The sequence below is a fragment of the Serratia sp. X10 genome (assembly GCF_017811775.1).
Taxonomy (GTDB): domain Bacteria; phylum Pseudomonadota; class Gammaproteobacteria; order Enterobacterales; family Enterobacteriaceae; genus Serratia; species Serratia ureilytica.
Genome location: NZ_JAEIOH010000005.1, coordinates 229,009 through 285,929 on the forward strand (window position 1 = coordinate 229,009; position 56,921 = coordinate 285,929).

Below are 56,921 nucleotides of genomic sequence, written 5' to 3' on the forward strand. Positions count from 1 at the left end.
TGCCGATCACCACCGAAGTGCTGTATCAGCGCCTGAAAAAGCGCGGCGTGCTGATGGTGCCCGGCCACTACTTCTTCCCGGGACTGGAGCATGAATGGCCGCATACCCACCAGTGCATGCGCATGAACTACGTGCCCGATCCGGAGAAAATCGAGCGCGGCGTGGCTATTCTGGCGGAAGAGATCGAACGCGCACATCAGGAAGGCTAACGCCGACTGATTGAAAATCGACCGACAAAGATATACGATGCATATATCGTATATCTTTTTTGGAGGGCCAACGATGACTCGCATCGTGATCGATTTACCTGAAGAAGACCTGCGGCAGCTCGATAATCTGAAAAATATCCGCCACGTTCCCCGGGCCGAAATCATTCGTCAAGCAGTCTCCCGCTATCTGACGGAGAACCACGTGGAAGATCCCAGCAACGCTTTCGGGCTCTGGTCCGGAGCGATGGGAGATGGCGTGGAGTACGAAAATCGTCAGCGCGAGGAGTGGGAATAATGGTGGCTCAACGGGCGTTATTCGACACCAATATCCTGATCGATTATCTCAACGGCATTCCTCAAGCCAGGGACGTTCTGGTCGAGTATCACATCAATCCGGCCATCAGCGCCATCACCTGGATGGAAGTGATGGTAGGTGCTAAAAAACAGGGTCCGGCACTGGAGCTGAAAACACGTCAGTTTTTAGGGCAATTTCTGCTGCTGCCTATTACCGATGAAGTCGCCGAACGCGCCGTAGAACTGCGCCACTCACAGCATGTGAAACTGCCAGACGCCATTATCTGGGCCACAGCGCAGGTGGGATTCCGGATGCTCATCTCCCGCAACCCCAAAGATTTCGGCACTGACAATGGCGTGTTGATGCCTTATCGGCTGTAGACGATCCGCACTACAGCGTCCAGAACAGCACCGCCAGCAGCTGCGGCGACATGATGCGCAGGAACATCGCCAGCGGATAAACGGTGGCGTAAGACAGTGCGGCGGCGCCGCTGGTGGGATGCAGGCCGTTGGCGAACGCCAGCGCCGGCGGATCGGTCATCGACCCCGCCAACATACCGGACAGCGTCAGGTAATTCATTTTGCCCACCGTGCGCGCCAGAATGCCGACGCTCAGCAGAGGAATGGCGGTGATTAACGCGCCATAACCAATCCATGTCAGCCCCTCGCCGTGCAGCAACGTATCGATAAAATTGCCGCCCGATTTCAAACCGACCACCGCCAGAAACAGCACGATACCTAGCTCGCGCAGCGCCAGGTTGGCGCTCGGCGGCATAAACCAATACAGCTTGCCGATACTGCCGATGCGCCCCAGGATCAGCGCCGCCACCAACGGCCCGCCGGCCAGCCCCAGCCGCAATGCCGCCGGGAAGCCGGGCACGAACAGCGGAATGGAACCGAGCAGCACCCCGAGGCCGATACCGATAAAGACCGGCAGCATCTGCACCTGCTGCAGCTTTTGTTGGGCGTTGCCGACGATTGCCGTCACCGCGTCGATGGCCTCCGGCCGACCGACCAGGTTGAGAATGTCGCCAAACTGCAGCGTCACGTTGCTGCCGGCCACCAGCTCGACGCCGGCGCGGTTGAGGCGTGAAATCACCACGTCATACTTTTGCTTCAGATTCAGATCGCGGATTTTTTTCCCCAGCACCTGCTCGTTGGTCACCACCGCCCTCACCACCTGCAGCGCGGTGCCGCGCGTCGACAGCGAAGCATCGACCTCTTCGCCGATCACCAGCCGGGCGTTCTCCAGATCTTCGCGTTTGCCCACCAGGTGCAGGTAGTCGCCGAGCTCCAGCCGCTCATGCGGCGCCGGCACCATCAACAGCTCCCCGCGTTTGAGACGCGAACAGACGATCGCTTCGCCGTTGAGCAGCGGCACGCTTTTGATCGCCATGCCCTGCAGATTGGGGTTACGCACCGCCACGTTCATGGCGTGCAGCAGCTCGCGCTGATTGCCCAGGCTGCTTTCAAACGCCTGCGCCTCGCGCTCGATGTTGATGCGAAAAACCAATCGGATCAGCCACATCACCAGCAGGATGCCGCAAATGCCGAACGGATAGGCCATGGCGTAACCCATGCCCATGCCGTCCACCAACGCCGGATCGGAACCGAGATCGGTCAGGATTTGCTGACCGGCGCCCAGCGCCGGGGTGTTGGTGACCGCGCCGGAGAACACGCCGAGGATGATCGGCAGCGGCACGTCGAACAGCTTGTGCACCGCCGCCGCCACTGCGCCGCCGGTCAGCACCAGCAGCACCGCGAAGGCGTTGAGCCGCAGACCGGAGACGCGCAGCGAAGAGAAGAAGCCGGGGCCAACCTGAATGCCGATGGTGTAAACGAACAGGATCAGGCCAAACTCCTGGATGAAGTGCAGCATGTCCCCGTTCAGGCTGATTTGCCCGCTCTGGGCGAAGTGGCCGACCAGGATGCCGCCGAACAGCACGCCGCCAATGCCCAGCCCGATACCGTACAGCTTCCAGTTCCCCATCCACAGCCCAATGACGGCCGCCAACGCCAACATGCTGACGGTCAGGGCGATATCGCTCATAGGTCACATCCTTGCCAAAGTTGAACATGGGATTTGCGGCCAAAGACACACAATTAACAAGGATTATGGCATCAGACAGACGGGGGGACTGTGGCATGCGCCACATAACGCAGCGGGGGAGATCCGTCTGGATCTCCCCCGCATGATGATGACTGTTTTTCAGTCGGTTATTTGGCTTCCAGCTCCGGCGTCGCACCGATGGCGATGCGCTGAGGCTGCAAGGCTTCCGGAACCTGACGCACCAGATCGATGTGCAACAGGCCATTTTCAAATTTGGCCTCGGACACCTGCAGGTGCTCCGCCAGGGTGAAGGTCAGCTGGAACTCTTTGCACACCAGCCCCTGATGCAGGTACTCGACCTGTTTTTCCGGCGGCGTGGGTTTGCCGCTGACGGTCAGCCGCGGCCCTTCCACTTCGATATTCAGTTCGCTCTGCCGGAAACCGGCCAGCGCCAGAGAAATGCGGTAGTGATTGTCATCGCTTTTCTCGATGTTATACGGCGGGAACCCCTGGGGTTCCTGGCCCCCCATGGAACTGGCCAGTTTATCAAAGCCAATCCATTGACGCAGAAGCGGGGATAGATCGTAATTACGCATAGGAACAACTCCTTTCATTAAGCGAGATGTGTTTATTCAGCCCCCTGACGGCAGGCGGATTATTACTGCATATTTGCCGACAGCGTTCCTGCCGGCAAAAACGGAATTATTTAATTTCGATACGGCGCGGTTTTAATGTTTCCGGCACGATGCGCTGCATATCGATATACAGCAGACCGTTTTCCAGTTTGGCGCCTTTAATTTGAATATGTTCGGCCAGCTGGAATTTACGCTCGAAATTACGCTCAGCGATGCCCTGATATAAATAGGTTTTTTCTGCCGGTTCGTTATTGTGCGCACCGCGCACGATCAGCAGATTATCTTGCGTGGTGATCTCCAACTCCTGCTCGGCAAACCCGGCTACCGCAATAGCGATGCGATAATGATTCTCGTCCACCAGCTCGACATTATAAGGGGGATAACCGCCGTTGCCCTGGCTCTGGCCGGCCTCCAGCGCGTTGAACAGGCGATCGAAACCAATGGCGGAACGGTATAGCGGAGAAAGATCGAAATTACGCATAAAACAGCCTCCTAAGGCACTTCAGCGAGGTTGAAATAAATACGCCTTCCATTCTGGACAGGCTAATTAAGCCAGAATTCCCTTACGGCAAATTCTCAATCCGGCTCTGATGATAAAATGGGGGTTGATTTCATCAATTCAACGGGCGAGGATCAAAAAAAGCGCTTTTCGGTTAGGTGAAAGTTTTTTTACCACTTACACTAAAGTGAGAGAGCCGCCACAGAGCGGGATTTTGCTTCTTTTAAAGCAGCAACAGGATGTTATAAATCAGCTTAATTTAAGGGCACAGCAACCCTGCAGGATGGATTAATGACGACGATGAAAGCGATAGCGACGGGCTGCATGTTGTTGGCGACCAGCGGTTGCTCCAGCGTGATGAGCCATACCGGCCCGAATCAGGGTTACTATCCCGGCACCCGCGCCAGCGTGGACATGCTGAAGGACGACAACACCAGCTGGGCGATGATGCCGCTGGTGGCGCTGGATCTGCCGTTCTCCGCAGTGATGGATACCGTGCTGCTGCCTTACGACTATCTGCGTTCAGGCAATGACGCCACCGCAGACTCGCCAAAAGCGCGCATCCTGCGCAGCGAGCAGCAGAATCTGGCGGCAACCGGCAACCCCGGCGAGGGAAACGACAGCACCGCCACACACTAATCTCGCACGCAGCGGGCCATCAGGCCCGCCTTACGCCTCAACCACAAAGATCTGGTTGAATCCGGCAATCTCGCGCATAAACGCCACTTTCTTGCCATCCGGCGAAAACACCACGGCATCCCCCGACGGGGGCTGCACGCTGCGCTGCGTTAAACGCTGCAGGCGGCCGCTGGCGACCTCACACAGCATCACGCTGTTGTCACACACCAGGGCTATCGTCCCGCCCTGCGGGTGCCAGCTGAACGCCGACTGGATGTCATGCTCGCCGCGGCTGACCTGGCGCGGCTCACCGCCGTTCGGCGACACCGTCCACAGTTGCACCACGCCGCCGTCATCCTTCATCAGAAAAGCTATCTGGCTGCCGTCCGGCGAGCTGCGCAGCCAATGGCGCGGCGCACCGACCACGCCCGGAAAACGGCGTTCACCGGTAAAGGTCACCCGCCGCTGCCTGACGCCAAGCGGCGGCGCCGGCAGCTCGCTTTCCGTCCCCTGCAGCGGCACCGCGCCGGCCCTGGCGTAGTCGGCGTCGTTCTCCGGCAGATCGACGATAAACACCTCCGGCAGTTTCTCGCCGGCGGCGGACAGCGTATCGCCGATGAACGCCAGCGCCCAGCGCTGCCGGCTGCCGTCGGCCTTACGGTAGCCTTCGCGGCCAATCCAGCCTTCTTCATAGGCGCGATTGATCTGATCGCTGCCCGGCTGCGGCTGCGGCACGGTCTCGCTGACCAGCACGCAATAATGGCTGCCGTCATATTCACGGGGATGCTGTTTCGGCGGATTGACCCCGTGCAGCGGCACGGCCACGCCGACGTTGCGCAGATCGCGCGCCGGATCGCATTCATGCATCACGTGATCGTTGTAGGTAAAGCTGAGGCGGCTGCCGTCCGGGCTGAAAACGTGCACATGGCTGCCGCCGCGCAGCGCGCCGGGCGTGTAGGGCGCCGTGATATCCAGCGCGTCGAGGGTAATGGCCAATTCGCGATCCGGTTCGCTGACGATCACCCCGCGGCGGTGATGAAAATCATACTGCCAGGCGCTGTCCGGATGTTCCGGGCCGTGGATGAAGACGTAACGCGCCGGCGCATCGGGGCTGACCGTGACCACGCCGACGTGGGCGCCGTGCTGGGCGCGATAAACCACTTCCACCGCGCCGCTGGCGACGTTAACCCGCTCGATGCTCAGGCCGGTGAAAGAGGCGCCGCGCGGGCGCACGTCATAAGCCAGCCATTGGCTGTCCGGCGTCCAGACGTTGATATTGGTTAACTGATGCCCGCGTGGGTCGAAAGTCAGTTGTTTTTCCCGATGGCTCATGACGGCTCTCCTGCGCATGCTGGCACTGAACGGCCATCTTACCGGATCGACAGCCGCGTTTCATATGGCCGGCGAGGATGAGCCGGGGCTTTCCGCGTCGAAATTTCCATGAGACTTATCCGTTAAGCCTATCGACGACACCGGCAGGAAATAAACGCCCGGCTAGCCGGCCACATTACTGATGGGGAAACTCAACGACGCCCAAACGGTATAAGTAAAGGAATCGAGCATTATTTTATTGATTATCCTTTTCCTCATTAAATACGCCCACAGCGACACCTTACTTAACGCAAATAAATAAAAAATTGTGCCGCTAAACGCCAGGTAATGTTTATTTTCACCGCATACGCGATGCGTACCCCCCGGCCATTTCCACTTTCTGGCCGGGTTGCCCGACGGGGTTTACAATCAATACAAAAAAGTACAAACTGGATTTTAAGTCTAAAAATCCGGAGCCGGTATGAACCCCCTTTTCGATGCCATTGTTTCTGCCCATCAGCAACTGCGCCCTCAGGTGCGAGTCACGCCATTGGAGCGCAGCGTGCTGCTATCTCAGCAATTGGGTTGCGAGCTGTATTTGAAATGCGATCACCTGCAGCACACCGGTTCCTTTAAATTTCGCGGCGCCAGCAACAAGCTGCGGCTGCTGGATAACGAGCAACGCCGGCGCGGCGTGATCGCCGCCTCTACCGGCAACCACGGTCAGGCCGTCGCTTTGGCGGGGCAACTGATGGGCGTTGGCGTCACGGTTTATGCGCCGGAGACGGCGGCGAGCATCAAGCTCGACACCATTCGCGCGTTGGGCGGCACCGTGGAATTGGTGCCGGGCGATGCGCTGAACGCCGAACTGGCGGGGGAACAGGCCGCACGCGAACAGGGGAAAACCTATATCTCGCCGTATAACGACGAGCAGGTGATCGCCGGCCAGGGCACCTGCGGCATGGAGCTGGTTGAACAGCTCACCGATCTGGACGCCGTGTTCGTGGCGGTCGGCGGCGGGGGCTATATCGCCGGCATCGGCACCGTTCTGCGGCAACTGTCGCCGAACACGCAGCTTATCGCCTGCTGGCCGGAAAACGCCACCAGCCTGTACAGCGCGCTGGAAGCGGGCCATATCTTCCCGGTGGAAGAGCAAGAAACCCTGTCCGACGGCACCGCCGGCGGCGTCGAGCCGGGCGCCGTGACCTTTCCGCTGTGCCAACGGCTGATCGACCGCAAAGTGCTGGTCAGCGAGGCGGAGATTAAACACGCGATGCGCCGGATAGCCGCCAGCGATCGCTGGATTATCGAAGGCGCGGCCGGCGTGGCGCTGGCGGCGGCGATCAAGCTGGCGCCGGAATACCAGGGTAAAAAGGTGGCGGTGGTGCTGTGCGGCAAGAACATCGTGCTGGAGAAATACCTCAAGGCCATCGCCGATGCACATCCTTAATCGGCAGCAAATCCTCGCCGCGTTCGACGCCGAGACCATAACGCCGCTGCTGAAGCAGGGTTTTATCGCCTACTCGCAACAGCGGGTGCAACAGCCGCCGGTGCAGCATTTCCTGTTCGAGCGGGCCGACGGCGACTGCTGCATCAAGTCCGCCTGGTTGGAAGGCGACGAACTGTTCGTGGTCAAGATCTCTACCGGTTTCTATCGCAATGCCGAACACGGCCTGCCGAGCAATCAGGGGCTGATGATGGCCTTCTCCGCCCAGACCGGCGAGCCGCAGGCGCTGCTGCAAGATGAAGGTTGGCTGACCGCGCTGCGCACCGCCCTGGCCGGCCGCATCGTCGCCGAGCTGTGCGCGCCGCCGCATATCCAGGCGATCGGCATTATCGGCACGGGCCTGCAGGCGCGGCTGCAGCTGCAATGCCTGAAACCGGTGACCGATTGCCGCGAGGTATGGGTGTGGGGGCGAGACGAACAGGCGCTGGCGGCGTATCGGCGCGATGCCGAAGCCGAGGGTTTTCGGGTGCGGGTTACGCAGAATGCGGCGGAACTGGCGGCGCACTGTCAGCTGATCGTCACCACCACGCCCAGCCGCGAGCCGATATTGCAGGCGGCGGATATTCGGCCCGGCACGCACATCACCGCCGTGGGCGCCGACACGCCCGGCAAGCAGGAACTGGCGACCGAGCTGGTGGCCCGCGCGGACGCGCTGCTGGTCGATGCGCTGGCGCAGTGCGCGGACTATGGCGAAATCGCGACGGCTTATCGGCAAAACAGGCTGATTTCAACGCCAATCGTCGAAATTGGCGCCGCCTTGGCGCAGGGAGGGCGGGTACGATGCGAGCCGCAGCACATCACCATCGCCGATCTCACCGGCTTGGCGATTCAGGATCTGCAGATCGCCAAAGGGGTGTTGGCGAAAGTATGAAGGGGCGCCGCAGCGCCCCGCGTTATCAGACGTTGAGCACGAACTTCTCGATAGCGCGCGCCACGCCGTCTTCGGTATTGGCGCTGGTGACAAACTGCGCCACCGCTTTCAGCTCGGGAATGGCATTGCCCATCGCCACGCCGACGCCGGCATATTCGATCATCGCCGTATCGTTGGCCTGATCCCCCAGCGTCATGATGTTCTCCCGCGCCACGCCGAGATGCTCGGCCAGCATTCTCACCCCGGCGCCTTTATCGACGTTTTTGTGCAAGATCTCAAGGTAGTAAGGCGCGCTTTTCAGGATGGTGTAACGCGCGCGCGTTGCTTCCGGGATGCGCGCGATAGCGCTGTCCAGCAGCTCCGGCTCGTCGATCATCATCACTTTAGGAAAACGCATCTGGCGATCCATCTCTTCCACGCTGCGGTATTTCAGCGGAATGCCAGTCATTTCCGCCTCGTGTATGGTGTACTTGCCGATGTCCTTGTTCGGGGTATACAGGGTATCGAAATCAAACGCCTGGAAGTGAACGCCGAACTCGCGCGCCATCTGCTCGAAATGCAGATAATCCTCAAAGCCCAGCGTTTCTTGCAGAATGCAGGCGCCGTCGGCCGCACGCAGCACCAGCGCGCCGTTATAGGTGATACAGAAATCACCGGGGCCTTGAATGTCCAACTGGCGCAGATAATCCTGCACGCCGACATAAGGCCGCCCGGTGGCCAGCACCACGTGCACCCCTTTGCGCCGCGCTGCTGCGATAGCCTGCTTTACCGCCGGCGTGATTTGATGCTGCGGATCCAGCAACGTGCCGTCCATGTCGATCGCAATCAGTTCAATAGCCATTCAACGCTTCTCCCAGTGGTTTTTATTCATGCTAACGCGTTTCAGCCTCGGCTGTCAGCGCCAAAAAAGGCCAAAAAAAATCCGCGCGGGTCGCCCGGCGCGGATTTTCACAGCCATTAACGCATCAGATATCGATGTTCGCCGCTTTCAGGGCGTTTTCTTCGATAAAGGCGCGACGCGGTTCAACCGCATCGCCCATCAGCGTGGTGAACAGCTGATCGGCAGCGATGGCGTCCTTGACGGTCACACGCAGCATGCGGCGGCTTTCCGGATCCATGGTGGTTTCCCACAGCTGCTCCGGGTTCATCTCGCCCAGACCTTTATAACGCTGCACCGACAGGCCGCGGCGCGACTCTTTCACCAGCCACTCCAGCGCCTGTTCGAAGCTGTCTACCGGCTGACGGCGTTCGCCGCGCTCAATGAACGCGCCTTCTTCGATCAGCCCGCGCAGCTGCTCGCCCAGCTGGCAGATCTTGCGGTATTCACCGCCGTGGATGAAGTCGAAGTCCAGCTTATAGTCGGTATCCACGCCGTGGGTGCGGATGCGCAACGCCGGCTCGAACATCTGGCGCTCGCGGTTCTCGAAGATCACGAAGTCATAGCTGCTGCCGTGCTGCTCTTTGTCGTTCAGCGCCTGCACCAGCGACGCGATCCAGGTTTTCACCTTGGCTTCATCGCTGAGATCGCCTTCGTTCAGCGTCGGCTGGTAGATCAGGCTGTTCAGCAGCGCGCGCGGGTAGCGGCGCTCCATGCGGCCAATCAGCTTCTGCACGCCGTAGTGCTCGGCCACCAGTTTCTCCAACTGTTCGCCGCCGAGCGCCGGTGCGCTGGCATTGGTGTGCAGCGTAGCGCCGTCCATCGCGATGGCGATCTGGTACTGATCCATCGCCTCGTCATCTTTGATGTACTGTTCCTGCTTGCCTTTCTTCACCTTGTACAGCGGCGGCTGTGCGATGAACACGTGGCCACGCTCGATGATTTCCGGCATCTGGCGGTAGAAGAAGGTCAACAGCAGCGTACGGATGTGCGAACCGTCGACGTCGGCATCGGTCATGATGATGATGCTGTGGTAACGCAGCTTGTCCGGGCTGTACTCGTCGCGACCGATGCCGCAACCCAGCGCGGTGATCAACGTCGCCACTTCCTGCGAAGAGAGCATTTTGTCGAAACGCGCTTTCTCGACGTTGAGGATTTTCCCCTTCAGCGGCAAGATAGCCTGATTCTTGCGGTTGCGCCCCTGCTTGGCAGAGCCGCCCGCGGAGTCCCCTTCCACCAGGTACAGTTCGGACAGCGCCGGATCGCGTTCCTGGCAGTCCGCCAGCTTGCCCGGCAGGCCGGCCAGATCCAGCGCGCCTTTGCGGCGGGTCATCTCACGCGCTTTACGCGCCGCTTCGCGTGCGCGCGCCGCGTCGATGATTTTGCCGACCACGATTTTCGCGTCGCCCGGATTCTCCATCAGGTAATCCACCAGCTTCTCGTTCATCAGCGTTTCAACCGCGGTTTTCACCTCGGAAGAGACCAGTTTATCCTTGGTCTGAGAAGAGAACTTCGGATCCGGCACCTTCACCGACACCACGGCGATCAGGCCTTCACGCGCGTCATCGCCGGTGGCGCTGACTTTGGCCTTCTTGCTGTAGCCTTCCTTCTCCATGTAGCTGTTCAGCGTACGGGTCATCGCGGTACGGAAACCGACCAGGTGCGTGCCGCCGTCGCGCTGCGGAATGTTGTTGGTGAAGCAGTAGATGTTTTCCTGGAAACCGTCGTTCCACTGCAGCGCCACTTCCACGCCGATGTCGTCTTTCACGGTGGAGAAGTAGAACACGTTCGGGTGGATCGGGGTTTTGTTCTTGTTCAGGTACTCGACAAACGCCTTGATGCCGCCTTCGTAATGGAAGTGGTCTTCACGGTCGGTGCGCTTGTCCTTCAGGCGAATAGACACGCCGGAGTTGAGGAAGGACAGCTCGCGCAGACGCTTGGCCAGAATGTCGTACTCGAATTCGGTCACATTGGTGAAAGTTTGGTGACTCGGCCAGAAGCGCACCATGGTGCCGGTCTGCTCGGTTTCGCCCACCACGGTCAGCGGCGCCTGCGGCTCGCCGTGGCTGTAAGTTTGTTCGTGCACTTTGCCTTCGCGACGGATCACCAGCTCCAGTTTCTCCGACAGGGCGTTAACCACCGAGACGCCCACGCCGTGCAGGCCGCCGGAAACTTTATAGGAGTTGTCGTCGAATTTACCGCCGGCGTGCAGCACGGTCATGATGACCTCTGCGGCTGAAACCCCTTCTTCCGGGTGAATGCCGGTCGGAATGCCGCGGCCGTCATCCTGCACCGATACCGAGTTGTCGGCATGGATGGTGACCTGAATGTCACTACAGTGGCCCGCGAGCGCTTCGTCGATAGCGTTGTCCACAACCTCGAATACCATGTGGTGCAGACCGGTGCCGTCATCGGTATCGCCGATATACATGCCCGGGCGCTTGCGCACCGCATCCAGCCCTTTTAATACCTTGATACTTGAGGAGTCATAAGAATTCGACATCAACGTTTCTCGCTCATTTTAGTCCTGTGGTTGAACCTCTATTTTACCCTGTTCCACGCGGAACATCTTGCCCTTTTCACCGGCCATGTCGGTCACTTGTTCAGCGCTGACCGCGCTGACAAAAACCTGGGCCTGGGTGGCTTTCAGGCGATCGGCCAGCAACCGGCGACGGCCGGTGTCCAGCTCGGAGGCAAAATCATCAATCAGATACAGGCAACGCCGCCCGCTCTGCCGGGTGAGAAACTCACCCTGCGCCAAGCGCAACGCGCACATCAGCAGCTTAAGCTGACCGCGCGATAACAAATCCTCTACCGGCGTGCCGTCGGCACGAATGCGAAAGTCCGCTTTATGCGGCCCCACCGCGGTATAGGTCAACGCCCTGTCGCGCTCAAACTGGCGCTCCAGCAGCTCGCCGTAGTCGCTCTCTTTGTCCCAGCCGCGCTGGAAGGAGAAGCTCAGGGCGAATTCAGGCAGAAACTGCGCGCAGGTCGCGGTGATATCCGCGGCGATCGCGTCGCTGTATTCCGCCCGCCATTCGCTGATGCGCTCCGCGAGCGGGATCAGTTCCTGATCCCAGGCGCGGATCTGCGCATAGCGACTCACCTGGCGCAGCGCGGCATTGCGCTGCTTCAGTAACCGTTTCAGGTTGCTCCAGGCGGTGAAAAAACCGGGTTCGTTATGAAAACAGCCCCAGTCCAGGAAAGCGCGCCGGAATTTCGGCCCGCCGTTCAGCAGGGTAAAACCTTCGGGGGTGATCAGCTGCATGGGCAGCAGCTGCGCCAGCTCGGCCACCTTGTGGCCGTCGCTGCCATCGATGCGTACTTTGCTGTCACCCTGACGGCTCTTGCTCAATCCTACCGACAACTCGCGCTCCGCGCCTTCGATGCGGCCATGCAGCACGAACTCCGGTTGGTCGTGGCGGATCACCCGACCGGCCTGCAGACTGCGAAAGGCGCGGCCATGGCCGAGCGTATACACCGCCTCCAGCACGCTGGTCTTGCCGCTGCCGTTAGCGCCGACCAGGAAGTTGAATCCCGGCGCCAGCGCCAAATCCGCCGCCTCGATATTGCGGAAATCTTTAATCAATAAACGCGTCAGAGCCATGCAATCTCTTTACCGATGACGGTGCTGTAATTCAAGGTAACGAGACTACAACCGCATTGGCATGACAACGTAGGCCGCCGCCTGGCTGGCGCCGTCTTCGATCTGCACGCTGGAGACCGAGTCGGTCAACAGCAGGCGCACGTCTTCACACTTGAGCGCGTTCAACACGTCCAGCACGTAGCTGACGTTGAAGCCGATCTCCATCTCCGCGCCGTCGTAGCTGACGTCGAGGATCTCTTCCGCCTCTTCCTGTTCCGGGTTGTTGGCGGTGATCTTCAGCTGATTCTGGCTGACGTACAGCCGCACGCCGCGGAATTTCTCGTTCGAGAGAATGGCCGCGCGGGCGAACGCCTGCTTGAGCAGATCGCAGCCGGCTTCCAGCGTTTTGTCCGGGTTCTTCGGCAAGACGCGGCGATAGTCAGGGAAACGGCCGTCAACCAGCTTGGACGTGAAGATGAAATCGCCGACGTGGGCGCGAATGTTGTTGCTGCCGATCTGCAGCTGCAGCAGCGAATCGCCGCCGTCCAGCAGACGCACCAGCTCCATCACCCCTTTACGCGGCACGATCACCGAATGCGACGGCAGCTGCTGGCCGATCGGCATCGAGCACACCGCCAGGCGGTGGCCGTCTGTCGCGACGGTGCGCAGCTCTTCGCCTTCGGTTTCAAACAGCATGCCGTTCAGGTAGTAACGCACGTCCTGATGGGCCATCGAGAACTGGGTGGCTTCGATCAGGCGCTTCAGCGTCGCCTGCGGCAAGGTGAATTCCACCTCGCTCTGCCAGTCGTCCAGGTTCGGGAAGTCCGCCGCGGGCAGCGTGGACAGCGAGAAACGGCTGCGGCCGGATCGCACCAGCATGCGCTCGCTCTCCAGCGTGACGGCGATCTCTGCCCCTTCCGGCAGGCCACGGCAGATATCAAAGAATTTGCGCGCGGGCACGGTGGTCGCGCCCGGCTCATGCGGCTGGGACAGGGCGACGCGCGCCACCATCTCCATCTCCAGATCGGTGCCGGTCAGCAGCAGGGAGCCTTCCGTCACCTGCAACAGCAGGTTGCCCAGGATCGGCAAGGTCGGGCGGCCGCCCAGCGGGCTGCTCACCTGTTGCAGTGGTTTTAGCAGATGCTCACGTTCAACGATAAATTTCATAGCGCTATGAAGATAATGTTCTGATTAAATTGGAGAAATCTTCTTTGATGTCGTGACTTTCCTCACGCAGCTGCTCGATCTTCCGGCAGGCGTGCAACACCGTGGTATGGTCGCGGCCACCAAACGCATCGCCGATTTCCGGCAGGCTGTGGTTGGTGAGTTCCTTCGCCAGCGCCATCGCCATCTGGCGCGGGCGGGCAACGGATCGCGAACGCCGCTTGGACAGCAAATCCGCGACTTTAATCTTGTAATACTCCGCCACCGTCTTTTGGATATTGTCGATGGTGACCAGCTTTTCCTGCAGCGCCAACAGATCGCGCAGCGCTTCGCGCACGAAATCGATGGTGATGGCCCGGCCGGTAAAGTTGGCGTTGGCGATCACGCGGTTCAGCGCCCCTTCAAGCTCACGCACGTTGGAACGCAGGCGCTTGGCGATGAAGAACGCCACTTCGCCCGGCAGGCGAATGTCGTTTTCGTCGGCCTTTTTCATCAGGATCGCCACGCGGGTTTCCAGCTCCGGCGGCTCGATCGCCACCGTCAGCCCCCAGCCGAAGCGGGATTTCAGACGATCTTCCACCCCGTTGATCTCTTTAGGGTAGCGATCCGAAGTCAGGATGATCTGCTGATTGCCTTCCAACAGGGCGTTAAAAGTATGGAAGAACTCTTCCTGCGAACGCTCCTTGTTGGCGAAGAATTGGATGTCATCGATCAGCAGCGCGTCGACCGAACGGTAGTAGCGCTTAAACTCTTCGATGGCATTGTTCTGCAATGCTTTGACCATGTCCTGCACGAAGCGTTCCGAGTGCATGTAGACCACTTTGGCGTTGGCCTTGCGCGCCATGATGCCGTTGCCGACCGCATGCAGCAGGTGAGTTTTACCCAGGCCGGTGCCGCCATACAGGAACAAAGGGTTGTAGGCGCCGCCCGGATTGTCCGCCACCTGGCGAGCCGCCGCGCGCGCCAGCTGGTTGGACTTACCCTCGACGAAGTTGTCGAAGGTGTGTTTAGGGTTGACGTTGGAGCGGTAAGAGAGCTCGGGCTGCGCCGCCGCGTTGTCCCAGCTCGGACGCGAAGGCGCGGCCATGCGCGCCGCCGGAGCCGCAGGAGCGCTGCTGACGCTGGCGGTCACGGTCTGGCTGATCACCTGCGTGATCGGCTTGCTGCCGACTTCAAAACGCAGCAAAGGCGCATCCGTGCCGCAGAAATCATTCAGCAGACCATTGATATTGTTTAAGTACTTATCGCGAACCCAATCCAGCACAAAACGGTTAGGCGCGTACAGCGCCAGGGTGTTGTCACTCAGTTCCGCCTGCAATGGGCGAATCCACATACTAAATTCTGTGGCAGGTAACTCATCCTGCAATCGGGCAAGACACTGCTGCCAAAGCGAAAGTGACACGGCGGACTCCACTCGAACAAGATCAATAAAGAAAAGAAACGGGCAACTTTTTTATAACTCATGATTTTTGACACATACCCGGCATCGGCTGTTTGCCTGTGGGGGATGCGAACCGCCTTTCACGGTTTGTGTCCCTCACGATCCCGGCATGAGGGATCGCGATCGGAATGACGGATCATAGCGCAATCCGCGCAAGAGATCCTCCCCTTCCTCACAGATTAGATCCATTTTATCCACAGGCCGCGGCCGGCGGCGATCTTTTCGCCGCCGGCGCCGAATGACCGCGCAGATCCCGGCCGCTGCGCCGCATTTTTTACATTGTCAACCGGTTATACCCTGTTATCCACGTCGGATCCTGGGATCGCGCGCAAAGGATCTCACGGGGATCCTTGCGATTTCACCCCGAGTCCGTATAATCTTCGCCCTACGTGTGATACCTGGTTCCTTATGGTGCGTCATTAGCCAGACAGGATTCTGCGGTGACCACGGGCCAAGATCGGATATTGTTCCGTTATTGGCAGACAACCAGGTAGGCTGGCGCGATGCGAATTGACTCAGGACTGTACAATTATTACAATCCCGCTTCTTTATGTATTGCGATTGAGGCGTCGGTCATCTTCACGCCGAGTAGCCAAACGCGTTTACTGATCAGTAATTATTTTAAGTTTAGGTAGAAATCGCTATGAAACGCACTTTCCAACCGTCCGTATTGAAGCGCAACCGTAGCCACGGTTTCCGTGCTCGTATGGCCACCAAAAATGGTCGTCAAGTTCTGGCCCGCCGTCGTGCGAAAGGCCGTGCTCGTCTGACTGTTTCTAAGTAATAAAGCTAACCCGCTGAGTGGTTAAGCTCGCTTTTCCCAGGGAGTTACGTTTGTTAACTCCCACTCATTTCACTTTCGTCTTCCAGCAGCCACAACGGGCTGGCACGCCGCAAATCACCATCCTCGGCCGCCTGAACCAGCTGGGGCATCCCCGCATCGGTCTTACCGTCGCCAAAAAACACGTCAAACGCGCGCACGAGCGTAATCGGATCAAACGCCTAACCCGCGAAAGCTTCCGTTTGCGCCAGCACGAATTACCGGCGATGGATTTTGTCGTGGTGGCCAAAAAGGGGATAGCGGATTTGGATAACCGCGCGCTGACGGAAGCTTTGGATAAATTATGGCGTCGCCACTGTCGCCAGGCTCCCGCATCCTGATCGGGCTGGTGCGGGCCTATCAGCTCGTCATCAGTCCGCTGCTAGGGCCTCGTTGTCGCTTCCAGCCGACATGCTCTCATTACGCAATTGAGGCATTAAGCAGGTTTGGCATGATAAAAGGCAGTTGGTTAGCATTGAAACGCGTATTAAAATGCCACCCTTTGAACCCAGGTGGCGATGATCCGGTGCCGCCAAAAACCGACGATAACAGAGAACACTAACGATGGATTCGCAACGCAATCTTCTCCTCATCGCTCTGCTGTTCGTGTCTTTCATGATCTGGCAGGCATGGCAAACGGACAACGCTCCGCAGCCGGCCGCACAGACCACGCAACAGACTTCGAACGCAGTAGCCGGTGATGCCGCCAGCCAGGCCGTGCCAGCCAGTGGTCAGGGTAAGCTGATTACCGTGAACACCGACGTGCTGTCACTGACCATCAACACCCGTGGTGGCGATATCGAGCAGGCTAAACTGTTGGCCTACCCGGAAACTCTGGGTTCATCGACTCCGTTCCAACTGCTGGAAACCACTCCGTCGTTCGTCTATCAGGCGCAAAGCGGCCTGACCGGTAAAAACGGCCCGGACAACCCGGCCAACGGCGAGCGCCCGCTGTATCAGGCGGCGCAGGACAGCTACACCCTGCCGGAAGGCCAGGACGAGCTGCGCATCCCGCTGACCTACACCGATAAAGACGGCGCGGTCTACACCAAGACCTTCGTGCTCAAACGCAACCACTATGCGGTCGGCGTGGATTACAGCATCGACAACAAAGGCGCGGCGCCGCTGGAGCTGACCCTGTTCGGCCAGCTGAAGCAGACCACCGAATTGCCTAAGCACCGCGACACCGGCAGCAGCAACTTCGCGCTGCACACCTTCCGCGGCGCGGCGTACTCGTCCAGCGAGGACAAGTACCAGAAATACGCGTTCGACAAAGACGAAAACCTGAGCGTCACCACCAAAGACGGTTGGGTCGCCATGCTGCAGCAGTACTTCGCCACCGCGTGGGTACCGGCGACCAAGGGTGACAACACTTTCTACACCGCCAAACCGGGTGACAACCTGTCCACCATCGGCTTCAAATCTACCCCGGTCGTGGTGCAGCCTGGCGCTCAGCAGCAGCTGAACGCGACCCTGTGGGTCGGCCCAGAGCTGCAGGACCAGATGGCCCAACTGGCGCCGCACCTGGACCTGACCGTGGATTACGGCTGGCTGTGGTTCATCTCCCAGCCGCTGTTCAAACTGCTGAAGTTCATCCACGGCTTTATCGGCAACTGGGGCTTCTCCATCATCATCATCACCTTCATCGTGCGCGGCATCATGTACCCGCTGACCAAGGCGCAGTACACCTCGATGGCGAAAATGCGCATGCTGCAGCCGAAGCTGCAGGCGATGCGCGAGCGCATCGGCGATGACAAACAGCGCATGAGCCAAGAGATGATGGCGCTGTACAAGGCGGAGAAAGTGAACCCGCTCGGCGGCTGCCTGCCGCTGATCATTCAGATGCCGATCTTCCTGGCGCTGTACTACATGCTGATGGGTTCGGTCGAGCTGCGCCACGCGCCGTTCGCCCTGTGGATCCATGACCTGTCGGCGCAAGACCCGTACTACATCCTGCCAATCCTGATGGGCGTGACGATGTTCTTCATCCAGAAGATGTCGCCGACCACCGTGACTGACCCGATGCAGCAGAAAATCATGACCTTCATGCCGGTGATCTTCACAGTGTTCTTCCTGTGGTTCCCGTCCGGTCTGGTGCTGTACTACATCGTCAGCAACCTGGTGACCATCCTGCAGCAGCAGCTGATTTACCGTGGTCTGGAAAAACGCGGTCTGCACAGCCGCGACAAGAAAAAAAGCTAAGCGTATTGTAGGGGTTCGGCGCGCCGACCCTTGCAGTCACCCCAAAGGCGGTCATTAGACCGCCTTTTTGCATCTTAATCGTCAGAGAGAACCGTTATGAGCACCACCGATACCATCGTAGCCCAAGCCACCCCGCCGGGACGCGGCGGCGTCGGCATTCTGCGCATTTCCGGAAGCAAGGCCAAAGACGTCGCCCAGGCGTTGCTCGGCAAGCTGCCGAAGCCGCGCTACGCTGACTATCTGCCGTTCCGAGACGCTACGGGCGCCACCCTCGATCAGGGCATCGCGCTGTGGTTCCCGGGGCCGAACTCCTTTACCGGCGAAGACGTGCTGGAACTGCAGGGCCACGGCGGGCCGGTGATCCTCGATCTGCTGCTCAAGCGCGTGCTGGCGCTGCCCGACGTGCGTATCGCGCGGCCGGGCGAGTTCTCCGAGCGCGCGTTTCTCAACGACAAACTCGATCTGGCGCAGGCCGAAGCGATCGCCGATCTGATCGACGCCAGCTCCGAGCAGGCGGCGCGTTCGGCGATGAACTCGCTGCAAGGCGCGTTCTCCACCCGCATCCACCAGCTCGTGGAAGCGCTCACTCACCTGAGAATCTATGTGGAAGCGGCGATCGACTTCCCGGACGAGGAAATCGACTTCCTGTCCGACGGTAAAATCGAGGCGCAGCTCAACGACGTGATGGCGGATCTGGACAACGTGCGCGGTGAAGCGCGCCAGGGCAGCCTGCTGCGCGAAGGAATGAAGGTGGTGATCGCCGGGCGCCCCAATGCCGGCAAATCGAGCCTGCTCAATGCGTTGGCCGGGCGCGAGGCGGCGATCGTCACCGATATCGCCGGCACCACCCGCGACGTCTTGCGCGAGCATATCCATATCGACGGCATGCCGCTGCACATCATCGACACCGCCGGCCTGCGCGACGCCAGCGACGAAGTGGAACGCATCGGCATCGAACGTGCATGGAACGAGATCGAACAGGCCGACAGGGTGCTGTTTATGGTTGACGGCACCACCACCGCCGCCACCGAGCCGGCGGAGATCTGGCCGGAGTTTATGGCGCGCCTGCCGGACACGCTGCCGATCACCGTGGTGCGCAACAAAGCCGACATCACCGGTGAAACGCTGGGTATGACGGAAGTGAATAACCACTCACTTATTCGCCTGTCGGCCCGCACCGGCGAAGGCGTCGATGTGCTGCGCGATCATCTTAAACAGAGCATGGGCTTCACCAGCAACATGGAAGGCGGCTTCCTGGCACGCCGTCGCCACCTGCAGGCGCTGGAACTGGCAGCACAGCATCTGGTGCAGGGCAAAGAACAGTTAGTGAGCGCTTACGCGGGGGAGCTGCTGGCCGAGGAACTGCGCCAGGCACAGCTGGCCCTGAGCGAAATCACCGGCGAATTCACCTCCGACGATCTGCTGGGCCGCATCTTCTCCAGCTTCTGCATCGGCAAATAACACCGCCAGACGCCTTCACGGCCGGAACAAACCCTTGTTCCGGCTGTTTTTCTTTTCCGCTCTCGCTCTGCGCGCCGGCTCACAGAGCCGCCGCAGCGCCCCGCGCTATACTGGCCAGTCAGGAATCTCTCTCAGGAACGAGTCAACATGGCATTGACCCTCAAGGTACTGCTGGAAAACCGCCGCGCCGCCGGCGCCAACCCGCTATTGCAGGCCAAGGCCGGGTTAAGCCTGCTGATTGAGGATGATACGACGTCCATACTGTTCGATACCGGCCCCGACGACAGCTTTCTGCACAATGCGGCGCTGATGGGCGTCGATCTCTCCCGTATCACCGCGACGGTGCTCTCCCACGGCCACTATGACCACTGCGGTGGCGTCGCCTGGCTGCCAGACAACAGCCGTATCATCTGCCACCCGCAGGTCGGCGATGAGCGCTATGCGGCGCTGAAGGTGCTGGGCCACACTCGAAAAATCAAAAAGCTCTCTTTGGATATCGACTACTCACGCCACCGCATGCAATACAGCCGAGAGCCGCTGGCGATCGGCGATCGCTTTATGTGGTCAGGCGAAATCACGGTGCCCACACCGCGCGCCTACGGGGTGATCGCCGGGGAGAACGCAGCGGTGGATTACGTTATCGACGAAGGCGTGCTGATTTACAAATCAGATCGCGGTCTGGTGATCGTAACCGGCTGTGGGCACCGCGGGCTCGTGAACATCGTGCGCCATTGTCAAAAAATCACCGGAATCGACAGGATCCACGCCTTGATCGGCGGTTTTCATCTGCGCTGCGCTTCCCCGCACACGCTCTGGCGCGTCCGCCGTTTTTTGCGCCAGCATCAGCCGGAAAAGATTATGGGCTGCCACTGTACCGGCGTCTGGGGCCGGCTATGGCTGCCAGAAGGGATCGCGCCGGCCACCGGCGACAGCTGGATCCTGGAATAACGCCTGCGCCGCTCATCACTGAAACCGGCAACAAATCGGATAAAACGCATAGTGTTTTTTGATGATAAATCCTCAACTTAGTCTTAATCTAACACCCCTGCGTTCTTAGCGACCCTCTGTCATGGAGTGAACAATGGCGTGTCATTTTGCCCGATGGACCCCGGCCTCCGCTGTCCTGGATACCCAGAGACTCTCCGACGAAGTGATAGCCGCCACCCGCACCTTTTCCGTTAAGCGCCGCACGCGTTACCTGCAAGGGCGCATTCTGCTCGCCGAAATGATGTTTTACCTGTACGGCCTGCCGACGCTTCCCCCTATAGCCACCACCCCGACCGGCCGCCCCTGCTTCGCCGATCATCAACTGCCCGATTTTAGCCTCGCCTACGCCAGTAACACCGTGGGCGTGCTGCTCAGCGACGAAGGCAAAGTCGGACTGGATATCGAAGTGATGCGCGCGCGCGGCACCCGGCAAAGCGCGCTGCAACACGCGCATCAGACGCCGGCGGAAAACGCCTGGATCGGCGCGCAGGACGATCGGCTGGAGGCGGAGACTCAGCTGTGGAGCATCCGGCAAAGCGTGCTGAAAATTTCCGGCCTGGGCAACAGCGGCCAGTCTACGCTGCGTCTGCATCCGTTCTCCGGGCACCTGCGCTCCAGCGCCACGCCGGACGTTCAGGTGATGAGCGACGCCGATGAATACCTGAGCTGGGCCTGCGCCGGCAGCCCCGGGCTGGATCGCCTGCTGTGCTGGCGCTACGAAGAGCGCCGCGGCCTGCACAAAGACGGGGAAATCTCGCCCCGCAGCCCGGCGGCGTCCTCACGCTTCGTCAAACTGACGGGCCTGAAGACGCCCGGTTAACGTGGCGCAAGGCGGATAAAGCCGTTTTTACCGCACGAATTTCTGCCGTAATTTGTAAAAACAGCTAAATGTTGAGCAATCGCCTATTCTCGACCCGAGCTTTAGCCTACTATTCGCCCATGTTGTCCGCTGAATCTGCTCATTCGAAAGGGAGAATCATCATGTCAGACCAAGCCTTAAAAATCGTCACTCTGCTCGGCAGCCTGCGCAAAGGCTCCTACAACGCCATGGTGGCCCGCGCCCTGCCAGGCCTGGCTCCGCAGGGCGTCACCATTGAAGCGCTGCCTTCCATCCGCGATATCCCGCTGTACGACGCCGACATGCAACAGGGTGAGGGTTTCCCTGCCGCGGTCGAAGCGATAGCAGAGCAGATCCGCCAGGCCGACGGCGTGATCATCGTCACCCCCGAATACAACTATTCCGTGCCCGGCGGGTTGAAAAACGCCATCGATTGGTTGTCTCGCTTGCCGAATCAACCGCTGGCCGGCAAGCCGGTGGCCATTCAAACCAGCTCAATGGGGCCCATCGGCGGCGCGCGCTGCCAATACCACCTGCGCCAGATCCTGGTGTTCCTGGATGCGATGGTGATGAACAAGCCCGAGTTTATGGGCGGCGTGATCCAGAACAAGGTCGATGAACAGGCCGGTGAACTGAGCGATCAGGGAACGTTGGATTTCCTGACCGGCCAGCTGTCCGCGTTCAGCGATTTCATTCGCCGCGTGGAATGACGGTCTCGCGGCGCCCGCCGGGCGCCGCAACAGGACATGAAGTCCGCCAATTTATTGAAATTAAAGCCATAGCATCATGTATTTTTTCATTTTAGCGTTATTTTTCGTTTCCATCACCAGTCCCGCTTTCGCCGCAGACATGCGTTATCCCGCCGGTGAAGAGCCGCTGGAGCTGCCTGCGCACAGTGCGCTTAACGCCCAACTGTCGCGATCCGCGCAAAACCAGGAAGATAAAAAGCTGGGCGCCATGTCGCTGTACCTGACGCTGATGCGCGAAGACGGCCGCAACGTCTGGGCCCCCTACCAGCTGGCGGTATCGTCGGCGGAGAAAGGGCAAACCGAGCTGGCGGAGCGCTATCTGCAGCTGAGCGCCGATCGCGGCCTGTGGTACTACTACAATCTGCTGGAGGACGACGCCTTCGACAGTATCCAGCACTCCGCCACCTACCAATCCATTCTGGCCGCCACCAAAGCGCGCTATCTGCAGCACGCCCGCCGCTATGAAGGCAAAGCCAGCTACGCGATACCGGACGGCGAAGCGCCGCCCGAAGGTTGGCCAACGGTGATCTTCCTGCATACCTACGGCAAGGCCGCCGCCATCAGCCCCGAGGAACGGCTGCTGTTCGGCGAAATGGGCGTGGCCTATATCGAGATCAACGGCACGCAGATGTTGTCGGAAAACAGCTTCCGCTGGTCGAATTACAGCGACGAGAGCACCCAGGCCGCCCTTCAGCGTACGGTGCAACAGCTGGCTCCTCAGTTAAAGCTGAACCCCCAACGGATTTATCTCAGCGCTCGCGGTCAGGGTGCGCTGCACGCCGCCAATCTGATCGCGAAGTACCCGCAGTTTTACGCCGGCGCGCTATTGATCGCCCCCAACGGCGAGATCAAGCCGGCCCAGCAGTCGCTGGCGGCGAAAAAGAAAATCGTGATGGCGTATTACGATCGGCAGAACTTCAGCGAGCAGGCGCTGGCGTTGCACTTCGCCAATCTGTTCGGAGAGGATAATCAGGTGCAAACGCTGCACTTCGCCCAGGGAGAAGATGCCGCCGGCAGTTGGCAGGCGCGCTTCAGGCGGCCGTTGCAATGGGTGCTGGATCGGGCGCCGGATGCGACGCCGGGAGTCTAAGGTTTCAGGGCCGACGGACGTCGGCCCTTTGGCTGTCAATGGCCGTCGACGAAGACGATCTTCAGCACGAACAGCAGCGCCACGACCACCACGCACGGGCTGATTTCACGCCAGCGGCCGGTACCGAGCTTCATCACGCAGTAGGAGATAAAGCCGAGCGCAATGCCTTCCGTGATCGAGAAGCTGAACGGCATCATCACCGCGGTGACAAACGCCGGTACCGCTTCGGTCAGATCGTCCCATTTCACCCGCGCCAGGCTGGAGGTCATCAGCACGCCGACGTAGATCAGCGCGCCGGCGGCGGCATATGCCGGCACCATACCCGCCAGCGGCGACAGGAAGATCACCAGCAGGAACAGCAGGCCGGTGACCACCGCCGTCAAACCGGTGCGGCCGCCCACGGCGACGCCGGATGAGCTTTCGATGTAAGCGGTCACGGAAGAAGTGCCAGCCAGCGAACCGGCCACCGAGCTGATGCTGTCAACGTACAGCGCCTGCTTCATGCGCGGGAACTTGCCCTGATTGTCGGTCAAACCGGCTTTATCGGTGACGCCGATCAGGGTGCCGGAGGAGTCGAACAGGTTCACCAGCATAAACGAGAAGATGACCCCGGCCAGCCCGATGTTCAGCGCGCCGGCCACGTCGACCTGGCCCACTACCGAGGTGATGCTCGGCGGCAGGGAGAACAGGCCGCCGTATTTCACGTCGCCCAGCATCCAGCCGATCAGGGTGGTGACCACGATAGATACCAGCACCGCCGCGTGGAAGTTGCGCGAAGAGAGCACGGCGATGATGAAGAAGCCAAGCGCCCCCAGCAACACGTTGTGCGAGGTCAGGCTGCCGATGGTCACCAGCGTGTCCGGGTTGGCCACCACGATGCCGGCGTTTTTCAGCCCCATCATGCCGATGAACAGACCGATGCCGCTGGTGATGCCGACCCGCAGGCTGACCGGAATGTTGGCGATCATCCAGTAGCGAATGCGGAAAATGGTCAGCAGCAGCAGGCCGACCGCGCCCCAGAAGATGGCGCCCATGCCCACCTGCCAGGAGATGCCCATCGCGCCGACCACCACGAAGGCGAAGAAGGCGTTCAGGCCCATCGCCGGCGCCAACGCCACCGGCAGGTTCGCCAGCAGGCCCATAAAGATGCTGCCGAAGGCGGCGATCAAACAGGTGGTGACAAATACCGCCTGGGTATCCATGCCCGCCGCGCCCAAAATTTGCGGGTTAACGAACACGATATACACCATGGTGAGGAAAGTGGTGATACCGGCAATCGTTTCCGTACGCGCCGTGGTGCCATGTTGCTTGAGTTTAAACACGCGCCCAAGCAAGCCTTGCTCAGCGTCAAGGCCAGATACTGGTTTGGTCATTATCAGAATTCCGAAAATGGGAATGGACAGTCGCCGGCTATCCTATAACAAAAAATGGGGCTTTTGACGCCGGTCACAGGTTTTTTTCGCCATCTTTACGGCTAAACGCGTCAACGGCTTGTATTTACAGGCATTCATTCTCCATCACAGCCCGCCGCGTTGCCGTTTGCCGGCACGGCCGATAAAATAGCCTATCGCATCTCTTACCCTACCCGCTAAAAAAACAGGAACCCGCATGTCTTCGACCTTTATCGATAAGCTCGCGTTGATCGCGCTGAAAGATGACAAAGTGGCGCTGGTGCGCTCGCACAACAAGACGCTGTTTTATGTGCCGGGCGGAAAGCGCGAAGCGGGTGAAACCGATGAGCAGGCGCTGTGCCGCGAAATCGACGAAGAGCTGACCGTTGCGCTGCAGCCGCAATCCATCGCGTTTTACGGTGAGTTCACCGGCCCGGCGGACGGCAAGCAGGACGGCACCCAGGTGCGCATTCGTTGCTACCAGGCCGACTTTACCGGGCAGTTGCAGCCGGCCGCCGAAATCGCCGAGCTGAAATGGTGCGACAGCCGCGATCTGCCGCAGTGCTCACACGTCGCCGCGCTGATTTTGCACGATCTCAAGGCGCGTAGCCTGATCAAGTGATCGCTGAGCGGCCTCAGCGGCGTTAACCCGAAGGAACCTGTCCCCCATGAATCAGATTGACTGCATTTTGTTCGACTGCGACGGCACGCTGGTGGACAGCGAAGTGCTGTGCAGCAAAGCCTATGTCCATATGTTCGCCCGCTACGGCATTCATCTGTCGCTGGAAGAGGTATTCAAGAAATACAAAGGGGTGAAGCTGTACGAGATCATCGATCGGGTCAACGCCGAGCAGGGCACTAACCTGGCAAAAGAGACGCTAGAGCCGCTGTATCGGCAGGAAGTGGCGCGGCTGTTCGACAGCGAACTGCAACAGATTGCCGGCGCCCGCGAGCTGCTGGCGCAGGTGACGGTGCCAGTCTGCACCGTCTCCAACGGACCGGTCAGCAAGATGCAGCACTCGCTCGGCCTGACCGGCATGCTGCCTTATTTTGATGACCGGTTGTTCAGCGGCTATGACATTCAGCGCTGGAAGCCGGATCCGGCGATCGTGTTTCACGCCGCCGAACAGATGCAGGTGCCGGTGACGCGCTGCATCCTGGTGGACGATTCGCCCGCCGGCGCGCAGGCCGGCATCAATGCCGGCATTCCGGTCTTTTACTTCTGCGCCGATCCGCATAACCCGCCGATCGACCACCCGCTGGTGACAACGTTTGACGACCTGGCTCAATTGCCCGCGCTGTGGCGCGAACGCGGCTGGCGGCTGACGGCCGATTAACTGGCCGGCAACGGCGGCTTGTTGCGCCACCAGCGCCAGGAGCGCTTCAGGCCGCGGGTTTGCGCGCCGAAGCGGCGGTTGACCGCGTTGGCCAGCAAATCGAGCGCCAGGCAGAACACGAAATAGACCAGCGCCACGAACAGGAAGACTTCCATCGGGTAGACCATGCTGCGGTTGTTGACCTGGGTCGCCAGGAAGGTCAGTTCGCCAACGCCGACGATATAAGCCAGCGAGGTGTCTTTGATCAGAGAAATCCACTGGTTGATGAACGACGGCACCATCATGCGCAGCGCCTGCGGCAGCACGATCATGCGCAGCGTCTGCCAGCGGGTCAGCCCCAGAGAAAGCCCGGCCTGCCACTGGCCGGGGCCGATCGCGGCGATGCCGGCTTTCACCGCATGGGCCAGATAGGCCGAGGCGATCAGCGCCAGCGCGCACACGACGGTGGTGATTTCCGGGATCTCAACGCCAAACACCATCGGCAACAGGAAATAGGTCCAGAAGATCAGCATGATGACCGGAATGGCGCGGAAAAAGCCCAACACCGCCGCCAGCAGCCCGGCGGCGATGCCGCGCGACATCGCCAGCGCCACGCCGAGCAGCGTGCCGAGCACCGCCGAGGCGCCCCCGGCCATCAGGCTGATCGCCAACGTCAGCGCCGCGCCGCCCAGCGGCCCATCCGGCCAGGTGCCCCACAGCAGGTAGCCCAGGTTGTCGTGAATCACGCTGAAATCCATCTCAATGTCCTCCCAGCGGTTTACGCTGTTGTCGCCACATGCCCCAGCCTTCCAGCAGCGCGATGATGGCGATATACAGTACCGTCGCCACGCCGAACGCCTGGAAAGTGCGCAGGGTTTCGGTTTCGACCTGACGCGAGGCGTAAGAGAGTTCGGCCACGCCGATCGCCATGGTCAACGACGAGTTCTTGATTACGTTCATGTATTGGCCCAGCAGCGGCGGCAGCGCGATTTTCAGCGCCTGCGGCAGCACCACATAGCGCATCGCCTGCCAGCCGGTCAGCCCCAGCGCCTGAGCGGCATATTTCTGCCCGCCGGCGACGCCGCGAATGCCGGAGCGGATCTCTTCGGCGATAAAGGCGGTGGAGTACAGCGTCAGGCCGAAGAAACCGGCGAGAAACTCGAACGACGGCCACTCAAGCGGGCCAACCTGATGGGCGCTGTTCAGCCACTGCATGGCGGCGGACGGCAGGATCTGCCCGGCGGCGAAGTACCAGAAGAACAGCTGCACCAGCAGCGGCGTATTGCGAAACAGCGAACTGTACCCCATCGCCAGCCAGCGCAACGGCCGCAGGCTGCTGTCGCGCATCGCCGCCAGCACAAAGCCCAGCAGCGTAGCCGCCAGCCCTGCGCAGGCGGAAAGCCACAGCGTCAGCAGAAAACCGTGCCACAGCCAGCTCAAATATTGCGGCGCCAGCAGCCAGTTCAGGTTCATGTTCAATCCTTGTCTTGCAGAATGCATCAGGGGCGCAGCAAGCTGCGCCCCTCCGTGCCTATCTCACCGCAAGCGGTTAAGTCAGGCTTTTGGTTGCTGATCCAAAGGCGCGATTTTGAAATCGCCGCGCGGCTGGGCGGATTGGGTTTCCGGCCCGAACCAGCGATCGTAAATCTTAACCGCTTCGCCGTCTTTTTCCAGCTTGATCAGCGTCTCGTTCACCACGGCGGTCAGGCGATCTTCCCCCTTGGGAATGCCGACGCCCTGATACTCTTTGGTCAGGCTGAACGGCGAAATTTCAAACTCCGCCTTTTGCGCCGCCGGCAGGTTGCCGAGCAGGCCGACCAGCTTGGCGTCGTCCTGAGTGATCGCCTGCACGTTGCCGTTACGCAGCGCCACGAACGCCAGCGGGGTATCATCGTAGGAGATCACTTTCGCCGTCGGGAAACGCTCGCGCAGGGTGATTTCCTGCACCGTGCCCTTATCCGCGCCGATGCGCAGCTTTTTGATGTCTTCCGGCGTTTTCAACACGCCTTTGCGGGCGATGAATTTCTGGCCAGTGGCGAAGTACGGCACGCTGAAGTTCACTTCCTTGGCGCGCTCGTCGGTAATGGTGAAGTTGGCGGCAATCAGGTCAACCTTCTTCGACACCAGCAGCGGAATGCGGTTGGCCGGGTTGGTGGCGCGCAGCTCCACTTTCACCCCCAGCGCTTTGCCGATCGCGTCGGCGACATCCACATCGTAGCCCACCAGCTTCTTGCTCTGCGGATCGATGTAGCCGAACGGCGGGTTGCTGTCGAACACCGCGATGCGCACCACGCCGGCTTGCTTGATATCGTCAAGTTTGTCCGCGTGCGCGGCGCCGGCGGCGAAACCGGTCAGACTGGCTAACAACGTTAAGGCCAAAGCGCGATGTTTCATAAAAAGCTCCTAAGTGGTTGATGTCCTGCTGGCGGATAAGCTAGCAAGCGCCACATAGGTCAGGAAATAATATAAAAAGCTATATTTATAACTTTTTTATCTTTACGCGCTTAAGATGGAATAAAGGCGCGGGAAACCGCGCCTTGGAAGGATATTACCCGGAAAGGGTTAGTCGTCTTTTTCGTCTTTACCGCCCGGAGACAGCAGCTTTTCCAGGGCGTCGCCGCCCAAATGACGGAAATCCTGTCCTTTGACGAAATAGAAGATAAATTCGCAGATGTTCTGGCAGCGATCGCCGATACGCTCGATAGAACGGGCGCAGAACAGCGCGGTCAGCACGCTCGGAATGGTGCGCGAATCTTCCATCATGTAGGTCATCAGCTGACGCACGATGCCTTCGTATTCCTGGTCGACCTTTTTATCTTCACGGTAAATACGGATCGCTTCGTCCAGATCCATGCGCGCGAACGCGTCCAGCACGTCGTGCAGCATCTGCACGGTGTGGCGCCCCAGCGACTCCAGGCTGACCAGCAGCGGCTGGTGCTGGTGCGAGAACTTCTCCAGCGCGGTGCGGCAGATCTTGTCCGCCACGTCGCCGATGCGTTCCAGCTCGGAAATGGTTTTGATGATCGCCATTACCAGACGCAGATCGCTGGCGGTCGGCTGGCGCTTGGCGATAATGCGCACGCAGGCTTCGTCGATCGCCACTTCCATCATGTTGACCTTGGCGTCGCCTTCGATCACGCGCTTGGCCAGCTCACCATCCTGATTGTGCATCGCGGTGATGGCGTCGGTCAGCTGCTGCTCCACCAGCCCGCCCATGGTCAGCACCTGGGTGCGGATATGCTCGAGCTCTGCGTTGAACTGGCCGGAAATGTGTTTGTTTAAATTCAGGTTATCCATGATGCTTCCTATCAACCATAACGGCCAGTGATGTAGTCTTCAGTCTGCTTTTTCTGCGGCGCAGTGAACAGGTTATCAGTATCACTGAACTCGATCAGCTCGCCCAGATACATAAATGCGGTAGAGTCGGAGCAGCGCGCCGCCTGCTGCATGTTGTGCGTCACGATCACCACGGTGTAATCAGCCTTCAGCTCGCTGATCAGCTCTTCAATCTTGCCGGTGGAGATCGGATCCAGCGCCGAGCAAGGCTCATCCAGCAACAACACTTCCGGACGAATGGCGATGCCGCGGGCGATGCACAGACGCTGCTGCTGGCCGCCGGAGAGGCTGTAGCCGCTCTGGTGCAGCTTGTCCTTGGTTTCGTTCCACAGCGCCGCTTTGGTCAGCGCCCACTGCACGCGTTCGTCCATATCGGCGCGCGACAGCTTTTCAAACAGGCGAACGCCGAAGGCGATGTTGTCGTAAATCGACATCGGGAACGGCGTCGGCTTTTGGAACACCATGCCGACCTTGGCGCGCAGCAGCGCGATATCCGAGTTGTCGGTCAGGATGTTCTGGCCGTCCAGCAGGATGCCGCCTTCCGCTCGCTGTTCCGGGTACAGCTGGTACATCTTGTTGAAGGTGCGCAGCAGGGTGGACTTGCCACAGCCGGATGGGCCGATAAACGCGGTGACCTTGTTCTTGGCGATATCCAGCGTGATGTTCTTCAGCGCATGGAATTTGCCGTAGTAGAAGTTCAGATCGCGTACCTGAATTTTGCTGCTGGAAGCGTCAGTAACCATACTCATTAAGACTTCTCTCTTTTCATCAGCGCCGCCAAAGCGGCGCTCAAAATTTTATGAATGCTTTTTCTTGGCGAAAATCACGCGCGCCAGGATATTCAGTAACAGTACGCACAGGGTGATTAACAGCACCCCGGCCCAGGCCAGCTGTTGCCATTCGGCGAACGGGCTCATGGCGAATTTGAAGATGGTCACCGGCAGGTTGGCGATCGGCTGCATCAGGTCGGTGCTCCAGAACTGGTTCGACAGCGAGGTGAACAGCAGCGGCGCCGTTTCCCCCGCAATGCGCGCAATCGCCAGCAGCACGCCGGTGATGATGCCGGACACCGACGCCTTCAGCGTGATGGCGGAAATCATGCGCCATTTCGGCGTGCCCAGCGCATAAGCGGCCTCGCGCAGCGTATCCGGCACCAGCTTCAGCATGTTCTCGGTGGTTCGAATGACGATCGGCACCTGCAGCAGCGCCAGCGCCACGATGCCGGCCCAACCGGAGAAGTGTTCCATCTTCGCCACCACAATGGTGTAAACGAACAGGCCCACCACGATCGACGGTGCGGACAACAGAATATCGTTGATAAAGCGGATCACTTCCGCCAACCAGGATTTACGTCCGTATTCCGCCAGGTAAATACCGGCCATGATGCCCAGCGGCGTGCCGAAAATGGTCGCCCACAGGATCAACAGTCCGCTGCCGGCGATGGCGTTGGCCAGGCCGCCGCCCGCGGTGTTCGGCGGCGGGGTCATCTCGGTGAACAGCGCCAGCGACATGCCGTCGAAGCCTTTGGTCACGGTGGCGATAAGGATCCAGATCAGCCAGAACAGCCCGAACGCCATGGTCGCCATCGACAAGAACAGCGCGAGGCGGTTTTTCTGCCGGCGCCAGGCCTGCATTTTGCGGCGGCTTTCCGCCAGAACGACTGCGTTTTGCATATCCATCGTCGCCATGTTAACGCCCCTCATTCTTGGCCAGACGCATGATCATCAGTTTCGACAGCGCCAGCACGATAAAGGTGATAACAAACAGAATCAGGCCCAGCTCCATCAGTGCGGCGGTGTGCACGCCGGACTCGGCTTCGGCGAATTCGTTGGCCAGCGCCGAGGTGATGCTGTTGCCCGGCATGTACAGCGAAGCGCTGTCGAGCTGGTAGGTGTTGCCGATGATAAAGGTTACCGCCATGGTCTCCCCCAGCGCTCGGCCCAGACCCAGCATCACGCCGCCGATGACGCCGTTTTTGGTGAACGGCAGCACGATGCGCCAGATGACTTCCCAGGTGGTGCAGCCGATGCCGTAGGCCGACTCTTTCATCATTACCGGCGTCTGTTCGAACACGTCGCGCATCACCGCGGCGATGTAAGGAATGATCATGATAGCCAGGATAACCCCGGCGGCCAGAATGCCAATGCCGAAGGCCGGGCCGGAGAACAGCTCGCCGACGATAGGAATGCCCGACAGCACTTCGCCCACCGGCGTCTGGAAATATTCGGCGAACAGCGGGGCGAACACGAACAGCCCCCACATGCCGTAGACGATGCTCGGGATGGCCGCCAACAGCTCAATGGCGATGCCCAGCGGCCGCTTCAACCAGTTCGGCGCCAGTTCGGTCAGGAACAGCGCGATGCCGAAACTCACCGGCACGGCGATAATCAGCGCGATGAGCGAGGTGACCACGGTGCCGTAAATCGGCACCAGCGCGCCGAACTGCTCCGCCGGCGCATCCCACTCTTTGGTCCACAGGAAGGCGAAGCCGAATTTCTGCATGCTTGGCCAGGAGGCGAAGATCAGCGAAACGATGATGCCGCCCAGCAACAATAGGGTAATCAGCGCAGCCAGTCTCACCAGCGCGCTGAAAATGATGTCACCGTTTTTGCCCGGTGCTTTGATGGTCGGCTTGTACTCAGCCATAGATTACTCTCTGTTTGAACCCTGGCAGCCCCAACCGGGATCGGAGCCTGAAGAACTGTGTGGGGCGCGGCGAACCCGCGCCCCTGCGTTGTTAGTACAGCGCTTTACCTGAACTGTCTTTTACGTTGGTTTTCCAGGCCGCACGCACCTGCTCAACCACTTCTTTCGGCAGGGTGGCGTAATCCAGCTCGTTAGCCTGCTTGCCGCCGGTTTTGTAGGCCCAGTCGAAGAACTTCAGCACTTCGGCGCCCTGAGCAGGGTTTTTCTGCTCTTTGTGCACCAGGATGAAGGTGGTGGAGGTGATTGGCCACACGTTGTCGCCTTTCTGGTCAGTCAGATCCTGAGCGAAGGTTTTGCTCCAATCCGCACCCTTGGCGGCGTTGCTGAAGCTCTCTTCGGTCGGGCTGACCGGTTTGCCGTCGGCGGACACCAGCTTGGTGTAAGCCAGGTTGTTCTGCTTGGCGTAAGCGTATTCTACGTAGCCGATAGAGCCAGGCAGACGCTGAACGAAGGCGGCGATGCCGTCGTTGCCTTTGCCGCCCAGACCGGTCGGCCAGTTAACGGTAGAACCGGCGCCGATCTTCTCTTTCCACTGCGCGTTCACCTTGGACAGGTAGCTGGTGAACACGAACGAGGTGCCGGAACCGTCGGCGCGGCGCACCACGGCAATGTTCTGGTCAGGCAGTTTCACGCCTGGGTTCAGCTTGGTGATAGCCGGATCGTTCCACTTTTTGACGTTGCCGAGGTAGATATCACCCAGGGTTTTACCGTCCAGCGTCAGTTCGCCGGATTTGATGCCCGGGATATTCACAGCCAGCACCACGCCGCCGATCACGGTCGGGAACTGGAACAGGCCATCGGCCGCCAGTTTGTCGTCAGACAGCGGGGCGTCGGAAGCGCCAAAGTCAACGGTGTTGGCCACGATTTGCTTCACGCCGCCAGAGGAGCCGATGCCCTGATAGTTAACTTTGTTGCCGGTTTCTTTCTGATAAGAATCTGCCCACTTGGCGTAAACCGGAGCGGGGAATGTCGCACCTGCACCGGTCAGGCTGGCAGCAGCGAACGCGGACACGGTGGTCAGGGAGAAGGTCGCTGCCACAATACTGGCGACGGTGGTACGCATCAGTTTCATAATCCCTCCTAATGGGATACTTAAAATCGACTTCGAGTCGTTTTAATCAGAGTAAGTATTGCTGCAGGAGGGAAAATAGGACAGTTTGGTGACAGAAAAATGTACGCAATATGACAGTTATATTACAGTGCGTTTGAATGGGGTTTGTTTATTTAAAAATCAATCAATTAACTCAAAAATAGCACAATTGCCAAACAACAAAAAAACCGTTTGGGCGCGGCCTATCCGCTTGAATATGACAATGTTTATCGCCGAATCGGCATCGCAGCCCTCTTTTACGTCGCTCATGAAAAAGCCGGCGCGAAGGCCGGCTTTTGCAGTTTACCTGCGGCAGGTTACTCTACGGTGACAGACTTCGCCAGGTTGCGCGGTTGGTCAACGTCGGTGCCCTTGATCAGCGCCACGTGGTAAGACAGCAGCTGCAACGGCACGGTGTAGAAGATCGGCGCCACGATTTCCTCAACGTGCGGCAGAGGAATGATGGTCATGCCTTCGCTGCTGACGAAGCCGGCGTCCTGATCGGCGAACACGTACAGCTGACCGCCGCGCGCGCGCACTTCTTCAATGTTGGACTTCAGCTTTTCCAGCAGTTCGTTGTTCGGCGCCACCACGATCACCGGCATATCGGCGTCGATCAGCGCCAGCGGGCCGTGTTTCAACTCACCCGCCGCATAAGCTTCAGCGTGAATATAGGAGATCTCTTTCAGCTTCAGCGCCCCTTCCATGGCGATCGGGTACTGATCGCCGCGGCCGAGGAACAGCGCATGATGTTTGTCCGAGAAACCTTCCGCCAGCGCTTCGATCTCTTTATCCATCGACAGCATTTGCTCAATACGCGCCGGCAGCGCCTGCAGGCCGTGCACAATCTCCTGTTCCACGCTTTCCGCCATGCCTTTCAGACGGCCCAGGCGTGCCACCAGCATCAACAGCACGGTGAGCTGCGTGGTAAAGGCTTTGGTCGAGGCTACGCCGATTTCCGTACCGGCTTTGGTCATCAACGCCAGATCGGATTCGCGCACCAGCGACGAACCAGCAACGTTACAAACGGCCAACGAACCGAGATAACCCAGCTCTTTGGACAGGCGCAGCGCCGCCAGGGTGTCGGCGGTTTCGCCGGACTGCGACAGAGTGATGATCAGGCTGCCCGGACGCACCGCCGATTTGCGGTAACGGAATTCGGACGCGATCTCGACATCGCACGGCACGCCGGCCAGCGCTTCGAACCAGTAACGCGCCACCATCCCGGAGTGGTAAGAAGTCCCACAGGCGATGATCTGCACGTGCTGCACCTTGGCCAGCAGCTCGTCGGCGTGCGGGCCCAGCTCGCTCAGGTTGATTTGGCCATGGCTGAAACGCCCTTCCAGGGTGTTTTTCAGCGCCAGCGGCTGTTCGTAGATCTCTTTTTGCATGTAGTGGCGGTAAGCGCCCTTGTCGCCGGCGTCATACTGCACCTGGGATTCGATCTCAGGGCGCTCGATGGCGTTGCCCTGCTTGTCGAAGATGTTGACGGTGCGGCGAGTCACTTCCACCACGTCGCCCTCTTCCAGGAAGATGAAGCGACGGGTGACCGGCAGCAGCGCCAGCTGATCGGAGGCGATGAAGTTTTCCCCGACGCCGCGGCCGATAACCAGCGGGCTGCCGGAGCGCGCCGCGACCAATACGCTCGGATCGCGGCTGTCCATCACCACGGTGCCGTAAGCGCCGCGCAGCTGTGGAATCACGCGCTGAACCACTTCGAGCAGCGTACCGCCCTGCAGCTGTTCCCAGTGCACCAGGTGCGCGATCACTTCGGTGTCGGTTTCAGAGTTGAAGCGGTAACCGCGTTCGATCAGCAGTTCGCGCAGCGGCTCGTGGTTTTCGATGATGCCGTTATGCACCACGGTAATGTAGTCGGAAACATGCGGGTGCGCGTTCGCCTCGGTCGGTTCACCGTGCGTTGCCCAGCGGGTGTGAGCGATGCCGGTGCCGCCGTGCAGATCGGTCTGCTCCGCCGCTTCGGCCAGTTTTTGCACCTTGCCTACGCGGCGCAGGCGACTGACGTTACCCTGCGCGTCGACCACCGCCAGACCGGCGGAGTCATAACCGCGGTACTCGAGACGGCGTAAACCTTCCAACAGAATTTCTGCGATATCACGTTGCGCTACTGCGCCTACAATTCCACACATCAGTTGTATTCCTAATGAACGTCCTTCGTGGACGTTTTCGATGCCTTGACCTGATTTTTGCCGGTTTTACCGTGCGTCCCCGAGCCTGTAGATGGTGGGGTTATTATGTTTTGTATTGGGCTCGTGAATAGAGCCCAACGCAAAACACACTATGGCTTCTTCTTCACCGGGCGCTGCCAGCCCTGAATGTGCACCTGCTTGACGCGGCTCAGGACCAGTTCGTTTTCGGCGATATCTCGCGTCACCGTGGTACCGGCGGCAATGGTGGAGCCTTTGCCGACCGACACCGGCGCCACCAGCTGAGTATCGGAACCGACGAACACGCCATCGCCGATCAGCGTCTTGTGCTTGTTGGCGCCATCGTAATTGCAGGTGATGGTGCCGGCGCCGATATTCACGTCATCGCCAATGTCGGCATCGCCCAGGTAGCTGAGGTGACCGGCCTTGGAGCCTTTGCCCAAACGCGCCTTTTTCATTTCCACGAAGTTGCCGACGTGGGCCCCTGTTGCCAGCTCCGCGCCAGGGCGCAGGCGGGCGAACGGCCCCACGGTGCAGTCGGCTTCCAGCACGCTGTCTTCCAGTACGCTGTAAGGGCTTATCTCGCAGTCATCACCGATCACGCAGTTTTTCAGCACGCAGCCGGCGCCGATTTTCACCCGGTCGCCCAGCTTGACGTGACCTTCGATAATCACATTCGCATCAATAGTGATGTCGCGGCCGTGAACAAGTTCACCGCGCAGGTCGAAACGCGCCGGATCCAACAGCATTACGCCGGCCAGCAGCAGTTTTTCAGACTGTTCCGACTGGAACACGCGCTCCAGGGTCGCCAGCTGCAGACGGTTGTTCACGCCTTCCACTTCGCTCAAACGCGACGGGTGCACGGCTTCGATTTTCTTGCCGTCGGCATGCGCCAACGCAATGATATCGGTGATGTAAAACTCGCCCTGTGCGTTGTCGTTGTTCAACATCCCCAGCCAGCGCTTCAGATCGCGCCCATTCGCCACCAGGATGCCGGTATTGATCTCATTGATCTGACGCTGCGCTTCGCTGGCGTCCTTGTGTTCGACGATGCCCACCACGTCACCCTGCTCGCGCACGATGCGGCCATAGCCGCTCGGGTCGTCCAGCTTGACCGTCAGCAGGCCGATGCCGCCCTGCGGCTTGGCCGCCAACAGGCGCTGCAGCGTATCCACGGAAATCAACGGCACGTCGCCATACAGCATCAATACGTCTTCATCGTCGGCAAAATGCGGCGCCGCCTGCTGCATCGCATGGCCAGTGCCCAATTGCTCGGCCTGCAGCACCCAGTTCAGCGCGCCCTCGGTCAACGTGCTTTTCAGCAGATCGCCGCCGTGGCCGTATACCAGGTGTACATGTTGCGCGCCCAGTTTCATCGCGGCATCAATGACGTGTTGCACCATCGGCTTGCCGGCCAACGGATGTAAGACCTTGGGAAGATCGGAATACATGCGTGTTCCCTTGCCCGCGGCGAGGATAACCACGCTCATTGCGCTGTTCGACATAAGCAACCTGATAACTCCATTTTGATAGACGAAAGTAAAACCGTTTAGCGGCGATATTACTACATATTTCTCTGCACGAACCCGGCGCAGGCCGCGCGGGCCTTGGCCTGCCGCTATCGCGGCCAATTCGACGCCGGGACGAAAAAACTGTCGGCGATCGGCGACGTTTCTTTCCCGATATCAGGGGTTATACACCACTCTGTACGCCGGGCTGAAATGCTTATTTTAAAGTAAAAAAAAAGCGACCCTATAGGCCGCTTTCTTAAAGTTGGGTGCTCTGCACCCAAACATTACATCGCTTTTCTGGTGAGCTCGATAACGCGCAGTTTTGCGATCGCTTTCGCCAGTTCAGCGGATGCCTGAGCATAGTCGACATCGCCATGAGAGCTGCGAATGTGTTCTTCAGCTTTACGCTTAGCTTCCAACGCTCTCGCTTCGTCGAGGTCAGTACCACGGATAGCAGTGTCCGCCAGCACGGTAACCACGCTCGGCTGCACCTCGAGGATGCCGCCGGACAGGTAGATGAACTCTTCTTCACCGTGCTGCTTAACAATACGCACCATGCCAGGCTTGATGGCAGTCAGCAGCGGCGCATGGCCAGGGAAGATCCCCAGTTCACCTTCGCTGCCTGTCACCTGGATCTTCTGCACCAGGCCGGAAAACATCTGTTTTTCCGCGCTGACTACATCCAGATGGTAAGTCATAGCCATATCACCCTCCTCTCAAGGCGTTACAGTTTCTTGGCTTTTTCCACTGCTTCTTCAATGGTGCCAACCATGTAGAACGCCTGCTCCGGCAGGTGGTCATAGTCGCCGTCCATAATGCCTTTGAAACCACGGATGGTGTCTTTCAGCGATACGAACTTGCCCGGAGAACCGGTGAAGACTTCTGCCACGAAGAACGGCTGAGACAGGAAGCGTTGGATCTTACGCGCACGGGATACGACCAGTTTGTCTTCTTCAGACAGCTCGTCCATACCCAGGATCGCGATGATATCTTTCAGTTCCTGGTAGCGTTGCAGAATGGACTGCACGCCACGCGCTACGTCGTAGTGCTCCTGGCCAACGACCAGCGGATCCAGCTGACGGCTGGTGGAATCCAGCGGGTCAACGGCCGGGTAGATACCCAGAGAAGCGATGTTACGGCTCAGTACCACGGTTGCGTCCAAGTGCGCAAAGGTGGTGGCTGGAGACGGGTCAGTCAAGTCATCCGCAGGAACGTAAACGGCCTGTACGGAAGTGATCGAACCGGTCTTGGTCGAGGTGATACGTTCTTGCAGAACGCCCATCTCTTCCGCCAGCGTCGGCTGATAACCTACCGCGGATGGCATACGGCCCAGAAGTGCGGACACTTCGGTACCGGCCAGGGTATAACGGTAGATGTTGTCAACGAACAGCAGAACGTCACGGCCTTCGTCACGGAATTTCTCCGCCATGGTCAGACCGGTCAGCGCAACGCGCAGACGGTTACCTGGTGGCTCGTTCATCTGGCCGTAAACCAGGGATACTTTGTCCAGAACGTTGGAGTCGGTCATTTCGTGGTAGAAGTCGTTACCCTCACGAGTACGCTCGCCCACGCCCGCAAACACGGAATAACCGGAGTGCTCGATCGCGATGTTACGGATCAGCTCCATCATGTTTACGGTTTTACCTACGCCCGCACCGCCGAACAGACCGACTTTACCGCCCTTGGCGAATGGACAAATCAGGTCCATTACCTTGATACCGGTTTCCAGCAGTTCCTGGGAGCTGGACAGCTCTTCGTAGCTTGGTGCCGCGCGGTGAATCGCCCAACGCTCTTCTTCGCCGATGTCGCCTTTCATGTCGATCGGTTGACCCAATACGTTCATGATACGGCCCAGGGTAGCTTTACCCACCGGCACTTCAATCGGGTGGTCCAGGTTGTTCACTTTCAGACCGCGACGCAGACCGTCGGAGGTCCCCATTGCGATACAGCGAACCACGCCACCGCCCAGCTGTTGCTGAACTTCCAACACCAGTTTTTCGGTGCCGTTTTCTACCTCAAGGGCGTCGTACACTTTTGGTACGGCATCCTGAGGGAACTCGACGTCCACCACGGCGCCGATTACCTGGATAATCTTTCCAGTAGCCATCTTGAATCCTCTACGTAATTCGTAAACCTAGCTTAAACCGCGGAGGCTCCCGAAACGATCTCGGTGAGTTCCTGAGTGATGCTGGCCTGACGCGCCTTGTTGTATACCAACTGCAGCTCTTTGATCAGGCTACCGCCGTTATCGGTTGCGGCTTTCATCGCGACCATTCGTGCGGCCTGCTCGCTGGCCAGGTTTTCCACGACGCCCTGATAAACCTGCGACTCCACATAGCGGCGCAGCAAGGTATCAAGCAGCACTTTTGGATCCGGTTCATACAGGTAATCCCAAGGCGTTTTCTTCAGCTCTTCGTCATCGGCTGGCGGTAACGGCAGCAGCTGAAGCACCTGCGGCTCTTGGGACATCGTATTAACAAATTTGTTGCTGACAATGTACAGCTTGTCCAAACGACCTTCGTCGTAGGCCTGCAGCATCACTTTCACCGGCCCGATCAGATCCGACAGGGAAGGTTTATCCCCCATGCCGGTCACCTGGGCAACCACGTTGCCACCCACGGAACCAAAGAAAGAGGCTGCTTTAGAGCCAATCAGCGCCAAATCGGTTTCGACGCCTTTTTCGGACCAGGCTTTCATCTCCGCCAGCAGCTTTTTGAACAGGTTGATGTTCAAGCCGCCGCAGAGACCACGGTCAGTAGACACCACCAGATACCCAACGCGCTTAACGTCACGCTCATCCAGGTACGGGTGCTTGTACTCCAGATTCCCTAACGCAAGGTGACCAATCACTTTGCGCATGGTCTCTGCATAAGGACGGCTGGCCGCCATGCGATCCTGCGATTTACGCATTTTGGAGGCGGCGACCATTTCCATCGCTTTAGTGATCTTTTGCGTGTTTTGCACGCTAGCGATCTTACTACGTATCTCTTTTGCGCCGGCCATCTCTGCTTCTCCTCAGTGCCAGACGGCCTGCTGTCTTTCAACAGCAGGACCGTTCGGCGTTACCAGGACTGGGTTTTCTTGAAGGTCTCGAGGACGTCTTTCAACTTGCCCTCGATCTCATCATTGAAGTTGCCAGTTTGGTTGATGTGGTTCAGCAGCTCGGCGTGCTCGCGGTCCGCATAGGCCACCAGCGCGGCTTCGAAGCTCACCACTTTGGCGACTTCGACATCGTTCAGGTAACCGCGTTCTGCGGCAAACAGCACCAGAGACTGTTGTGCAACCGACATTGGCGCATACTGTTTCTGTTTCAGCAGCTCGGTCACTTTCTGACCGTGGCTCAGCTGTTTGCGGGTCGCGTCGTCCAGATCGGAGGCGAACTGGGAGAACGCAGCCAGTTCACGATACTGCGCCAGCGCGGTACGGATACCACCGGACAGTTTCTTCATGATCTTGGTCTGCGCGGCGCCACCAACACGGGATACGGAGATACCCGGGTTAACTGCCGGACGAATACCGGAGTTGAACAGGTTGGATTCCAGGAAGATCTGACCATCGGTAATCGAGATTACGTTGGTCGGAACGAACGCGGAAACGTCACCCGCCTGGGTTTCAATGATCGGCAGAGCGGTCAGTGAACCAGTTTTACCTTTAACTTCACCTTTGGTGAAGGCTTCAACGTACTCGGCGTTAACGCGCGCTGCACGCTCCAGCAAGCGGGAGTGCAGGTAGAATACGTCGCCTGGGTAAGCTTCACGACCTGGCGGACGACGAAGCAGCAGGGAAATCTGGCGGTAAGCAACGGCCTGTTTGGACAGGTCATCGTACACGATCAGCGCATCTTCACCGCGGTCACGGAAGTATTCGCCCATTGCGCAACCGGCGTATGGCGCGAGGTATTGCAGTGCAGCGGATTCGGAAGCGGTCGCTACCACCACGATGGTGTTGGCCAGTGCGCCGTGCTCTTCCAGTTTGCGCACCACGTTAGCGATGGTGGACGCTTTCTGGCCGATAGCCACGTAAACGCATTTGATGCCGGAGTCGCGTTGGTTGATGATCGCATCGATCGCCAGCGCGGTTTTACCGGTCTGACGGTCACCGATCACCAGCTCACGCTGGCCGCGGCCGATTGGAATCATGGCGTCAACGGATTTGTAGCCAGTCTGAACCGGCTGATCAACGGACTGACGCTCGATAACGCCTGGGGCGATAGCTTCTACCGGAGAGAAACCATCGTTTTCAATCGGGCCTTTGCCGTCGATTGGTGCGCCCAGGGTGTTAACTACGCGGCCCAGCAGACCACGACCGACTGGAACTTCCAGGATACGGCCGGTGCATTTAACCTTCATGCCTTCGGCCAGATCCGCGTACGGACCCATGACCACGGCACCGACGGAGTCGCGCTCCAGGTTCAATGCGATTGCGTAACGGTTGCCAGGCAGCGCGATCATTTCGCCCTGCATAACTTCGGCCAGGCCGTGTACGCGGATGATCCCGTCGCTGACGGAAACGATAGTACCTTCATTGTGAGCTTCGCTCACTACATTGAACTGAGCAATGCGCTGCTTGATCAGTTCGCTGATTTCGGTGGAATTCAGTTGCATGCTCCAGTCCCCTTAAGACTGCAAGACGTCTGTCAGGCGTTCAAGACGACCGCGAACGCTGCCATCAATCACCATATCGCCGGCGCGAACAACGATGCCGGCCAGTACAGACTTGTCAATTTTGCAATTCAGCTTAACTTTGCGTGACAGACGTTTTTCCATCGCAGCGGCGATTTTCACCTGCTGTTCGTCGCTCAGCGCGCTCGCAGAGAGCACTTCGACTTCGACGGTGGATTCCAGCGAGGCGCGCAGTTCGATGAACTGCTGCAGCACGGCAGGAAGAACCAGTAAACGTCCATTTTCGGCCATTACACGGATAAAGTTCTGGCCATGTTCGTCGAGCCGATCGCCACAAACCGCGATGAACGTCTTGGACAGCGTTTCTGGCGCAACCGCGCCAGACAGCAGTTCAGAAATCTGTTCATTGCGAGTGACTTCAGCCGCAAACGCCAGCATGTCCTGCCAGCGCTCTACGCTTTGGTGCTCAACGGCAAAGTCAAAAGCTGCTTTGGCGTAGGGGCGAGCTACAGTTACAAATTCAGACATCAGCCCCTCCCTCCTTACAGTTCAGCGACCAGTTTATCAACGATGTCGCTGTTAGCAGCTTCATCCACGGAACGTTCGATGATCTTCTCGGCGCCGGCAATTGCCAGCATCGCGACTTGCTTACGCAACTCTTCACGAGCGCGCTTACGTTCGGCTTCGATCTCAGCCTGAGCCTGCGCCACGATTTTGTTACGTTCCTGCTCGGCTTCGGCTTTCGCTTCATCCATGATCTGAGCTTTGCGTTTGTTCGCTTGCTCGATGATCACCTGAGCTTCTGCTTTGGCAGTTTTCAGCTGGTCGGTCGCATTGGCTTGCGCTAAGTCCAGATCTTTTTTGGCACGCTCTGCAGAAGCGAGGCCGTCAGCGATTTCTTTCTGACGTTTCTCGATGGCAGCCATGATCGGCGGCCATACGTACTTCATGCAGAACCAGACAAACAGAACGAACGCGATGGCCTGGCCGAGGATTGTTGCGTTAAGATTCACAGCACAATGCCTCTTTAAAAGTTAATAGTTTGGTTACGTCGTAGAGGGTTGCTCTACTTACGCGACGGCGAACATCACGTACAGACCCAGACCTACAGCGATCATCGGGATGGCGTCGACCAGACCCATAACGATAAAGAACTGTGTACGCAGCAGAGGAATCAGGTCAGGCTGACGAGCAGCGCCTTCCAAGAATTTACCACCCAGGATGCCGATACCGATCGCAGCACCGATTGCCGCTAACCCCATCATCACAGCGGCAGCCATGTACAGCAGATCCATACTCAGGTTTTCCATGACAGTCTCCAGTTTGTTTCAGTTTAAAAGTGCAAGTGTTTTAAGAAAATCAGTGCTCTTCAGACGCCATCGACAGATAGACGATCGTCAGAACCATGAAAATAAAGGCTTGAAGCGTAATGATCAGGATGTGGAAGATAGCCCAAGGCAAGCTCAGGACCCACTGTGACCACCACGGCAACAGGCCGGCAATCAGGATGAAGATCAACTCACCCGCATACATGTTGCCGAACAGTCGCAGACCCAGTGAAACAGGTTTGGACAGCAGGCTGACACCTTCAAGAATCAGGTTGATAGGAATGAATACAGGGTGGTTGAACGGCTGCATGGTCAACTCTTTAACGAACCCGCCAACGCCTTTCATTTTGATGCTATAGAACAGAATCAGGATAAACACGCCCAGCGCCATCGACAGCGTGACGTTCACATCGGCGGTAGGCACTACGCGCAGCGCAGGCAGGCCGAGATGCGCCCCGATGAACGGCAGGAAGTCTACCGGAATCAGGTCCATCAGGTTCATCAGGAACACCCAGACGAACACGGTCAGCGCCAGCGGCGCAATCACCTTGCTCTTGCCGTGGTACATGTCGCGCACGCTGCTGTCGACGAAACCGACCACCAGCTCCACGGCGGTTTGCAGTTTACCCGGCACGCCGCTGGTGGCGTTTTTGGCCACTTTGCGGAAGATCACTAGGAACAGAACCCCGAGGACGACGGAGAAAAACATCGAGTCGAGGTTAATCGACCAAAACCCAGTCCCGACCTGAAGCTGCGTCAGGTGGTGACCGATATACTCCTGTGGACTGTTGTATCCCTCTGCAGACATGATGCCTCTACCCTTTATTTAGTTAATTTCGGTAACTGTTAATCACGGCCGGTGCCACTATTTGCACCACTAACACCGCTAAATAGGTCAGGCCAAGCGGTATAAACTCCGCCTTGAACACCCCCAGCGCCACGATCAGCAAAACGATGGTGATCACGACCTTTAGCCCCTCGCCGATGGCGAACGACCAGGCAACCCTACCGGGCGCCGGCGTTTGCGCCTGATGGCGCAAGGCAAACAGCATAAACATTGCACTCGGCAACCAGGCGGCGAGACCGCCTGCCAACGCCGAAGCGCCCCATTCCGGGCTTTTCAGCCAGAAAGCAACGCTGATCAGAACAAAAGTCATTAACTGCAAAAACAGCAGTTTGCGTGCGACTTTCCCGCTGTATAGGGACACAGACATGACGTTTGTTCTCTCCGTACCCCAGAGGGGGTATGCTGAGTGACGTATACAACTGTTTTTGCTGTCCTGAGTCAAGCAGCAAAAAACGAGCAAATTATACGGGGCATACCAACGAATTCAATCGATAAGTAGCGAAAAGGTGAACAATTATTTAAATTTCCCTATTCCAGCCTATTTTCACAAGAAAACGGTCGGAATAATAGGGCGCATTTAATTGTCTGATTATTCCAGCGTTGCGTTTAGAAACGCGAAGCCGATCACAATAATGCCCTTCGCTGATTTATAGCCGATAGACAATCAAACCGTCTTTAGCAATTTGAGCGATCAAAAGATTATATAAATCAAAACATTATCAGTTAACTGTTCAAAAACAATCCGTATACCCGATGAAAACCTTTTATTGACAAGCAACGGGGCAATATTCCAACAGCCAATTAACATTAGCAGCAAAGGCCAATCTTTCGCACATGATTGCTAACGTGACTATTTCTAATTGCAATTACTCTATTGTCGCTAATTAGCCGCGTTTTTTGTGTTAATGGAAAGTAAATTAACTAAAAAAAGCGACCAATTAATTAGCCTGCTTACTTTTACACGCCGTACTAGCGTTAATTCACGCTTGTTTGATCAAAAACAAACTCAGTTTGCCTTAAGCACCACCAGATGGCGTTCGCCTTCCAGTTCTGGCACCTGCAGCCGCACGATAGACTCCAGGCTAACGCCCTCCGGCAGGTGCGCCAATTCTTCATCCGGGCGCACGCCTTTCAAGGCGTAAAAACGCCCCTGCCCTTTCGCCGGCAAATGATGGCACCAGGACAACATATCCTGCAGCGAAGCGAACGCCCGGCTGATCACGCCATCGAACGGTGGCTCGGCCGGAAACGCCTCAACGCGGCTCTGCACCGGCTCGATATTGTTCAGGCCCAGTTCATGCTGCACCTGGCGCAGGAAACGCACGCGCTTGCCCAGGCTGTCGAGCAGCGTGAAATGCGCATCCGGACGCACGATCGCCAGCGGAATACCCGGTAAACCGGGGCCGGTGCCGACATCGATAAAACGCGATCCCTGCAGATGCGGGTTGACCACGATGCTGTCGAGGATATGGCGCACCAGCATTTGCTGCGGATCGCGCACCGACGTGAGGTTATAAGCCTTGTTCCACTTATCCAGCATGCCGACATAGCCCAGCAGTTGCTGTTTCTGCTGATCGGGCAGCTCAATGCCTGCTGCCGCGAGCAGCGAGTCTAATTTTTTTTGCACAACGGATCCTTTGGCAGGCGCTGAACGACCAGCGGATGGTTAGCTGGCGCAATGAGGCGCCTATGATAATTCAGCGCGTAAGTGATGTCAGCGGCCGTTTGGCTACGGGTTGAGCAAACGGCCGCCTGGATGCGGGATTTATGCGCTGCGGCGCAGCAGCCCCTGCTTTTTCAGCCAAATCAGCAAAATCGAGATCGCCGCCGGCGTAATGCCGGAGATGCGTGAAGCCTGGCCAATGGAGTTCGGTTTGTGATCGTTCAGTTTGGCGATCACTTCGTTCGACAACCCCGACACCTGACGGTAGTCGAGATCCAGCGGCAGCACGGTGTTCTCGTTGCGCTGCTGTTTTTCGATCTCTTCCTGCTGGCGAGCGATATAGCCTTCGTATTTGACCTGGATCTCGACCTGTTCGGCAGCCTGCACATCCTCCAGCGGCGGCGCGAAGGCGTCGATGCCGGTCAATTGCGCGTAGTCCATTTCCGGGCGGCGCAGCAGCTCTTCGCCGTTCGCTTCGCGTGACAGCGGCGCTTTCAGCAGCGCATTGACCTGTTCGACGTTCTCGGCGTGCGGATGCATCCAGATGTCGCGCAGGCGCTGACGTTCACGTTCGATTCGCTCCAGCTTCTCGCTATAGCGCGCCCAACGCACGTCGTCCACCAGGCCAAGTTCACGGCCTTTTTCCGTCAGACGGAGATCGGCGTTGTCTTCACGCAGCATCAGACGATACTCGGCACGCGAGGTAAACATGCGATACGGCTCTTTGGTGCCGAGGGTGCTGAGATCGTCCACCAGCACGCCCAGATAGGCTTGATCGCGACGTGGCGCCCAGCCTTCTTGCTCGGCGGCGAAGCGACCGGCGTTCAGACCGGCCAGCAGCCCCTGTGCGGCGGCTTCTTCATAGCCGGTGGTGCCGTTGATCTGGCCGGCGAAGAACAGGCCTTGAATGAATTTGCTTTCCAGCGTCGGTTTCAGGTCGCGCGGATCGAAGAAATCGTACTCGATAGCATAACCAGGGCGAATAATACGCGCGTTTTGCATCCCTTCCATCGAACGGACGATCTGCATTTGCACGTCGAACGGCAGGCTGGTGGAGATCCCGTTAGGGTAAATCTCGTTGCTGGTCAGGCCTTCCGGCTCGAGGAAGATCTGGTGCGCGTTGCGATCGGCAAAACGCATGACCTTATCTTCGATCGACGGGCAGTAACGTGGGCCGATCCCTTCGATGATCCCGGCATACATCGGGCTGCGATCGAGGTTATTGCGGATCACGTCATGGGTTTTTTCATTGGTATGGGTGATATAGCACGCCATTTGTTCCGGATGCTGGCTGGCATCGCCCAGGAACGAGAATACCGGCACCGGCGTATCGCCGTGTTGCGGCGCCAGTACGCTGAAATCGATAGTGCGGGCGTCGATGCGCGGCGGTGTCCCGGTTTTCAAGCGGTTGACGCGCAGCGGCAGTTCACGCAAACGCTGAGACAGCGAGATCGAAGGCGGATCCCCGGCGCGGCCGCCGCTGTAATTTTCCAGGCCGATATGGATCTTGCCGTCCAGGAAGGTGCCTACGGTCAATACCACCGCTTTGGCGCGGAATTTCAGGCCCATTTGGGTGACGGCGCCCACGACGCGATCGTTTTCGACAATCAGATCCTCAACTGGCTGTTGGAAGATCATCAGATTGGGCTGGTTCTCCAACGCGGTACGGATCGCCTGGCGATACAACACGCGATCCGCCTGAGCGCGTGTGGCGCGAACGGCTGGGCCTTTGCTGGCGTTTAGTATCCTAAACTGTATGCCGGCGTGGTCGATCGCTGTCGCCATCAGGCCGCCGAGTGCATCAATTTCCTTAACCAGATGCCCTTTACCAATACCGCCAATCGCCGGGTTACAGGACATCTGTCCCAGCGTGTCGATATTGTGTGTCAATAATAAAGTCTGACGTCCCATGCGCGCCGCGGCCATGGCGGCCTCGGTACCTGCATGGCCACCACCGATGATGATGACGTCAAATTGATCTGGATAAAACATGGAACTGCACCTCGCCGTATTGCGAACGATCGTATTTGCCCTGGGGTCGGGGATTCTACTCAAGTTTAGACGATCGACCAAGTGGTCAGGATCGTCGGTAATTAAAAGAAGATCTTTTTTATTTAAAGATCTCTTTATTAGATCTCTTATTAGGATCGCGATCCTCTGTGGATAAGTGACTATTCACGATGAAGATCAGCAGATTAAGGAGGATCGTTTGCTGTGAATGATCGGTGATCCCGACGCAGATAAGCTGGGATCTAAAAGGCTTGTTATGCACAGGACAAAAAGCGCACTACGGTTGTTATTGGGATAACTACGGCTTTTACCCTGCTTTTAAGCTTAGTTATCCACAATCGTTCGCGCGATCTTTAGACGAATTAGAGTAAATTAATCCAGTTTTTTACCCATTCCTCGGCCGGATCCTCGGGAATTTCATGCTCGGTCACGTCGATCTCGAGACGATCGCCGATCCTTTTAGCGCCTCTGGCGATCAACAGATCGTCGATCTGTTTGATCGCACCGCAGAAGGTGTCGTATTCCGAACTGCCTAAACCGACGGCGCCGAACTGCACTTCTGAAAGATCCGGCTGCTGCTCAGCGATCTGTTCCAACAGCGGCTGAAGGTTATCCGGTAGTTCGCCGGCGCCGTGCGTGGAAGAGACCACCAGCCAGCGGCCGTTCAACGGCAGTTCATCCAGTTCAGGGCCGTGCAGCATCTCGGTAGAAAAACCCGCGTCTTCCAGCTTTTCAGCCAAATGTTCAGCCACGTATTCGGCGCTGCCAAGCGTACTGCCACTGATCAGAGTAATGTCTGCCATGAACCAACGATCCCAACCTTCTCACTCAAAGTGGCTGCATTGTACGCTGTGAATCGGCTGGGATCTACCTGTGGATAATGTGGGTATGCAATTTGGCGGGTTACGGCACGATGGTGCGCATAATGGGGTTCTGCAGCGAGATCAGCGTTTCGGTAGACTGGATCTCGTCGATGGTCTGGATCTTGTTGATAAGTACCTGTTGCAACGCGTCGATCGAGCGGCACATCACTTTAATAAAGACGCTGTAGTGGCCGGTGGTGTAATAGGCTTCCACCACTTCTTCCAGGCTTTCCAGCTTCTTCAGTGCCGAAGGGTAGTCCTTGGCGCTCTTTAATATGATGCCGATAAAGCAGCACACGTCGTAGCCCAGCTGTTTGGGACTGACGTCAATGCGCGCGCCGGTGATGATCCCGGCCTGTTTCATCTTTTCCACCCGCACGTGAATGGTGCCGGGGCTGACGGCGAAGTTTTTCGCCAGTTCGGCGTACGGTGTGCGCGCATTGTCCATCAGGGCGTTGAGGATGCCGCGATCGAGATTATCGATCTGATAAATTTCCGCCATTTAATTCCCCATTAATTAACGATTGTTGAATTCAGTCCGGGTAAAAATGAACGATTAAAAGTGAAAAGGCAATATTGATTAGCGGATATTGAATTGGTGCATCATTTTGTTGCTTAATCGATGGCAACAGAGACAGGTTTACAAGAGATACGGCAATGAAAAAACAGTTTATCCAAAAACAACAACAAATCAGCCAGGTCAAATCCTTCTTCTCCCGCCAGCTGGAACAGCAGCTCGGTCTGATCGAAGTGCAGGCCCCGATCCTTAGCCGCCTGGGCGACGGCACGCAGGATAACCTCTCCGGCAGCGAGAAAGCGGTGCAGGTCAAAGTCAAAACCTTGCCGGACGCCACCTTCGAAGTGGTGCACTCACTGGCGAAATGGAAACGCAAGACCCTGGGCAGCTACGATTTTGGTGCCGGCGAAGGCCTGTACACCCATATGAAGGCGCTGCGCCCGGATGAAGACCGCCTGACGCCAATCCACTCGGTGTACGTCGATCAGTGGGACTGGGAGCGGGTGATGGGCGACGGTGAGCGCGGTCTGGACTATCTGAAAAGTACCGTGCGCAGCATTTACGCCGCGATCAAGGCGACGGAAGCGGAAGTCAGCCGTGAGCATGGCCTGACCCCGTTCCTACCGGAACAGATCCACTTCGTGCACAGCGAAACCCTGCTGCAGCGCTATCCGGATCTGGACGCCAAAGGGCGTGAGCGGGCGATCGCCAAAGAGCTGGGCGCGGTGTTCCTGATCGGCATCGGCGGCAAGCTGTCGCACGGCAAATCGCATGATGTGCGTGCGCCGGATTATGATGACTGGACCACGCCGACGGCGGATGGCCTGTCGGGCCTGAACGGCGATATCGTGGTGTGGAACCCGGTGCTGCAGGACGCTTTCGAGCTTTCTTCCATGGGCATCCGCGTCGACGCCGCAGCGCTGAAACATCAGCTGGCGCTGACCGGCGATGAAGATCGTATGAAGCTGGAATGGCATCAGTCGTTGCTTCGCGGCGATATGCCGCAGACCATCGGTGGCGGCATCGGTCAGTCGCGTTTGGTGATGTTGCTGTTGCAGCTGTCGCATATCGGCCAGGTGCAGTGCGGCGTGTGGTCGCCGGAAGTGCGCGACGCGGTTGAAGGCCTGCTCTGATTCCGCCTAGCGCCGCCAGCGGCGCATCAACCGGCTTTTCAACCCGGTATCGAAGCGCCAGATGTGATCGAAGATGCGCATGATGCCGGGTTTGCCGTAGGCGGACATCGCCACCGCGTGGAAACGCTGCTGGTGGCTTTGCTGCTGCTGTTTCACCTTCTTTATTACCTCCTCCGGCAACCGCTGGGCGATAAAATCGGAAATGATCACCGCATCGGCGTCGAACCAGCCGCTCTCCGCCATTTTGGTGACGGTGGCGTTCAGGCAGGCCGCCAGATCGGTGCCGCCACGAAACTGCTGGCCGAGAAAGCGCACCGCTTGTTCGATGCCGCTGGCGGCGGTGAGTTCGTAATGCACGATCTGGTTGGCGAACAGCATGATATAGCAGCGGCGGTTGTCCGCCAGCGCAATGCGCAGCAGCGCCAGACAGAACGCCTTGGCGCACTGTTCGTTGAAACCGCCCATCGATCCGGAGGTGTCCACGCAGACGATAAACGGCCCGCGCGGCTGCTGATCCTGCTGCTGGTGGGTGACCTGACGGATCAAGATCTGTTCCTGCCAGACGTCGCCCTGCAGGCGGTAGCTCAGCAGTCGCTTTTCCAGCAGGCGGCGATAAAACTCGAATTCCAGCTCTTCAATCCCCAGCGTCGCCAGCTCCGGCGGCAGCAGGCGCAGAATGTCGTCGCTTTGATGAATGCCGCTCACTTCTTCCGGCAGCGTGGCCGGCACCTGCACCATAACCCTGAACGGCTCCGGCTGCGCGTCCTGCTGCGGCACCGCCTTGGCCTGATAGCTGCGGCCCAGCTGCTGCGCCAGCTTTTTCAGCTCCGGCTGCTGCTGCAAAAAGTTGCCGTACTCCACCAGCCGCTGGTAATCGCCGCGCTGCAGCTGGCCTTTGCTCATGTCCCACAGCCTGCCGGCGGCGGTGTCGTTTTCCGACAGCAGCGGTTCCAGCGCGCCGCTCAGCGCCAGGCGTTCCTGCAGTTCCGCCATCAGCTGCTCGCGCTCTTGTTCCAGCAACTGGTGGTGCAACATGGTGGCCTGCAGCGTCAGGCTGATGCGCCAGCGCTGCAGAAACAGCGTTTGAAAACTGTCGTCCAACGGATGATTGGGCAGATCGGCGGCGTCCACCAGCGCGCGCGCCTGTTCATAAAACGGGGAAACCAGCTGGCGCAGCAGCTCCATCGTGTCGTTGAGGTTGTGATAGAACTGGGTATTGTTCTCCAGCTGGCACTGTTGGTAGCGATAGAATTCCTGCGCCAACGCCGGCGGCACCATGGCCTCCTGCAAACGCTCCTTTAGCTGCAGCTTCCAGCGCGGCAGATCGCGATCCAGCGCTCGGCGTAGGGCCGGAAACTTTTTAAAAAATACCGACAGCTGCGGCGCCGCCAGCATGCCGACTATCATCTCCTCGATCATCTCGCCTTCGGTGATCGCCAGCAGCAGATCGAGCGTCTCCAGACTGAGCATGGTTACTGGCCGCGCATTTGCTGCTGTTGCTGTTTAACCTGTTCCGCGACCTGCAGCAGACTGGCTTCGATCTTGGCCAGACCGGCGGCGGACGTGAACAGGCAGGGCTGATGTTGGCTGAAGGCGCGGCGCTGCTCCGCCAGGCGCTGGGCCAATGCGTCCATTTCATCCAGCAGCGCCTGCGGCGTAGCGGTAGCCTGTTTGCCCGGCAGCGCCAGCAGCGACGGCTGGCGGCTGACGTCCAACACCGTCAGGTGCAGTTGGTCATCGACGTCCAAATCGATCGGCTGCGCGAAGCCGATGCCGTTCAACTTGGCGCGCACGTCGCCGCCTTTTTGCAGCCAGTTGTCCAGCGCGCTGCTTTCGATGCTCAGATGGTTGACCTGAATGTCATGCAGCTGCAGCGGTTTTTGCAGCAGCAGGGTGAGGGTGCCGCCGGCGAACGGCGTGGCCAGCGCGTATTGCGGTTTGCGGCTGAACATCCCGCCTTTTTTCACCAGGCTGATGGCCTGCCGGTCGCTTTGTTGCTGCTGGTCCTGCATCCAGCGGGTATGGATCTGTTGCAGTTGGATCAACATCGACTGCTGCTGATAGGCCGATTCGGTCAGCAGTTGATCGATCTGCTGTTGCAGCAGCTTCAGCGAGGTGAGATCGTGCCACAGGCAGTCTTTCAACAGCATCAGATCGAGCGGGGCGATGGCGTCGCGCCCGCTGAAGAAGGCGCAGGCCTGCAGCAGGCGCAGGGCTTTTTTCCAGCGTCGATCGGAGACGTACGGCGCCTGTTCCAGCGCGTCCAGCCGCTGGCGCAGTTGGAAAATCAGCTCAAAGCAGGCTTCCGGCAGCGCCACCTTATCGATCTGCGGCTGCCACTGCAGAAACTCTTCGTCGCTGATGCTCAGCGCCGCCGGCACCGGGTTTTGGCTTTCGCTCTGGCGGTTGACCAGCAGCGAGCGGAAATTCTGTTTATCCTGCACCTTGTCCAGCCACAGGCGAATCAGCATGCGGTCATACAGGGCTTCGAGGCTGTTGTCCGCTTCGGGCAGTTCGTTGGAAGCGGTGACCAGCAGGCGCAGCGGGATCGGTTCTTCGCTGTTGCCGTTGCGAAAGCGGCGTTCGTTGATCGCCGTCAGCAGGGTGTTGAGGATCGCCGGGCCGGCCTTCCAGATCTCGTCCAGAAACACGATCTCCGCTTCCGGCAGATAGCCGGCGGTCAGGCGTTGATAGCGCCCTTCATCTTTCAGCGCCTGAATCGAGAGCGGGCCGAAGACCTCTTCCGGCGTGGAAAAGCGCGTCATCAGGTATTCAAAAGAGCGGGCGTTGCGGAAGGCAAACTTCAGCCGGCGCGCGATCAGGCTTTTGGCGATGCCGGGCGGGCCGAGCAAGAATACGCTTTCGCCGCTCAGCGCCGCCAGCAGGCACAGGCGGATCGCCTCTTGCCGCTCATAAAGGCCGCTCTCCAGCGCGCTGCTGAGGCGGGAAATTCGTTCTGCCAGAAGGGATGATGGCGTCATATAATCGTCGTATTGTCCGAGAGTTAGCCAATCTTGGTCGATAATTCGATGATAAACCACCATTATTTTTAATGGTATAGCTTATTGATTAGTAAAAATTTTCTCAGTTGAGTCGGATATCCGGTTCACATTTTGTTTATTTTTCGGCTCTGATATAAGGGTAGGCAAGCGGTATAAATGGTGCATACTGTGCGGCTTTCTGGTGGGCGTGACGGATCTTTGAGCCCGTATTTTGCCTGATGCGGATGCATCGCTAACGGATGTTCTGATAAAGAAACGAATTATGAGCGCAGAGCATAAGCAGTCCCTATCGGCGGTAACCCTGGCTGCCATCGGCGTGGTCTACGGTGATATCGGCACCAGTCCTCTCTATACGTTGAGAGAGTGTTTCTCCGGCCATTACGGCTTCGATGTTCGTCCAGACGTGGTTTTCGGCTTCCTGTCGCTGATTTTCTGGATGCTGATCGTGATCGTTTCCCTCAAATATCTCACCTACGTGATGCGGGCGGACAACGCCGGCGAAGGCGGCATTTTGACGCTGATGTCGCTGGCCGGGCGCAATACCTCGGCGCGCACCACCGCAGTGCTGGTGATACTGGGCCTGATCGGCGGCAGCTTCTTCTATGGCGAGGTGGTGATCACCCCGGCGATCTCGGTGATGTCGGCGATAGAGGGGTTGGAAATCGCCGCGCCTGCGCTCGACGCCTATATCGTGCCGCTCTCGATTCTGGTGCTGACCCTGCTGTTCGTTATCCAAAAACACGGCACCGGCAGCGTCGGCAAGCTGTTCGCCCCGGTAATGCTGTTGTGGTTCATCGTGTTGGCGGTGCTGGGCGCGCGCAGCATCATTTCGAACCCCGAAGTGCTGCAGGCGCTGAATCCCAAATGGGCGCTTAACTTCTTTATGGAATATAAGAAGGTGTCGTTCTTCGCGTTGGGGGCGGTGGTGCTGTCGATCACCGGCGTTGAGGCGCTGTATGCCGACATGGGGCACTTCGGCAAGTTCCCGATCCGCCTGGCCTGGTTCTCCGTGGTGCTGCCTTCGCTGGTGCTCAACTACTTCGGCCAGGGGGCGTTGCTGCTGAAAAACCCTGAAGCGATCAAAAACCCATTCTTCCTGCTGGCGCCCGACTGGGCGCTGATCCCGCTGCTGATTCTGGCAACCCTGGCAACGGTCATCGCCTCGCAGGCGGTGATTTCCGGCGTCTTCTCGCTGACTCGCCAGGCGGTGCGCCTGGGGTATTTGTCGCCGATGCGCATCATTCACACCTCGGAAATGGAATCCGGCCAGATCTACATTCCGGTGATCAACTGGACGCTGTATATCTCGGTGGTGCTGGTGATCATCGGCTTCGAACACTCCAGCAACCTGGCGGCGGCGTACGGTATCGCCGTCACCGGCACCATGGTGCTGACCAGCATACTGGTCACTTCGGTGGCGATTAATAACTGGCACTGGAACCGCTTCCTGGCGATCGGCATCGTAACCATCTTGCTGATCATCGACGTGCCGATGTTCTCCGCCAACGCCCTGAAGCTGTTCTCCGGCGGCTGGCTGCCGCTGACCCTGGCGCTGGTGATGTTCATCATTATGACTACCTGGAAGAGCGAGCGCTTCCGCCTGTTGCGTCGTCTGCATGAGCACGGCAACTCACTGGAGGCGATGATTGCCTCGCTGGAGAAATCGCCGCCGGTACGGGTGCCGGGCACCGCGGTCTTCTTGTCGCGCGCCACCAACGTCATTCCTTTTGCGCTGTTGCATAACCTGAAACACAATAAGGTGCTGCACGAGCGCGTGGTGCTGCTGACGCTGCGCACCGAGGATGCGCCTTACGTGCACAACGTGCGCCGGGTGACCATCGAGCAGCTGTCGCCGACCTTCTGGCGGGTGGTGGCCAGCTACGGCTGGCGCGAAACGCCGAACGTGGAGGAAGTGTTCCACCGCTGCGGGCTGGAAGGGTTGCCGTGCCGCATGTCGGAGACGTCGTTCTTCATGTCCCATGAATCGCTGATCCTCACCAAGCGGCCATGGTACCTCTACCTGCGCGGCAAACTGTTCGTTGCTCTGAGCCGCAATGCGCTGCGCGCACCGGATCAGTTCGAAATCCCGCCGAACCGGGTCATCGAGCTCGGCACGCAGGTCGAGATCTAACCCGCCTGACAGGGGCTCAGCTAGGCTGGGCCCCTTTTGTTTGCGCTTTCTCCGTGCGCGAACGAAACGTTTCGATGACGATCACACTTCTGCATTGTCCGGGTTGCCTTCCCCTGCCGTTTTTTTACACTCCTCCAGAGAGCGAAACGTTTCGCTAGCGGAGTGAGAAGATGAAAAAAGGCGTATTACTGAATTCCGACGTGTCTGCCGTGATTGCCCGGCTGGGGCATACCGATCAGCTCACCTTGTGCGATGCGGGTTTGCCGATACCGGCGGCGACGCAGCGCATCGATCTGGCGCTGACGCAGGGCGTGCCGACCTTCATGCAGGTGTTCGCGGCGGTCACGCAAGAGATGCAGGTAGAAAGCGCCATCCTGGCGGAAGAAATCGTGAAACAAAATCCGTCGCTCCACGAGGCATTGTTGGCTGAACTGAACGCACTGGGCCAACGCCAGGGCAATACCATCGGCGTGCGTTATATCAGCCATCAGGCGTTTAAAGCGCAAACCGAGCACAGCCGGGCGGTGATCCGCAGCGGGGAGTGTTCGCCTTACGCGAACGTGATCCTGTGCGCCGGCGTAACTTTCTGAGGCGTTTATGCAACCTTTACTGCAACTGAAAGGGATTGATAAAGCCTTTCCCGGCGTGAAGGCGCTTTCCGGCGCCGCTCTCAGCGTTTATCCCGGCAAGGTGATGGCGCTGGTGGGGGAAAACGGCGCCGGGAAGTCCACCATGATGAAAGTGCTGACCGGCATCTACCAGAAAGACGCAGGCAGTCAGTATTTTCTCGGTAAAGAGGTGGCGTTCAACGGGCCTAAGGATTCGCAGGAAGCGGGCATCGGCATTATCCACCAGGAGCTGAACCTGATCCCGCAGCTGACGATTGCGGAAAACATCTTCCTCGGCCGCGAGTTCGTCAACCGTTTCGGCCGCATTGACTGGAAGCGCATGTACGCCGAGGCCGATCGCTTGCTGGCGCGCCTCAACCTGCGCTACAGCAGCCACCGGCTGGTGGGCGAGCTGTCGATTGGCGATCAGCAGATGGTGGAGATTGCCAAGGTGCTGAGCTTCGAATCGAAAGTGATCATCATGGACGAACCAACCGATGCGTTGACCGACACCGAAACCGCCTCGCTGTTCAAGGTGATCAATGAGCTGAAGGCCGAAGGGCGCGGCATCGTCTATATCTCACACCGTCTGAAAGAGATCTTTGAAATCTGCGACGACGTGACGGTATTTCGCGACGGGCAGTTCATCGCCGAGCGGCCGGTGAGCGAGCTGCAGGAAGATTCGCTGATTGAGATGATGGTCGGTCGCAAGCTGGAAGAACAATACCCGCGCCTTGATTTACCGCGCGGGGAAAAGCGGCTGGAAGTCAGTCATCTTTCCGGACCCGGCGTTGAAGACGTCAGCTTTACGCTGTATCGCGGTGAGATCCTCGGCGTGGCCGGCTTGATGGGCGCCGGGCGCACCGAATTGATGAAGATTCTGTACGGCGCCGCGCCGCGCAAGGCCGGCACCGTCAACCTCGACGGCCGCGAGGTGGTCACCCATTCGCCGCAGGATGGATTGGCGAACGGCATCGTCTATATCTCGGAAGACCGTAAGCGCGACGGCCTGGTGCTGGGCATGTCGGTAAAGGAAAACATGTCTCTGACCGCGCTGCGCTACTTCAGCCGCGCCGACGGCAGCCTGAAACAGGCCGACGAGCGGCAGGCGGTGGGGGACTTCATCCGCCTGTTCAATATCAAAACGCCGTCGATGGAGCAGCCGATAGGTCTGCTTTCCGGCGGTAATCAGCAGAAAGTGGCGATCGCCCGCGGCCTGATGACCCGGCCGAAGGTGCTGATCCTCGATGAGCCGACGCGCGGCGTCGATGTCGGGGCGAAAAAAGAGATCTATCAGTTAATCAACCAGTTCAAGCAGGAAGGGCTGAGCATCATTCTGGTGTCTTCGGAAATGCCGGAGGTGATGGGCATGAGCGATCGCATTCTGGTGATGCACGAAGGGCATCTCAGCGGCGAGTTCCCGATTGAACAGGCCACCCAGGAAGCGTTGATGGCGGCAGCCGTCGGCAAGCA

56 protein-coding genes (2 of these 56 only partly in view) are annotated in these 56,921 nt (G+C 58.6%); 21 read left to right on the forward strand and 35 right to left on the reverse strand.

Features of this window, described 5'->3' with window-relative positions:
• The 3 genes from J9788_RS18080 to J9788_RS18090 all read left to right on the forward strand — a co-directional run.
• Positions 1–209, forward strand: partial view of a valine--pyruvate transaminase gene (locus J9788_RS18080; protein WP_047025992.1) — the 3' end only. It extends 1,042 nt beyond the left edge of the window; the window shows 209 of its 1,251 coding nt (coding positions 1,043–1,251); its start codon lies off the left edge, out of view; it ends in the stop codon at positions 207–209.
• A 73-nt stretch (positions 210–282) separates the two neighbouring features.
• Positions 283–504, forward strand: coding sequence for a ribbon-helix-helix domain-containing protein (locus tag J9788_RS18085; RefSeq protein WP_025304767.1), 222 nt, complete (start codon positions 283–285; stop codon positions 502–504).
• Positions 504–884, forward strand: a complete 381-nt coding sequence (locus J9788_RS18090; protein ID WP_025304766.1) for a type II toxin-antitoxin system VapC family toxin — start codon at positions 504–506, stop codon at positions 882–884. Before J9788_RS18085 ends, J9788_RS18090 begins: the two co-directional genes overlap by 1 nt.
• A 10-nt stretch (positions 885–894) precedes the next feature.
• Here J9788_RS18090 and J9788_RS18095 read toward each other — a convergent pair whose 3' ends face one another.
• The 3 genes from J9788_RS18095 to ibpA all read right to left on the reverse strand — a co-directional run bounded on the left by J9788_RS18095 (position 895) and on the right by ibpA (position 3,669).
• Entirely contained in the window at positions 895–2,553 is a 1,659-nt protein-coding gene (locus J9788_RS18095; protein WP_182265609.1) for a putative transporter, read from the reverse strand.
• Positions 2,554–2,720: 167 nt separating this feature from the next.
• The gene (gene ibpB, locus J9788_RS18100) at positions 2,721–3,149 is read right to left on the reverse strand and encodes a small heat shock chaperone IbpB (protein WP_004933922.1); all 429 of its coding nucleotides are present in this window, start codon (positions 3,147–3,149) and stop codon (positions 2,721–2,723) included.
• 106 nt (positions 3,150–3,255) lie between these two features.
• Positions 3,256–3,669 (reverse strand): small heat shock chaperone IbpA, encoded by a 414-nt coding sequence (gene ibpA / locus J9788_RS18105; RefSeq protein ID WP_004933919.1) that lies wholly within the window; start codon positions 3,667–3,669, stop codon positions 3,256–3,258.
• Between the two features lie 309 nt (positions 3,670–3,978).
• On the opposite strand from ibpA, the gene J9788_RS18110 reads away from it, so the two are divergent.
• Positions 3,979–4,326 carry a YceK/YidQ family lipoprotein gene (locus J9788_RS18110; protein ID WP_016929593.1) on the forward strand — a complete coding sequence of 116 codons (348 nt, stop codon included), beginning with the start codon at positions 3,979–3,981 and terminating at the stop codon, positions 4,324–4,326.
• A 30-nt stretch (positions 4,327–4,356) separates the two neighbouring features.
• Here J9788_RS18110 and J9788_RS18115 read toward each other — a convergent pair whose 3' ends face one another.
• Entirely contained in the window at positions 4,357–5,637 is a 1,281-nt protein-coding gene (locus J9788_RS18115) for a DUF3748 domain-containing protein (protein WP_033652318.1), read from the reverse strand.
• 460 nt (positions 5,638–6,097) lie between these two features.
• On the opposite strand from J9788_RS18115, the gene J9788_RS18120 reads away from it, so the two are divergent.
• Both J9788_RS18120 and J9788_RS18125 read left to right on the forward strand, forming a co-directional pair.
• On the forward strand, positions 6,098–7,066 hold the full coding sequence (locus tag J9788_RS18120) for a threonine/serine dehydratase (RefSeq protein WP_182265608.1): 969 nt from the start codon (positions 6,098–6,100) through the stop codon (positions 7,064–7,066).
• Positions 7,053–7,994, forward strand: coding sequence for an ornithine cyclodeaminase family protein (locus tag J9788_RS18125; RefSeq protein ID WP_182265607.1), 942 nt, complete (start codon positions 7,053–7,055; stop codon positions 7,992–7,994). Before J9788_RS18120 ends, J9788_RS18125 begins: the two co-directional genes overlap by 14 nt.
• Before the next feature lie 25 nt (positions 7,995–8,019).
• Here J9788_RS18125 and yidA read toward each other — a convergent pair whose 3' ends face one another.
• The 5 genes from yidA to dnaA form a co-directional block, all read right to left on the reverse strand.
• Positions 8,020–8,835, reverse strand: coding sequence for a sugar-phosphatase (gene yidA / locus J9788_RS18130; RefSeq protein ID WP_046898761.1), 816 nt, complete (start codon positions 8,833–8,835; stop codon positions 8,020–8,022).
• 124 nt (positions 8,836–8,959) lie between these two features.
• Positions 8,960–11,374: a DNA topoisomerase (ATP-hydrolyzing) subunit B gene (gene gyrB, locus J9788_RS18135; RefSeq protein WP_046898760.1), complete on the reverse strand. Its 2,415-nt coding sequence runs from the start codon at positions 11,372–11,374 to the stop codon at positions 8,960–8,962.
• An 18-nt stretch (positions 11,375–11,392) separates the two neighbouring features.
• Positions 11,393–12,478, reverse strand: a complete 1,086-nt coding sequence (gene recF, locus J9788_RS18140) for a DNA replication/repair protein RecF (RefSeq protein ID WP_004933895.1) — start codon at positions 12,476–12,478, stop codon at positions 11,393–11,395.
• Positions 12,479–12,523: 45 nt separating this feature from the next.
• Positions 12,524–13,624, reverse strand: coding sequence for a DNA polymerase III subunit beta (gene dnaN, locus J9788_RS18145; RefSeq protein WP_004933892.1), 1,101 nt, complete (start codon positions 13,622–13,624; stop codon positions 12,524–12,526).
• Between the two features lie 4 nt (positions 13,625–13,628).
• On the reverse strand, positions 13,629–15,023 hold the full coding sequence (dnaA, locus tag J9788_RS18150; RefSeq protein WP_080491961.1) for a chromosomal replication initiator protein DnaA: 1,395 nt from the start codon (positions 15,021–15,023) through the stop codon (positions 13,629–13,631).
• Positions 15,024–15,705: 682 nt separating this feature from the next.
• On the opposite strand from dnaA, the gene rpmH reads away from it, so the two are divergent.
• From rpmH to J9788_RS18195, 9 genes are all read left to right on the forward strand, one after another.
• Positions 15,706–15,846 (forward strand): 50S ribosomal protein L34, encoded by a 141-nt coding sequence (gene rpmH / locus J9788_RS18155; RefSeq protein WP_000831330.1) that lies wholly within the window; start codon positions 15,706–15,708, stop codon positions 15,844–15,846.
• A gap of 17 nt (positions 15,847–15,863) precedes the next feature.
• Complete coding sequence (gene rnpA / locus J9788_RS18160) at positions 15,864–16,223, forward strand: ribonuclease P protein component (protein ID WP_004933883.1); 360 nt, start codon at positions 15,864–15,866, stop codon at positions 16,221–16,223.
• Positions 16,187–16,444 carry a membrane protein insertion efficiency factor YidD gene (gene yidD, locus J9788_RS18165; protein ID WP_004933881.1) on the forward strand — a complete coding sequence of 86 codons (258 nt, stop codon included), beginning with the start codon at positions 16,187–16,189 and terminating at the stop codon, positions 16,442–16,444. Before rnpA ends, yidD begins: the two co-directional genes overlap by 37 nt.
• Before the next feature lie 2 nt (positions 16,445–16,446).
• A complete protein-coding gene (gene yidC / locus J9788_RS18170; RefSeq protein ID WP_033645144.1) occupies positions 16,447–18,084 on the forward strand; it encodes a membrane protein insertase YidC in 1,638 nt (545 codons plus the stop codon).
• 96 nt (positions 18,085–18,180) lie between these two features.
• Positions 18,181–19,545: a tRNA uridine-5-carboxymethylaminomethyl(34) synthesis GTPase MnmE gene (gene mnmE / locus J9788_RS18175; RefSeq protein WP_164057672.1), complete on the forward strand. Its 1,365-nt coding sequence runs from the start codon at positions 18,181–18,183 to the stop codon at positions 19,543–19,545.
• Between the two features lie 147 nt (positions 19,546–19,692).
• Positions 19,693–20,493: an MBL fold metallo-hydrolase gene (locus tag J9788_RS18180; RefSeq protein WP_182265606.1), complete on the forward strand. Its 801-nt coding sequence runs from the start codon at positions 19,693–19,695 to the stop codon at positions 20,491–20,493.
• A 133-nt stretch (positions 20,494–20,626) separates the two neighbouring features.
• Entirely contained in the window at positions 20,627–21,352 is a 726-nt protein-coding gene (locus J9788_RS18185; protein WP_046898756.1) for a 4'-phosphopantetheinyl transferase superfamily protein, read from the forward strand.
• 161 nt (positions 21,353–21,513) lie between these two features.
• Positions 21,514–22,080 (forward strand): NADPH-dependent FMN reductase, encoded by a 567-nt coding sequence (locus J9788_RS18190; RefSeq protein WP_033645148.1) that lies wholly within the window; start codon positions 21,514–21,516, stop codon positions 22,078–22,080.
• 76 nt (positions 22,081–22,156) lie between these two features.
• Positions 22,157–23,209, forward strand: a complete 1,053-nt coding sequence (locus J9788_RS18195; protein ID WP_046898755.1) for a hypothetical protein — start codon at positions 22,157–22,159, stop codon at positions 23,207–23,209.
• 35 nt (positions 23,210–23,244) lie between these two features.
• On the opposite strand, the gene J9788_RS18200 is transcribed toward J9788_RS18195, so the two are convergent.
• Positions 23,245–24,582 (reverse strand): NCS2 family permease, encoded by a 1,338-nt coding sequence (locus J9788_RS18200; protein ID WP_004933851.1) that lies wholly within the window; start codon positions 24,580–24,582, stop codon positions 23,245–23,247.
• 235 nt (positions 24,583–24,817) lie between these two features.
• Here J9788_RS18200 and J9788_RS18205 point away from each other — a divergent pair, with 235 nt between their 5' ends.
• Entirely contained in the window at positions 24,818–25,222 is a 405-nt protein-coding gene (locus tag J9788_RS18205) for an NUDIX domain-containing protein (protein WP_033645151.1), read from the forward strand.
• A 46-nt stretch (positions 25,223–25,268) separates the two neighbouring features.
• Complete coding sequence (gene yieH / locus J9788_RS18210; protein WP_046898754.1) at positions 25,269–25,937, forward strand: 6-phosphogluconate phosphatase; 669 nt, start codon at positions 25,269–25,271, stop codon at positions 25,935–25,937.
• Here yieH and J9788_RS18215 read toward each other — a convergent pair.
• From J9788_RS18215 to asnC, 23 genes are all read right to left on the reverse strand, one after another.
• Positions 25,934–26,674, reverse strand: a complete 741-nt coding sequence (locus tag J9788_RS18215; protein ID WP_182265605.1) for an amino acid ABC transporter permease — start codon at positions 26,672–26,674, stop codon at positions 25,934–25,936. The genes yieH and J9788_RS18215 overlap by 4 nt on opposite strands.
• Position 26,675: 1 nt before the next feature.
• Entirely contained in the window at positions 26,676–27,389 is a 714-nt protein-coding gene (locus J9788_RS18220; RefSeq protein ID WP_182265604.1) for an amino acid ABC transporter permease, read from the reverse strand.
• Positions 27,390–27,470: 81 nt separating this feature from the next.
• Complete coding sequence (locus tag J9788_RS18225; protein ID WP_182265603.1) at positions 27,471–28,310, reverse strand: ABC transporter substrate-binding protein; 840 nt, start codon at positions 28,308–28,310, stop codon at positions 27,471–27,473.
• Positions 28,311–28,478: 168 nt separating this feature from the next.
• The gene (gene phoU, locus J9788_RS18230) at positions 28,479–29,213 is read right to left on the reverse strand and encodes a phosphate signaling complex protein PhoU (protein ID WP_004933833.1); all 735 of its coding nucleotides are present in this window, start codon (positions 29,211–29,213) and stop codon (positions 28,479–28,481) included.
• Positions 29,214–29,224: 11 nt separating this feature from the next.
• On the reverse strand, positions 29,225–29,995 hold the full coding sequence (gene pstB, locus J9788_RS18235) for a phosphate ABC transporter ATP-binding protein PstB (RefSeq protein ID WP_016929614.1): 771 nt from the start codon (positions 29,993–29,995) through the stop codon (positions 29,225–29,227).
• Positions 29,996–30,049: 54 nt separating this feature from the next.
• Positions 30,050–30,940, reverse strand: coding sequence for a phosphate ABC transporter permease PstA (pstA, locus tag J9788_RS18240; protein WP_019455481.1), 891 nt, complete (start codon positions 30,938–30,940; stop codon positions 30,050–30,052).
• A gap of 1 nt (position 30,941) precedes the next feature.
• A complete protein-coding gene (gene pstC / locus J9788_RS18245; protein ID WP_004933822.1) occupies positions 30,942–31,898 on the reverse strand; it encodes a phosphate ABC transporter permease PstC in 957 nt (318 codons plus the stop codon).
• Positions 31,899–31,989: 91 nt separating this feature from the next.
• Positions 31,990–33,030 carry a phosphate ABC transporter substrate-binding protein PstS gene (gene pstS / locus J9788_RS18250; RefSeq protein WP_046898750.1) on the reverse strand — a complete coding sequence of 347 codons (1,041 nt, stop codon included), beginning with the start codon at positions 33,028–33,030 and terminating at the stop codon, positions 31,990–31,992.
• A 335-nt stretch (positions 33,031–33,365) separates the two neighbouring features.
• On the reverse strand, positions 33,366–35,195 hold the full coding sequence (glmS, locus tag J9788_RS18255; RefSeq protein ID WP_046898749.1) for a glutamine--fructose-6-phosphate transaminase (isomerizing): 1,830 nt from the start codon (positions 35,193–35,195) through the stop codon (positions 33,366–33,368).
• Positions 35,196–35,344: 149 nt separating this feature from the next.
• Positions 35,345–36,718: a bifunctional UDP-N-acetylglucosamine diphosphorylase/glucosamine-1-phosphate N-acetyltransferase GlmU gene (gene glmU / locus J9788_RS18260; protein ID WP_033652327.1), complete on the reverse strand. Its 1,374-nt coding sequence runs from the start codon at positions 36,716–36,718 to the stop codon at positions 35,345–35,347.
• 290 nt (positions 36,719–37,008) lie between these two features.
• Positions 37,009–37,428 carry a F0F1 ATP synthase subunit epsilon gene (locus tag J9788_RS18265; protein WP_004933814.1) on the reverse strand — a complete coding sequence of 140 codons (420 nt, stop codon included), beginning with the start codon at positions 37,426–37,428 and terminating at the stop codon, positions 37,009–37,011.
• A gap of 20 nt (positions 37,429–37,448) precedes the next feature.
• Entirely contained in the window at positions 37,449–38,831 is a 1,383-nt protein-coding gene (gene atpD, locus J9788_RS18270) for a F0F1 ATP synthase subunit beta (RefSeq protein ID WP_004933813.1), read from the reverse strand.
• A gap of 32 nt (positions 38,832–38,863) precedes the next feature.
• Positions 38,864–39,727 (reverse strand): F0F1 ATP synthase subunit gamma, encoded by an 864-nt coding sequence (gene atpG, locus J9788_RS18275; protein WP_004933811.1) that lies wholly within the window; start codon positions 39,725–39,727, stop codon positions 38,864–38,866.
• A 59-nt stretch (positions 39,728–39,786) separates the two neighbouring features.
• On the reverse strand, positions 39,787–41,328 hold the full coding sequence (gene atpA, locus J9788_RS18280) for a F0F1 ATP synthase subunit alpha (protein ID WP_033652328.1): 1,542 nt from the start codon (positions 41,326–41,328) through the stop codon (positions 39,787–39,789).
• A gap of 12 nt (positions 41,329–41,340) precedes the next feature.
• On the reverse strand, positions 41,341–41,874 hold the full coding sequence (gene atpH / locus J9788_RS18285; protein WP_182265602.1) for a F0F1 ATP synthase subunit delta: 534 nt from the start codon (positions 41,872–41,874) through the stop codon (positions 41,341–41,343).
• 14 nt (positions 41,875–41,888) lie between these two features.
• Entirely contained in the window at positions 41,889–42,359 is a 471-nt protein-coding gene (atpF, locus tag J9788_RS18290) for a F0F1 ATP synthase subunit B (protein WP_004933804.1), read from the reverse strand.
• A gap of 57 nt (positions 42,360–42,416) precedes the next feature.
• Positions 42,417–42,656 (reverse strand): F0F1 ATP synthase subunit C, encoded by a 240-nt coding sequence (atpE, locus tag J9788_RS18295; protein ID WP_004093904.1) that lies wholly within the window; start codon positions 42,654–42,656, stop codon positions 42,417–42,419.
• Between the two features lie 49 nt (positions 42,657–42,705).
• The gene (gene atpB / locus J9788_RS18300) at positions 42,706–43,482 is read right to left on the reverse strand and encodes a F0F1 ATP synthase subunit A (protein WP_025304740.1); all 777 of its coding nucleotides are present in this window, start codon (positions 43,480–43,482) and stop codon (positions 42,706–42,708) included.
• A gap of 22 nt (positions 43,483–43,504) precedes the next feature.
• Positions 43,505–43,888, reverse strand: a complete 384-nt coding sequence (gene atpI, locus J9788_RS18305; protein WP_182265601.1) for a F0F1 ATP synthase subunit I — start codon at positions 43,886–43,888, stop codon at positions 43,505–43,507.
• 639 nt (positions 43,889–44,527) lie between these two features.
• Positions 44,528–45,148, reverse strand: a complete 621-nt coding sequence (gene rsmG, locus J9788_RS18310) for a 16S rRNA (guanine(527)-N(7))-methyltransferase RsmG (RefSeq protein WP_025304738.1) — start codon at positions 45,146–45,148, stop codon at positions 44,528–44,530.
• A 138-nt stretch (positions 45,149–45,286) separates the two neighbouring features.
• Positions 45,287–47,176, reverse strand: coding sequence for a tRNA uridine-5-carboxymethylaminomethyl(34) synthesis enzyme MnmG (mnmG, locus tag J9788_RS18315; RefSeq protein WP_182265600.1), 1,890 nt, complete (start codon positions 47,174–47,176; stop codon positions 45,287–45,289).
• Positions 47,177–47,556: 380 nt separating this feature from the next.
• The gene (gene mioC, locus J9788_RS18320) at positions 47,557–47,997 is read right to left on the reverse strand and encodes an FMN-binding protein MioC (protein ID WP_015379470.1); all 441 of its coding nucleotides are present in this window, start codon (positions 47,995–47,997) and stop codon (positions 47,557–47,559) included.
• Between the two features lie 100 nt (positions 47,998–48,097).
• Positions 48,098–48,559, reverse strand: coding sequence for a transcriptional regulator AsnC (gene asnC / locus J9788_RS18325; RefSeq protein WP_004933786.1), 462 nt, complete (start codon positions 48,557–48,559; stop codon positions 48,098–48,100).
• A 155-nt stretch (positions 48,560–48,714) separates the two neighbouring features.
• On the opposite strand from asnC, the gene asnA reads away from it, so the two are divergent.
• Complete coding sequence (gene asnA, locus J9788_RS18330) at positions 48,715–49,707, forward strand: aspartate--ammonia ligase (protein WP_182265599.1); 993 nt, start codon at positions 48,715–48,717, stop codon at positions 49,705–49,707.
• 6 nt (positions 49,708–49,713) lie between these two features.
• Here the strand turns inward: asnA and viaA are convergent, their stop codons facing one another.
• Together viaA and ravA are read right to left on the reverse strand one after the other, a co-directional pair.
• A complete protein-coding gene (viaA, locus tag J9788_RS18335) occupies positions 49,714–51,177 on the reverse strand; it encodes an ATPase RavA stimulator ViaA (RefSeq protein WP_033652330.1) in 1,464 nt (487 codons plus the stop codon).
• Between the two features lie 2 nt (positions 51,178–51,179).
• Positions 51,180–52,688 (reverse strand): ATPase RavA, encoded by a 1,509-nt coding sequence (gene ravA, locus J9788_RS18340; protein ID WP_182265598.1) that lies wholly within the window; start codon positions 52,686–52,688, stop codon positions 51,180–51,182.
• Between the two features lie 283 nt (positions 52,689–52,971).
• Between ravA and kup the strand changes: the two genes are divergently transcribed.
• The 3 genes from kup to rbsA all read left to right on the forward strand — a co-directional run.
• A complete protein-coding gene (gene kup, locus J9788_RS18345) occupies positions 52,972–54,840 on the forward strand; it encodes a low affinity potassium transporter Kup (RefSeq protein ID WP_182265597.1) in 1,869 nt (622 codons plus the stop codon).
• 170 nt (positions 54,841–55,010) lie between these two features.
• Positions 55,011–55,430: a D-ribose pyranase gene (gene rbsD / locus J9788_RS18350; protein WP_182265596.1), complete on the forward strand. Its 420-nt coding sequence runs from the start codon at positions 55,011–55,013 to the stop codon at positions 55,428–55,430.
• Positions 55,431–55,437: 7 nt separating this feature from the next.
• On the forward strand, positions 55,438–56,921 hold the 5' portion of the coding sequence (gene rbsA / locus J9788_RS18355) for a ribose ABC transporter ATP-binding protein RbsA (RefSeq protein ID WP_033652332.1). Its footprint extends 22 nt past the window's final position; the window shows 1,484 of its 1,506 coding nt (coding positions 1–1,484); it begins with the start codon at positions 55,438–55,440; the stop codon falls past the right edge of the window.

Coding starts and splice junctions, on each gene's coding strand:
- J9788_RS18085 (WP_025304767.1), top strand. CDS start 283: ATGACTCGCATCGTGATCGATTTACCTGAAGAAGACCTGCGGCAGCTC.
- J9788_RS18090 (WP_025304766.1), top strand. CDS start 504: ATGGTGGCTCAACGGGCGTTATTCGACACCAATATCCTGATCGATTAT.
- J9788_RS18095 (WP_182265609.1), bottom strand. CDS start 2,553: ATGAGCGATATCGCCCTGACCGTCAGCATGTTGGCGTTGGCGGCCGTC.
- ibpB (WP_004933922.1), bottom strand. CDS start 3,149: ATGCGTAATTACGATCTATCCCCGCTTCTGCGTCAATGGATTGGCTTT.
- ibpA (WP_004933919.1), bottom strand. CDS start 3,669: ATGCGTAATTTCGATCTTTCTCCGCTATACCGTTCCGCCATTGGTTTC.
- J9788_RS18110 (WP_016929593.1), top strand. CDS start 3,979: ATGACGACGATGAAAGCGATAGCGACGGGCTGCATGTTGTTGGCGACC.
- J9788_RS18115 (WP_033652318.1), bottom strand. CDS start 5,637: ATGAGCCATCGGGAAAAACAACTGACTTTCGACCCACGCGGGCATCAG.
- J9788_RS18120 (WP_182265608.1), top strand. CDS start 6,098: ATGAACCCCCTTTTCGATGCCATTGTTTCTGCCCATCAGCAACTGCGC.
- J9788_RS18125 (WP_182265607.1), top strand. CDS start 7,053: ATGCACATCCTTAATCGGCAGCAAATCCTCGCCGCGTTCGACGCCGAG.
- yidA (WP_046898761.1), bottom strand. CDS start 8,835: ATGGCTATTGAACTGATTGCGATCGACATGGACGGCACGTTGCTGGAT.
- gyrB (WP_046898760.1), bottom strand. CDS start 11,374: ATGTCGAATTCTTATGACTCCTCAAGTATCAAGGTATTAAAAGGGCTG.
- recF (WP_004933895.1), bottom strand. CDS start 12,478: ATGGCTCTGACGCGTTTATTGATTAAAGATTTCCGCAATATCGAGGCG.
- dnaN (WP_004933892.1), bottom strand. CDS start 13,624: ATGAAATTTATCGTTGAACGTGAGCATCTGCTAAAACCACTGCAACAG.
- rpmH (WP_000831330.1), top strand. CDS start 15,706: ATGAAACGCACTTTCCAACCGTCCGTATTGAAGCGCAACCGTAGCCAC.
- yidD (WP_004933881.1), top strand. CDS start 16,187: ATGGCGTCGCCACTGTCGCCAGGCTCCCGCATCCTGATCGGGCTGGTG.
- yidC (WP_033645144.1), top strand. CDS start 16,447: ATGGATTCGCAACGCAATCTTCTCCTCATCGCTCTGCTGTTCGTGTCT.
- mnmE (WP_164057672.1), top strand. CDS start 18,181: ATGAGCACCACCGATACCATCGTAGCCCAAGCCACCCCGCCGGGACGC.
- J9788_RS18180 (WP_182265606.1), top strand. CDS start 19,693: ATGGCATTGACCCTCAAGGTACTGCTGGAAAACCGCCGCGCCGCCGGC.
- J9788_RS18185 (WP_046898756.1), top strand. CDS start 20,627: ATGGCGTGTCATTTTGCCCGATGGACCCCGGCCTCCGCTGTCCTGGAT.
- J9788_RS18190 (WP_033645148.1), top strand. CDS start 21,514: ATGTCAGACCAAGCCTTAAAAATCGTCACTCTGCTCGGCAGCCTGCGC.
- J9788_RS18195 (WP_046898755.1), top strand. CDS start 22,157: ATGTATTTTTTCATTTTAGCGTTATTTTTCGTTTCCATCACCAGTCCC.
- J9788_RS18200 (WP_004933851.1), bottom strand. CDS start 24,582: ATGACCAAACCAGTATCTGGCCTTGACGCTGAGCAAGGCTTGCTTGGG.
- J9788_RS18205 (WP_033645151.1), top strand. CDS start 24,818: ATGTCTTCGACCTTTATCGATAAGCTCGCGTTGATCGCGCTGAAAGAT.
- yieH (WP_046898754.1), top strand. CDS start 25,269: ATGAATCAGATTGACTGCATTTTGTTCGACTGCGACGGCACGCTGGTG.
- J9788_RS18215 (WP_182265605.1), bottom strand. CDS start 26,674: ATGGATTTCAGCGTGATTCACGACAACCTGGGCTACCTGCTGTGGGGC.
- J9788_RS18220 (WP_182265604.1), bottom strand. CDS start 27,389: ATGAACCTGAACTGGCTGCTGGCGCCGCAATATTTGAGCTGGCTGTGG.
- J9788_RS18225 (WP_182265603.1), bottom strand. CDS start 28,310: ATGAAACATCGCGCTTTGGCCTTAACGTTGTTAGCCAGTCTGACCGGT.
- phoU (WP_004933833.1), bottom strand. CDS start 29,213: ATGGATAACCTGAATTTAAACAAACACATTTCCGGCCAGTTCAACGCA.
- pstB (WP_016929614.1), bottom strand. CDS start 29,995: ATGGTTACTGACGCTTCCAGCAGCAAAATTCAGGTACGCGATCTGAAC.
- pstA (WP_019455481.1), bottom strand. CDS start 30,940: ATGGCGACGATGGATATGCAAAACGCAGTCGTTCTGGCGGAAAGCCGC.
- pstC (WP_004933822.1), bottom strand. CDS start 31,898: ATGGCTGAGTACAAGCCGACCATCAAAGCACCGGGCAAAAACGGTGAC.
- pstS (WP_046898750.1), bottom strand. CDS start 33,030: ATGAAACTGATGCGTACCACCGTCGCCAGTATTGTGGCAGCGACCTTC.
- glmS (WP_046898749.1), bottom strand. CDS start 35,195: ATGTGTGGAATTGTAGGCGCAGTAGCGCAACGTGATATCGCAGAAATT.
- glmU (WP_033652327.1), bottom strand. CDS start 36,718: ATGTCGAACAGCGCAATGAGCGTGGTTATCCTCGCCGCGGGCAAGGGA.
- J9788_RS18265 (WP_004933814.1), bottom strand. CDS start 37,428: ATGGCTATGACTTACCATCTGGATGTAGTCAGCGCGGAAAAACAGATG.
- atpD (WP_004933813.1), bottom strand. CDS start 38,831: ATGGCTACTGGAAAGATTATCCAGGTAATCGGCGCCGTGGTGGACGTC.
- atpG (WP_004933811.1), bottom strand. CDS start 39,727: ATGGCCGGCGCAAAAGAGATACGTAGTAAGATCGCTAGCGTGCAAAAC.
- atpA (WP_033652328.1), bottom strand. CDS start 41,328: ATGCAACTGAATTCCACCGAAATCAGCGAACTGATCAAGCAGCGCATT.
- atpH (WP_182265602.1), bottom strand. CDS start 41,874: ATGTCTGAATTTGTAACTGTAGCTCGCCCCTACGCCAAAGCAGCTTTT.
- atpE (WP_004093904.1), bottom strand. CDS start 42,656: ATGGAAAACCTGAGTATGGATCTGCTGTACATGGCTGCCGCTGTGATG.
- atpB (WP_025304740.1), bottom strand. CDS start 43,482: ATGTCTGCAGAGGGATACAACAGTCCACAGGAGTATATCGGTCACCAC.
- atpI (WP_182265601.1), bottom strand. CDS start 43,888: ATGTCTGTGTCCCTATACAGCGGGAAAGTCGCACGCAAACTGCTGTTT.
- mnmG (WP_182265600.1), bottom strand. CDS start 47,176: ATGTTTTATCCAGATCAATTTGACGTCATCATCATCGGTGGTGGCCAT.
- mioC (WP_015379470.1), bottom strand. CDS start 47,997: ATGGCAGACATTACTCTGATCAGTGGCAGTACGCTTGGCAGCGCCGAA.
- asnC (WP_004933786.1), bottom strand. CDS start 48,559: ATGGCGGAAATTTATCAGATCGATAATCTCGATCGCGGCATCCTCAAC.
- asnA (WP_182265599.1), top strand. CDS start 48,715: ATGAAAAAACAGTTTATCCAAAAACAACAACAAATCAGCCAGGTCAAA.
- viaA (WP_033652330.1), bottom strand. CDS start 51,177: ATGCTCAGTCTGGAGACGCTCGATCTGCTGCTGGCGATCACCGAAGGC.
- ravA (WP_182265598.1), bottom strand. CDS start 52,688: ATGACGCCATCATCCCTTCTGGCAGAACGAATTTCCCGCCTCAGCAGC.
- kup (WP_182265597.1), top strand. CDS start 52,972: ATGAGCGCAGAGCATAAGCAGTCCCTATCGGCGGTAACCCTGGCTGCC.
- rbsD (WP_182265596.1), top strand. CDS start 55,011: ATGAAAAAAGGCGTATTACTGAATTCCGACGTGTCTGCCGTGATTGCC.